At 66.3% G+C, this 56431-nt stretch carries 55 protein-coding genes and 1 pseudogene (1 of these 56 cut by a window edge); 23 read left to right on the top strand and 33 right to left on the bottom strand.

The features are described 5' to 3' along the window. Positions 1-1246, bottom strand: the 5' portion of a protein-coding gene (locus AAC050_RS11040; RefSeq protein WP_339915138.1) for an ATP-binding protein. The gene continues 407 nt to the left of window position 1, outside the view; 1246 of the gene's 1653 nt are visible here — the first part of the coding sequence; it begins with the start codon at positions 1244-1246; its stop codon lies off the left edge, out of view. An 89-nt stretch (positions 1247-1335) separates the two neighbouring features. Beyond that, positions 1336-1995, bottom strand: a complete 660-nt coding sequence (gene thiE / locus AAC050_RS11035; RefSeq protein ID WP_339915137.1) for a thiamine phosphate synthase — start codon at positions 1993-1995, stop codon at positions 1336-1338. Between the two features lie 120 nt (positions 1996-2115). On the opposite strand from thiE, the gene AAC050_RS11030 reads away from it, so the two are divergent. The 5 genes from AAC050_RS11030 to AAC050_RS11010 all read left to right on the top strand — a co-directional run bounded on the left by AAC050_RS11030 (position 2116) and on the right by AAC050_RS11010 (position 5381). Continuing rightward, positions 2116-2301, top strand: a complete 186-nt coding sequence (locus AAC050_RS11030; protein ID WP_339915136.1) for a (2Fe-2S)-binding protein — start codon at positions 2116-2118, stop codon at positions 2299-2301. A gap of 13 nt (positions 2302-2314) precedes the next feature. Further along, positions 2315-2815 carry a bacterioferritin gene (gene bfr, locus AAC050_RS11025; RefSeq protein WP_339915135.1) on the top strand — a complete coding sequence of 167 codons (501 nt, stop codon included), beginning with the start codon at positions 2315-2317 and terminating at the stop codon, positions 2813-2815. 118 nt (positions 2816-2933) lie between these two features. Further along, positions 2934-3500 (top strand): elongation factor P, encoded by a 567-nt coding sequence (efp, locus tag AAC050_RS11020; protein WP_339915134.1) that lies wholly within the window; start codon positions 2934-2936, stop codon positions 3498-3500. A gap of 121 nt (positions 3501-3621) precedes the next feature. Next, positions 3622-4428 (top strand): inositol monophosphatase family protein, encoded by an 807-nt coding sequence (locus AAC050_RS11015; RefSeq protein WP_339915133.1) that lies wholly within the window; start codon positions 3622-3624, stop codon positions 4426-4428. Positions 4429-4436: 8 nt separating this feature from the next. Next, complete coding sequence (locus AAC050_RS11010; protein ID WP_339915132.1) at positions 4437-5381, top strand: glycerophosphodiester phosphodiesterase family protein; 945 nt, start codon at positions 4437-4439, stop codon at positions 5379-5381. 3 nt (positions 5382-5384) lie between these two features. Here AAC050_RS11010 and AAC050_RS11005 read toward each other — a convergent pair whose 3' ends face one another. Continuing rightward, positions 5385-7235, bottom strand: a complete 1851-nt coding sequence (locus tag AAC050_RS11005) for an ABC transporter transmembrane domain-containing protein (RefSeq protein WP_339915131.1) — start codon at positions 7233-7235, stop codon at positions 5385-5387. A 134-nt stretch (positions 7236-7369) separates the two neighbouring features. Between AAC050_RS11005 and rpmE the strand changes: the two genes are divergently transcribed. Next, complete coding sequence (gene rpmE / locus AAC050_RS11000; protein WP_339915130.1) at positions 7370-7594, top strand: 50S ribosomal protein L31; 225 nt, start codon at positions 7370-7372, stop codon at positions 7592-7594. A gap of 143 nt (positions 7595-7737) precedes the next feature. Next, a complete protein-coding gene (locus AAC050_RS10995) occupies positions 7738-9303 on the top strand; it encodes a L,D-transpeptidase family protein (RefSeq protein WP_339915129.1) in 1566 nt (521 codons plus the stop codon). Between the two features lie 68 nt (positions 9304-9371). On the opposite strand, the gene AAC050_RS10990 is transcribed toward AAC050_RS10995, so the two are convergent. Both AAC050_RS10990 and AAC050_RS10985 read right to left on the bottom strand, forming a co-directional pair. After that, positions 9372-9899 (bottom strand): DUF1465 family protein, encoded by a 528-nt coding sequence (locus AAC050_RS10990; protein WP_339915187.1) that lies wholly within the window; start codon positions 9897-9899, stop codon positions 9372-9374. Positions 9900-9993: 94 nt separating this feature from the next. Continuing rightward, entirely contained in the window at positions 9994-10200 is a 207-nt protein-coding gene (locus AAC050_RS10985; protein ID WP_339915128.1) for a DUF1192 domain-containing protein, read from the bottom strand. 81 nt (positions 10201-10281) lie between these two features. Between AAC050_RS10985 and AAC050_RS10980 the strand changes: the two genes are divergently transcribed. Then, the gene (locus tag AAC050_RS10980; RefSeq protein WP_339915127.1) at positions 10282-11256 is read left to right on the top strand and encodes an NAD(P)H-quinone oxidoreductase; all 975 of its coding nucleotides are present in this window, start codon (positions 10282-10284) and stop codon (positions 11254-11256) included. A gap of 18 nt (positions 11257-11274) precedes the next feature. Here AAC050_RS10980 and AAC050_RS10975 read toward each other — a convergent pair whose 3' ends face one another. Beyond that, entirely contained in the window at positions 11275-11925 is a 651-nt protein-coding gene (locus AAC050_RS10975; RefSeq protein ID WP_339915126.1) for a beta/gamma crystallin-related protein, read from the bottom strand. 215 nt (positions 11926-12140) lie between these two features. Between AAC050_RS10975 and AAC050_RS10970 the strand changes: the two genes are divergently transcribed. After that, positions 12141-12806: a cell cycle transcriptional regulator TrcR gene (locus tag AAC050_RS10970; RefSeq protein ID WP_339915125.1), complete on the top strand. Its 666-nt coding sequence runs from the start codon at positions 12141-12143 to the stop codon at positions 12804-12806. A gap of 164 nt (positions 12807-12970) precedes the next feature. Here AAC050_RS10970 and AAC050_RS10965 read toward each other — a convergent pair whose 3' ends face one another. Then, positions 12971-13144 (bottom strand): DUF465 domain-containing protein, encoded by a 174-nt coding sequence (locus AAC050_RS10965; protein ID WP_339915124.1) that lies wholly within the window; start codon positions 13142-13144, stop codon positions 12971-12973. 114 nt (positions 13145-13258) lie between these two features. Between AAC050_RS10965 and AAC050_RS10960 the strand changes: the two genes are divergently transcribed. From AAC050_RS10960 to AAC050_RS10950, 3 genes are read left to right on the top strand one after another with little or no spacing between them, the layout of a single operon-like run. Next, positions 13259-13873, top strand: a complete 615-nt coding sequence (locus AAC050_RS10960; RefSeq protein WP_339915123.1) for a UbiX family flavin prenyltransferase — start codon at positions 13259-13261, stop codon at positions 13871-13873. Continuing rightward, positions 13870-14334, top strand: coding sequence for a TIGR02444 family protein (locus AAC050_RS10955; protein WP_339915122.1), 465 nt, complete (start codon positions 13870-13872; stop codon positions 14332-14334). The genes AAC050_RS10960 and AAC050_RS10955 overlap by 4 nt, the downstream gene beginning before the upstream one ends. A 39-nt stretch (positions 14335-14373) precedes the next feature. After that, complete coding sequence (locus tag AAC050_RS10950) at positions 14374-14598, top strand: DUF465 domain-containing protein (protein ID WP_339915121.1); 225 nt, start codon at positions 14374-14376, stop codon at positions 14596-14598. Between the two features lie 14 nt (positions 14599-14612). Here the strand turns inward: AAC050_RS10950 and AAC050_RS10945 are convergent, their stop codons facing one another. Continuing rightward, positions 14613-15188, bottom strand: a complete 576-nt coding sequence (locus AAC050_RS10945) for a GGDEF domain-containing protein (protein ID WP_339915120.1) — start codon at positions 15186-15188, stop codon at positions 14613-14615. A 193-nt stretch (positions 15189-15381) separates the two neighbouring features. Between AAC050_RS10945 and purE the strand changes: the two genes are divergently transcribed. Beyond that, positions 15382-15870, top strand: a complete 489-nt coding sequence (gene purE, locus AAC050_RS10940; RefSeq protein ID WP_339915119.1) for a 5-(carboxyamino)imidazole ribonucleotide mutase — start codon at positions 15382-15384, stop codon at positions 15868-15870. Beyond that, positions 15871-16944: a 5-(carboxyamino)imidazole ribonucleotide synthase gene (locus AAC050_RS10935; protein WP_339915118.1), complete on the top strand. Its 1074-nt coding sequence runs from the start codon at positions 15871-15873 to the stop codon at positions 16942-16944. It abuts the gene before it with no gap. 32 nt (positions 16945-16976) lie between these two features. Here AAC050_RS10935 and AAC050_RS10930 read toward each other — a convergent pair whose 3' ends face one another. Continuing rightward, a complete protein-coding gene (locus tag AAC050_RS10930) occupies positions 16977-17642 on the bottom strand; it encodes a COQ9 family protein (protein ID WP_339915117.1) in 666 nt (221 codons plus the stop codon). Positions 17643-17875: 233 nt separating this feature from the next. Between AAC050_RS10930 and rpsU the strand changes: the two genes are divergently transcribed. Beyond that, positions 17876-18142, top strand: coding sequence for a 30S ribosomal protein S21 (rpsU, locus tag AAC050_RS10925; RefSeq protein ID WP_201104539.1), 267 nt, complete (start codon positions 17876-17878; stop codon positions 18140-18142). Positions 18143-18404: 262 nt separating this feature from the next. Here rpsU and AAC050_RS10920 read toward each other — a convergent pair whose 3' ends face one another. The 7 genes and pseudogenes from AAC050_RS10920 to AAC050_RS10890 form a co-directional block, all read right to left on the bottom strand. Further along, positions 18405-19817, bottom strand: coding sequence for an ABC transporter permease (locus AAC050_RS10920; protein WP_339915116.1), 1413 nt, complete (start codon positions 19815-19817; stop codon positions 18405-18407). Then, the gene (locus AAC050_RS10915; RefSeq protein WP_339915115.1) at positions 19814-20776 is read right to left on the bottom strand and encodes an ATP-binding cassette domain-containing protein; all 963 of its coding nucleotides are present in this window, start codon (positions 20774-20776) and stop codon (positions 19814-19816) included. Before AAC050_RS10915 ends, AAC050_RS10920 begins: the two co-directional genes overlap by 4 nt. Positions 20777-20942: 166 nt before the next feature. Next, positions 20943-21572 carry a M23 family metallopeptidase gene (locus AAC050_RS10910; protein ID WP_339915114.1) on the bottom strand — a complete coding sequence of 210 codons (630 nt, stop codon included), beginning with the start codon at positions 21570-21572 and terminating at the stop codon, positions 20943-20945. 232 nt (positions 21573-21804) lie between these two features. Continuing rightward, entirely contained in the window at positions 21805-23625 is a 1821-nt protein-coding gene (locus AAC050_RS10905) for an autotransporter domain-containing protein (protein WP_339915113.1), read from the bottom strand. An 89-nt stretch (positions 23626-23714) separates the two neighbouring features. Beyond that, a complete protein-coding gene (serA, locus tag AAC050_RS10900; RefSeq protein ID WP_339915186.1) occupies positions 23715-24944 on the bottom strand; it encodes a phosphoglycerate dehydrogenase in 1230 nt (409 codons plus the stop codon). Positions 24945-25079: 135 nt separating this feature from the next. Beyond that, a pseudogene (locus tag AAC050_RS10895) lies at positions 25080-25607 on the bottom strand (HAD-IB family phosphatase); the annotation flags it as partial. A 46-nt stretch (positions 25608-25653) separates the two neighbouring features. Continuing rightward, positions 25654-26160: a hypothetical protein gene (locus tag AAC050_RS10890; protein ID WP_339915112.1), complete on the bottom strand. Its 507-nt coding sequence runs from the start codon at positions 26158-26160 to the stop codon at positions 25654-25656. A gap of 337 nt (positions 26161-26497) precedes the next feature. On the opposite strand from AAC050_RS10890, the gene AAC050_RS10885 reads away from it, so the two are divergent. Then, entirely contained in the window at positions 26498-27427 is a 930-nt protein-coding gene (locus AAC050_RS10885; protein WP_339915111.1) for an Hsp33 family molecular chaperone, read from the top strand. Between the two features lie 4 nt (positions 27428-27431). Here AAC050_RS10885 and AAC050_RS10880 read toward each other — a convergent pair whose 3' ends face one another. The 3 genes from AAC050_RS10880 to AAC050_RS10870 are packed head-to-tail and all read right to left on the bottom strand — an operon-like array spanning position 27432 to position 30027. After that, positions 27432-27845, bottom strand: coding sequence for a type II toxin-antitoxin system VapC family toxin (locus tag AAC050_RS10880; protein ID WP_339915110.1), 414 nt, complete (start codon positions 27843-27845; stop codon positions 27432-27434). Then, a complete protein-coding gene (locus AAC050_RS10875; protein ID WP_339915109.1) occupies positions 27842-28141 on the bottom strand; it encodes an AbrB/MazE/SpoVT family DNA-binding domain-containing protein in 300 nt (99 codons plus the stop codon). The genes AAC050_RS10880 and AAC050_RS10875 overlap by 4 nt, the downstream gene beginning before the upstream one ends. A 53-nt stretch (positions 28142-28194) precedes the next feature. Then, the gene (locus tag AAC050_RS10870) at positions 28195-30027 is read right to left on the bottom strand and encodes a gamma-glutamyltransferase family protein (protein WP_339915108.1); all 1833 of its coding nucleotides are present in this window, start codon (positions 30025-30027) and stop codon (positions 28195-28197) included. Between the two features lie 736 nt (positions 30028-30763). Between AAC050_RS10870 and AAC050_RS10865 the strand changes: the two genes are divergently transcribed. Beyond that, complete coding sequence (locus AAC050_RS10865; protein ID WP_339915107.1) at positions 30764-31330, top strand: hypothetical protein; 567 nt, start codon at positions 30764-30766, stop codon at positions 31328-31330. A 15-nt stretch (positions 31331-31345) separates the two neighbouring features. Here the strand turns inward: AAC050_RS10865 and phoB are convergent, their stop codons facing one another. The 6 genes from phoB to AAC050_RS10835 form a co-directional block, all read right to left on the bottom strand. Then, positions 31346-32035 (bottom strand): phosphate regulon transcriptional regulator PhoB, encoded by a 690-nt coding sequence (gene phoB / locus AAC050_RS10860; RefSeq protein WP_339915106.1) that lies wholly within the window; start codon positions 32033-32035, stop codon positions 31346-31348. 29 nt (positions 32036-32064) lie between these two features. Next, positions 32065-32793 (bottom strand): phosphate signaling complex protein PhoU, encoded by a 729-nt coding sequence (gene phoU / locus AAC050_RS10855; protein ID WP_339915105.1) that lies wholly within the window; start codon positions 32791-32793, stop codon positions 32065-32067. Between the two features lie 14 nt (positions 32794-32807). Further along, entirely contained in the window at positions 32808-33722 is a 915-nt protein-coding gene (gene pstB / locus AAC050_RS10850; protein WP_339915104.1) for a phosphate ABC transporter ATP-binding protein PstB, read from the bottom strand. Positions 33723-33727: 5 nt separating this feature from the next. Further along, complete coding sequence (gene pstA / locus AAC050_RS10845) at positions 33728-35032, bottom strand: phosphate ABC transporter permease PstA (RefSeq protein ID WP_339915103.1); 1305 nt, start codon at positions 35030-35032, stop codon at positions 33728-33730. Then, the gene (gene pstC, locus AAC050_RS10840; protein ID WP_339915102.1) at positions 35025-36470 is read right to left on the bottom strand and encodes a phosphate ABC transporter permease subunit PstC; all 1446 of its coding nucleotides are present in this window, start codon (positions 36468-36470) and stop codon (positions 35025-35027) included. The genes pstA and pstC overlap by 8 nt, the downstream gene beginning before the upstream one ends. Positions 36471-36586: 116 nt before the next feature. Beyond that, on the bottom strand, positions 36587-37882 hold the full coding sequence (locus tag AAC050_RS10835; RefSeq protein WP_339915101.1) for an ATP-binding protein: 1296 nt from the start codon (positions 37880-37882) through the stop codon (positions 36587-36589). Between the two features lie 246 nt (positions 37883-38128). Here AAC050_RS10835 and AAC050_RS10830 point away from each other — a divergent pair, with 246 nt between their 5' ends. Then, positions 38129-40462, top strand: coding sequence for an ATP-binding protein (locus AAC050_RS10830; protein WP_339915100.1), 2334 nt, complete (start codon positions 38129-38131; stop codon positions 40460-40462). A gap of 66 nt (positions 40463-40528) precedes the next feature. Here AAC050_RS10830 and AAC050_RS10825 read toward each other — a convergent pair whose 3' ends face one another. Continuing rightward, positions 40529-40738, bottom strand: coding sequence for a hypothetical protein (locus AAC050_RS10825; protein WP_339915099.1), 210 nt, complete (start codon positions 40736-40738; stop codon positions 40529-40531). A gap of 14 nt (positions 40739-40752) precedes the next feature. Further along, positions 40753-42036, bottom strand: coding sequence for an isocitrate lyase (aceA, locus tag AAC050_RS10820; RefSeq protein WP_339915098.1), 1284 nt, complete (start codon positions 42034-42036; stop codon positions 40753-40755). Positions 42037-42190: 154 nt separating this feature from the next. Between aceA and AAC050_RS10815 the strand changes: the two genes are divergently transcribed. Continuing rightward, a complete protein-coding gene (locus AAC050_RS10815; RefSeq protein ID WP_339915097.1) occupies positions 42191-43621 on the top strand; it encodes a short-chain fatty acyl-CoA regulator family protein in 1431 nt (476 codons plus the stop codon). Here AAC050_RS10815 and AAC050_RS10810 read toward each other — a convergent pair. Both AAC050_RS10810 and AAC050_RS10805 read right to left on the bottom strand, forming a co-directional pair. Further along, positions 43593-45071 carry a hypothetical protein gene (locus tag AAC050_RS10810; RefSeq protein ID WP_339915096.1) on the bottom strand — a complete coding sequence of 493 codons (1479 nt, stop codon included), beginning with the start codon at positions 45069-45071 and terminating at the stop codon, positions 43593-43595. The genes AAC050_RS10815 and AAC050_RS10810 overlap by 29 nt on opposite strands. A 49-nt stretch (positions 45072-45120) precedes the next feature. After that, positions 45121-46125 carry a WYL domain-containing protein gene (locus AAC050_RS10805; RefSeq protein ID WP_339915095.1) on the bottom strand — a complete coding sequence of 335 codons (1005 nt, stop codon included), beginning with the start codon at positions 46123-46125 and terminating at the stop codon, positions 45121-45123. An 89-nt stretch (positions 46126-46214) separates the two neighbouring features. Between AAC050_RS10805 and AAC050_RS10800 the strand changes: the two genes are divergently transcribed. Next, positions 46215-46457 carry a hypothetical protein gene (locus AAC050_RS10800; RefSeq protein ID WP_339915094.1) on the top strand — a complete coding sequence of 81 codons (243 nt, stop codon included), beginning with the start codon at positions 46215-46217 and terminating at the stop codon, positions 46455-46457. 6 nt (positions 46458-46463) lie between these two features. Here the strand turns inward: AAC050_RS10800 and AAC050_RS10795 are convergent, their stop codons facing one another. Next, complete coding sequence (locus tag AAC050_RS10795) at positions 46464-48011, bottom strand: carboxylesterase family protein (RefSeq protein ID WP_339915093.1); 1548 nt, start codon at positions 48009-48011, stop codon at positions 46464-46466. A 117-nt stretch (positions 48012-48128) separates the two neighbouring features. Here AAC050_RS10795 and AAC050_RS10790 point away from each other — a divergent pair, with 117 nt between their 5' ends. Further along, positions 48129-49652 carry an HWE histidine kinase domain-containing protein gene (locus AAC050_RS10790; protein ID WP_339915092.1) on the top strand — a complete coding sequence of 508 codons (1524 nt, stop codon included), beginning with the start codon at positions 48129-48131 and terminating at the stop codon, positions 49650-49652. Continuing rightward, on the top strand, positions 49649-50023 hold the full coding sequence (locus tag AAC050_RS10785) for a response regulator (RefSeq protein WP_339915091.1): 375 nt from the start codon (positions 49649-49651) through the stop codon (positions 50021-50023). Before AAC050_RS10790 ends, AAC050_RS10785 begins: the two co-directional genes overlap by 4 nt. A gap of 20 nt (positions 50024-50043) precedes the next feature. Here the strand turns inward: AAC050_RS10785 and AAC050_RS10780 are convergent, their stop codons facing one another. From AAC050_RS10780 to AAC050_RS10770, 3 genes are all read right to left on the bottom strand, one after another. Continuing rightward, positions 50044-51630, bottom strand: a complete 1587-nt coding sequence (locus AAC050_RS10780) for an NAD(P)/FAD-dependent oxidoreductase (RefSeq protein WP_339915090.1) — start codon at positions 51628-51630, stop codon at positions 50044-50046. Then, positions 51627-52835, bottom strand: coding sequence for an imidazolonepropionase (gene hutI / locus AAC050_RS10775; RefSeq protein ID WP_339915089.1), 1209 nt, complete (start codon positions 52833-52835; stop codon positions 51627-51629). The genes AAC050_RS10780 and hutI overlap by 4 nt, the downstream gene beginning before the upstream one ends. A gap of 154 nt (positions 52836-52989) precedes the next feature. Continuing rightward, complete coding sequence (locus tag AAC050_RS10770) at positions 52990-53877, bottom strand: agmatinase family protein (protein WP_339915088.1); 888 nt, start codon at positions 53875-53877, stop codon at positions 52990-52992. A 738-nt stretch (positions 53878-54615) separates the two neighbouring features. On the opposite strand from AAC050_RS10770, the gene hutU reads away from it, so the two are divergent. Further along, on the top strand, positions 54616-56283 hold the full coding sequence (hutU, locus tag AAC050_RS10765) for a urocanate hydratase (protein ID WP_339915087.1): 1668 nt from the start codon (positions 54616-54618) through the stop codon (positions 56281-56283). Positions 56284-56431 lie beyond the last annotated feature (148 nt).

Raw genomic sequence — 56431 nt, 5'->3', positions numbered from 1 at the left:
TTGAGCGGACCACGTCCTCCAGAACCCCCTTCACGTCCGTAGGGCGCAACTCGACCTTGACCGCTCCGGACTCGGCGCGAGCGACGTCGAGCAGATCGTGGGACAGGGCCTCAATCTGACGCGCGGTCTTGACCAGCATCTCGGCCATTTCGGTCTGGGTCGGGGTCGTCTCGCCCAGCTGACCGGTACGCCACAGCTCACCGATGCCGATGATACCCCCGATCGGGCTCTTGACCTCATGGGCAACATTGGCGAGCAGGCGTGACTTCGCTTCCGACGCCCGTTCGGCGCGGGTCTGCCCCGCGCGGGCGCGTTCCGCCAGACGGTCCCGCTCCTCCAGCAGGGCGGCGACCAGAAGCACCGGCATATAGCCCAGCAGCACCAGCAACTGCGCCATCATTGCCCGGTCGGCTCCCTGGAATCGGGTCGCATACGGACCATAGCCCGACATGCTGCCGCCCACGGCCAGGATCGTGACGACCAGCAGGGCAGCGGTCGCACCCAGTATCCGCAGCCGCACGGCAATCGTCAGCAGGATCGGCAGGACGATGAACCCCAGCGGCAGGCTGAACTCGGTGAAGACCGCCAGACAAGCTCCGATCAGGATGGCGAACAGAATGACCGCCTCAACGATTTTGGCCGGCCTGAACAGGATCCGGAAATGCCGTCGGGTCAGGGCCAGTCCAAAACTGCCGATGACGGCAATGCCCATGGCATGACCGAACCACCAGGTTCCGAAAGCAGGCCAGAAGGCCGGTTGACCCAGAAGGGCCAGCGAGCCGGCGGCCATCAGGCCGGCCGGGATTGGGGCCACGACGGCGGCGCTGATCAGAAATCGGCAGGCCCCGCCCACGCTGGCCATATTCAGGGTCGAAGCGAATCGGCGGGCCAGCAGAACGGCACCGACGATCTCGATCATGTTGGCGATGGTGAACAGGATCGAAAGCTGCGTGGAATTTCCGGCCAGATACTCCCCGGCGAGAATGCCGACCGTGATCAGCCCCCCGAAACACAGATCATAAGCGGGGCCGCGCGCATGTCGCAGCCAGACCACGACCGCCAGGCCACCTGCGCCCCACAGGGCGGCGACCAGACCGGCTGAACGCGCGAAGACGATCGCCAGGATGACCAGGACTGCGACGCCGACGGCGGTAAAGATCGGAGCCAGCGGTTCACGAAAAAAGACAGTCGCACTGCTTCCCGCCGCCCGTCCTGCCGAGGATCCGCCATCGGCGGAATCGGACATCCTGAGCACGCGGCTCGCAATCATCGTCAGATCTCGGAAAGCAAAGACAGCCGGACGTTAAGCATACCTTCCCTAATATCCCCTGAAGTTCAACAGGGGGTCGCGAGGGTCTCATTGAACTCATTCACGGCCCGGACCGGTCCTTGCGGATGGCTCCACACCGCGTGGCTGACGGCGACGAAGTCCGCACCCGCTCGCGCCAGTTCCCCTGCATTGGCCGCCGTGATCCCGCCGATCGCCACGCAGGGGATCTCCACCGTCTCCTGCCAGATGGTCAGGACCTCCGGTTCGGGGCGGTGGACCGTCGCCTTGGTCGCGGTCGGGAAGAAGGCCCCGAAGGCGACATAGTCTGCGCCCGCCTCGGCGGCCTCCATCGCCAGTTCGCGGCTGTCATGACAGGTGACGCCGATCATCGCCTCGGCTCCCAGGATGCGCCGCGCCTCGGCGACGGACGCGTCGGACTGGCCCAGATGCACGCCATCGCAGCCAGAGCGGGCCGCCAGGTCCGGGCGGTCATTGAGAATCACGGCCACGCCCCGAGCCTGGGCGATCGGCTTGAGCGCCGCCACCGCCGCCAGAACGGTCGCATCATCGGCATCCTTCAACCGGATCTGCAGAGCCGCCACCTCTCCGGCGTCCAGCGCCGCCTCCAGCGCCTTCGCAAATACGTCCATGTCCGGGATCGCCGGCGGGGTGATCAGATACAGGCGACAGGGCGGGCGGGGCGGAATCTGGGGAGTGCGGGCCATGGCTCTCGCTGGGACAATCGGCCGCGTGCGTCAACGCCCCGCGCACAATGCGAACGATTTGCAATCGCTCTCAGGTGTGCTATAGAGAACCATTATCAATGCCGAACGGGATCTCTCTCCGTGTACGTCTGCAACTGCAACGGCCTGCGCCAGCGTGACGTCGCCTTCGCCATCGAGGCGGGGGCCACCCGTCCGCGCGAAGTCTTCGCAACAAACCAATGCGCCGCCCAATGTGCTAAATGTGTTTGCGAGATGCGGCAGATGATTCAGGACAGCCAGGAGGCGTTCGCTCTGGCCGCCGAATAGCAAGGCGAAGACCATGAAGGGCGACCCCGCGATCATTCGCACCCTCAATGCGGTGCTGACCAACGAGCTGACAGCAGTCAACCAGTATTTCCTGCACGCGCGCATGTTCGAGAGCTGGGGCCTGAAACACCTCGGCCAGGTCATCTACGACGAATCGATCGGCGAGATGAAACACGCCGACAAGCTGATCAAGCGGGTGCTGTTCCTCGACGGCCTGCCCAACCTCCAGGACCTGCACAAGCTCAAGATCGGTGAGGCCGCAGTCGAATGCCTCAACGCGGACCTTCAGCTCGAGCTGGGCGGTCGCAAGACCCTGATTGACGGCATCGCCCAGTGCGAGGCCGCCGCCGACTATATCAGCCGCCAGATCCTGACCGAGATCCTTGCCGACACCGAGGAACACATCGACTTCCTCGAGGCGCAGAACAAGCTGATCGAACAGCTGGGCGAGCAGAATTACCTGCAGTCGGCCATGACCGAGATTGCCCCGGACCGTTCCGCCACGGGGAACTGACCCCGGTCCCGCGCCGGCCGCCCCCATTGCCCTTTGACGGCGGTTCCTCTACGGCTCGCCACCGAATTCGTGCGCCGTCCCCTTCGGATCGGGGCCGCCCCAGCTTTTTTGAGACCCCATGAAAATCAACGGCAACACCATCAAGCCCGGCATGGTCCTTGAGCACAACAAGGGCCTCTGGGTCGTGACCAAGGCCAGCCACGTCAAGCCCGGCAAGGGCGGAGCCTTCGCCAACGTCGAGGCCAAGAACCTCGAGACCGGCAACAAGCTGAACGAGCGCTTCCGCTCGGAAGACAAGGTCGAGCGCGTGACCCTGGAACAGCGGGAATTCTCGTATCTGTACGAACAGGGCGACGCCCTGGTGTTCATGGACGACACCACCTACGAGCAGATCGAACTGCAGAAGGACTGGGTCGGCGAGGATCGCATCGCCTACCTCCAGGACGGCATGAAGGTCACCATCGAGATGCACGAGGAGCGGCCCATCGGCCTGTCCCTGCCCGACCAGGTCAATCTGGAAGTCGTCGAGACCGAGCCCACAGTGAAGGGCCAGACCGCCTCCTCCTCCTACAAGCCGGCCATCGCCAACAACGGCGTGCGCATCATGATCCCGCCCTATATGGGCGTGGGCGAGAAGATCGTCGTCGATACCGCGACCGGCGAATACGTCCGCCGCGCCGACTGATCCCGACCCGCTACCCCCGGCCGCCGGCCGGGGTCCCGGGGTCGCCAACGCGCGTCCCCTGAACTTCTCCGTCTGTCCGGGCTGACCGCCTTTTCAGGACCTTCGGACCAGGAGATTCCCCATGGCACTCGCCTCAGCCCTCGTCTCGGTCATGCTCGATGCGGTCCGCAAGACCGCCCGCCCGATGCTGCGCGATTTCGGCGAGGTCTCGCAGCTGCAGATCTCGCGCAAGGGCCCGGGTGACTTCGTCACCGCCGCCGACATCAAGGCCGAGGACACCCTCTACGAACTGCTGATGAAGGCCCGCCCCGGCTACGGCTTCCTGGGCGAGGAGCGCGGCATGATGGAGGGCACTGACAAGAGCCACACCTGGATCGTCGATCCGATCGACGGCACCACCAATTTCATGCACGCCATCCCCCATTTCGCCATCACGGTCGGACTGGAGCGGCGCGCGCCGGACGGCACGTCGGAGATCGTCGCCGGCGTCACCTACAACCCCGTCGCCAATGAGCTGTTCTGGGCCGAAAAGGGCAAGGGCTGCTATCTGAACGACCAGCGCATCCGCTGCTCGGGCCGCCGCGACATGAGCGAGAGCCTGATCGCCACCGGCCTGCCCTTCATCGGCAAGACCGGCCACGCCCAGTCGATCAAGGACATCCACGCCGTCGGCCAGCGCGTCGCCGGTATCCGCCGCCTCGGCTCCGCCGCCCTCGACCTGGCCTGGGTCGCCGCCGGCCGCTTCGATGCCTATTACGAGCGCAACCTGCAGCGCTGGGACGTGGCCGCCGGCCTGCTGTTCGTCACCGAGGCGGGCGGTATCGTCACCACCATCGACGTCGACGGCGACCCGATGAACGGCAAACAGATCCTGGCCAGCAACAGCGAGATCCACCCGCAGCTGCGCAAGATCCTCCAGGCGACCTGAGCGGAGCGATGACGCCACCCCTCGTCATCGCCCATCGCGGAGCCTCGGGCGAACGACCCGAGCACACCCGGGCCGCCTATGAGCTGGCCATCGACCAGGGGGCCGATTTCATCGAGCCCGACCTGGTCCTGTCGCGCGACGGGGTCCTGATTGTCCGGCACGAGAACGAGATCGGCGGCACCACCGACGTCGCCGCCCACCCTGAATTCGCCGGTCACCACACGACCCGCACTGTCGACGGCCAGACCGTCACCGGCTGGTTCACCGAGGACTTCACCGTCGCCGAGCTGCAGACCCTGCGCGCCCGCGAACGCCTGCCCGCCCTGCGCCCGGCCAATACCGCCTTCGATGGCCAGGAACCGATCCTGACCTTCCAGCAGGTCATCGACATCGCCCGCGCCGGCTCCGCCCGTACCGGTCGCACCATCGGCGTCTGCCCCGAGCTGAAACATCCGTCGCATTTTGCTGCTGCCGGCCTACCGATGGAGGATGTCTTCATCGCCGTCCTGAAGGCCAATAACCTGACCGGGGCCGACGCCCCCATCCTGATCCAGTGTTTCGAGGTCGGCCCGTTGCAGCGGCTCGCCACTCGCATCGACGCCTCCCTGCTGCAGCTGATGAGCGTCACCGGCGGTCCGGTCGACCGCCCGGACCTGACCTATGCCGCCATGGCCACACCCGCGGGGCTGGCGACCGTGGCGACCTATGCCGGATGGATCGGGGTCGAGGCAGCGATGATCGCGCCGGATCTGGACCGGCCACAGACGCCCCTGATCGCTGACGCCCATGCTGCGGACCTCAAGGTTGCCGCCTGGACCTTCCGCGCCGAGCCGATCTTCCTGCCGCCGGGGGCCGCTGACCTGACCGCCTGGCTGACCGCCTTCCGCGACTTCGGCCTCGACGCCGCCTTCAGTGACTTCCCTGCCGCCGCCGTGGCCGTCGCCGGTCGCTAGACCCTAGTCGGCGCGGAACTGGAGCTCGGCCAGCCGGGCATACAGGCCGCCGCGGGCGATCAGCTCGGCATGGGTGCCCTGGTCGACCACGGCCCCGTCCTCCATCACCACGATCCGGTCGGCCCGCAGCACCGTGGCCAGACGATGGGCGATGACCAGGGTGGTGCGATCGGCCATGGCCGCATCCAGCGCGGCCTGCACCAGCTGTTCATTGCCTGCGTCCAGCGCGCTGGTGGCCTCGTCCAGCAACAGGATCGGCGCTTCGCGCACCAATGCCCGGGCGATGGCCAGTCGCTGGCGTTGCCCGCCGGACAGGCTCTTGCCGCGCTCGCCCAGCGGCGTGTCGAACTGCTCCGGCAGGGCCTCGATGAAGCCCCGCGCCTGGGCCTTGTCGGCCACGGCCCGGACCTCGTCGACCGTCGCCGTCTCACGGCCGAAGCGGATATTCTCCAGCGCCGAGCCCGAGAACAGTGGCGCTTCCTGTGACACCCAGGCGAAGCGGCCCCGCACCGCCACCGGATCAGCTTCGCGCACATCGACCCCGTCGACCGAGACCACCCCGGCCTGCGGGTCATAAAAACGCAGCAGCAGCCGGAACACCGTGCTCTTGCCCGCTCCCGACGGCCCGACCAGGGCCACGGTCTCGCCCGGCCGCACCGTCAGGCTGAACCCCTTCAACGCTGCCAGATCGGGGCGCCCGGGATAGGCGAAATCGATCGCCGACATCGACACCTCGCCGCGCGGCGGCTCCGGCAGGGCCCGCGGCGTCGCCGGAGCCGCAATGCCCGCCTCGCTGCGCATCAGCTCATCGATCCGCTCCATGGCTCCGGCCGCCTTCTGTACATCGCCCCAGCTCTCACCCAGGGCTCCGACCGCGGCGGCGGTGAACACGGACAACAGCACGAACTGCAACAGGGCCCCGGGGGTCATTCGCCCGGCGATCACATCCTGCGCGCCCAGCCACAACACCAGGGTGACTCCACCGAACATCACCACGATGATCATCGCCGTCATCAGGGCCCGGGCCCGGATTCGCACCAGTGACACGCCGAAGGCCGACTCGACCGCCGCGCTGAACCGGGTGATGGCGCTGCTCTCGCGGCCGAAGGCCTGAACCGTCTCTATGGCGTCGACGCTCTCGCCGGCGAAGCCGACGGCACTGGCGAACTGATCCTGCGACTGAACCGTCAGCTTGCGCACCCGCCGCCCGAACAGGAACAGCGGCCCCAGCAGTAGCGGCACGATCATCAGCACCAGCCCGCTCAGCTTCAGGCTGACCACGGACAGCAGGATCATGCCCCCCACCATGGTCAGGGCGTTGCGCAGGGCAAACGACACCGAAGTGGTCAACAGGGTCTCGACCAGGGCGATGTCCGTCGTCAGCCGCGACAGCACCTCGCCGGTCCGCATGCTGGCATAGAAGGACGGGTCCAGCGTCAGGATCCGCTCGAACAACCCCTTGCGCAGATCGGCGACCACGCGCTCGCCGGTCTTGGTGACGTAAAAATAGCGCACCGCCGTGGCCAGCCCCAGCAACAGGGCATTGGCACCCAGCACCAGAAACCACAGGTTCAGGTCGCGACCGCCGTGCTCAAAGCCGTTGTCGATGGCCCCGCGGGCCGTTCCGGTCAGGCCCAGGGACGCCGTCGTGGACAGCAACAGCCAGAAGACGGCGATGGCGGCATGGGCCTTGTGCCGCATCAGATAGGGCAGCAACCGCCCCAGCGGCCGGATATCCCGGCGTTTGGCCCGTTTCTCTCCAGCCTCGCCCATCTGCTCGACCAGCAGGGCTCCGACCCCGGGGCGCCCCTCGGCTTCGGACGGAGAGACAGCAGGGAAAGGCGTATGAGTCATGTTGCCCGCCTCTTGCCCCGGAACGCCCCCCGGTGTAAACGCCCCCGCTCTTGCCCGCCCAGCCTACGGCGGGATTGCTCATTTACGCGCACCGACGGTCGGCATCGTCACCGCGCAGAGACCGGACCATCGCCATGAAAGCGGACACGCACCCCGACTACCATTTCATCACCGTGGTGATGACCGACGGCAGCAGCTACCAGACCCGCTCGACCTACCAGAAGGAAGGCGCGACGCTGAACCTGGATATCGATCCGTCGACCCACCCGGCCTGGACCGGCGGCAACGCCCACCTGCTGGACCGCGGCGGCCGCGTTTCGCGCTTCAACAACAAGTTCGGCGGCTTCATCAAGAAGTAGTCCGACTGCGACTTCAAGGTCACGAACAGCGCCGGTCGGTCAGACCGGCGCTTTTTGTTTGGCGGGAACGCCATTACCATGTCGGCCGTTCGGGTCCCGGGGGCGTGAACACGACGTTCAATGCCCGGGCGAACGAGAGCAACATGATGAATCGACGGCAATTGGGATTGGGCGCGGCAGTGACTGCGATGGCTTCGGCGGCGGGATTCGCCGTTCAGGCCCAGGTCCAGCCCCGTGATCCCGGGGCCGTCAATTTCTACGACACCTTCAACGACCAGCTGGCGCGACTGCCGCTGGCCTTCCAGGGCGAGGTTCGGGCCTTCTACGAACAGAACGGCTGGCGTCCGGTCTGGAACGCCGATCGTTTGCGCACCCTGCAGGCCGCCGCCGCCGGGGCCGAGCGTCACGGCCTGTCCCAGGCCGACTTCTTCAACTTCCCCGCCCTCGCCGCCGATCCGGCCGCCGCCGAGCTGCGCACCACGGCCGCGGCCCTCGCCTATGGGCGGGTCCTGTCCGAAGGCCGGATTCGTCCCGAGACCGTCGAGGACCTCTGGGAGATGCAGAAGAACCGGGTCGACCTGCCGACCGGGCTCAATGACGCCATCGCCCGCAACCGTATGGTCGACTGGTTCGAGGGTCTGGCCCCGACCGACATCGGCTATTCCAACCTCTCGGCCGGTTATGTTCGCTATCGTCGTCTGATCCGCAACGGCGGCTGGCCCACCTTCGCCGCCGGCCCGACGCTCGAGCCCGGAACCAGCGACGCTCGCATCCCGGCCCTGATCGCTCGACTGGTGGCCGAAGGCGACCTCACCGCCGCTGGCGGAGCACGCCTGTCCGCCCAGGGCAATTTCTACGGCCCGGACCTGGAAGCCGCCACGCGCAGCTTCCAGACCCGTCATGGCCTGACGGCGGACGGCCGCATCGGCCCCGGAACCCAGCAGTCCCTGTCCGCCTCGGCCGAGGACCGCGCCCGTCAGATTTCGCTGAACCTCGAGCGTCGCCGCTGGCTCAAGCGCGAGCTCTCGCCGGAGCGGATCGAGGTCAATACCGCGGCCGCCATCATGGTCTACTGGAAGGACGGCAAGCCGGTTCACTCCAACCGCGTCATCGTCGGCTCGCCGGAAAACCAGACCCCCAGCCTGGAAAAACAATTCGCCTCGGTCGTGGCCAATCCACCCTGGTATGTGCCGGCCTCGATCGCGCGCAACGAGATCCTGCCGCGTGGCCCCGGCTATCTGGCCGCCAACAACATGTATATTTCCAACGGCACGGTGATCCAGCGCGCCGGGCCCACCGCCGCCCTGGGCTATGTGAAATTCGAGCTGCGCGACAGCTACGCCATCTTCCTGCACGATACCCCGTCCAAGGCGGCCTTCAACCTGTCGATGCGCCAGCGCTCGCACGGCTGCGTCCGGGTTCAGGGCGCGGTCGAGTTCGCCCGCCTGCTGCTGTCGCCCGATCCCCTGAAACTGGCCGAGTTCGACGCCGCCCAGGACAGCCGCGAGACGCAGCGCATCCAGACCGGACGCGAGATCGGCGTGCGCCTGCTGTACTGGACCGCCTTCGTCGACGGTCAGGGCCGCGTGGCCTTCCGCGAGGATGTCTATGGTCGTGACGGCCGTCTGGCCGAGGCCCTCGGCATCGCCGTGCGCCTGCCCCGCGCCATCAACGACGGCGCCCGCGTCGCCAACGACGTCGGACCGTAGCCTCCATCGCCGTCATCCTCGGGACAAGCCCGAGGATGACGATATGGTTTGGGGTTATCGAGCTGCTTTCAAAGCCTGAACGCGGCTTCCAGCTTGCCCATCTGGCTCAGGACGGGATTCTCGGCCTCCTCTTCGGGGCCGTCCAGATACATGCGGCGGTCCAGATACAGGACCCGGTCGTACAATTTCTCGGCGCGGACCAGATATTCGACCAGGGCGATCGGCAGTTCGGCGTGGGTGAGTTCGGCTTCGGGCTTGCGCTCGCTCAGCCGGTAGCGCGGCTCACAGGCCGCCTGCGGGGCCATATCGCCCTCGCGCACGGCGCGCTGGATCAGCAACCACGAGGCGACCTGCATCAGCCGGGTGGTCAGCTTCATGCTCTCGCCCGCATAGGCCAGGGCCACGGCCCGCGACAGCAATTTGGACTCACGTCGTCCGTCGCCGTCCAGATAGGCGGCGGTCTCCTCGACCAGCTCCATGCCTTCGCTGAAGGTCCGGTCGAACAATTCCGAGCGCGCAAAGTCGTCCACCACAGCGGCACGGCTGCGTCCGGGGGAACCAAGGGTGGGATCGTCGCTGGCCATCAACTCAATCATACTCATGGGAAGCAAATGCGTCCGTATCACTCTCGGGCCAGTTCGGCACCGCGATATCCGGGACTGCAACCGTCATGCCACGCAGGAAAGACACCTACGAGCGGAAGTTGAAAAGGGCGTCGGCGGCGCTCTTGCGGGATGTCTTGCCCTCCACAGCGGACCGAACCCGGCTGATTTCCGTCTCCAGGGCCTCAATCCGCTCCGTCAGCTCCCCGACCGAATAAAGATCCAGATCCTCGCGTACCAGCGCCCTCAGGGCCTCTCCGCGTTGGGGACGGGGCTCCAATTCTTCCAGACTCATCGTCGCCTCCTTGGCCACGGACCGCGCGAACCCCTATCTGAACCCCCGGACACGGATGATTGCAAGAGCGAGGCGGTTCAAATGCAGGCGGTGGAAATCACAGGAGGCTCAGGTCCCGCACAGGCCCTGGCACTGGTTGACAGGCCCGATCCCGCCGCCGGACCGGGCCAGATTCGCATCCGCGTCCGGGCTGCGGGGGTCAATCGCCCCGACATTCTGCAACGCCTGGGGCGGTATCCGGCCCCACCCGGAGCATCTGACATCCTCGGACTCGAAGTCGCCGGTGAGGTCGATCAGGTCGGCGACGGAGTCTCGCGCTGGCACGCCGGCGACCGGGTCTGCGCCCTGCTGGGGGGCGGCGGCTATGCCGAATACGCCGTAGTCGACGCCCGCCATGCCCTGCCGGTACCGGAGGGCATCGACATGATCCAGGCCGCCGCCCTGCCCGAAACCGTCTGCACCGTGTTCGCCAATGTGTTCGAGGCTGGCGGATTGAAGGCCGGCGAGACCCTGCTGGTCCACGGTGCCACCAGTGGTATCGGTGTCACCGCCATACAGATGGCCCGCGCGGCCGGGGCCCGGGTCATCGCCACCTCACGCGGGGCCACCAAGGCCGCCGCCGCCCGCGCCCTCGGGGCCGACCTCAGCCTCGACGCCACGGCCGACGACATGGCCGCGGCCATCGCCGCCTTCGGCGGGGCCGATGTGGTGCTGGACATGGTCGGGGCCGACTATGCGGCGCTCAATCTCGAGGCGCTCAAACCCTTCGGTCGCTGGGTGGTGATCGCCACCCTGTCCGGTGGCAAGGCCGAAATCGAGCTGGGGCGGATGATGATGAAGCGCATCACCCTGACCGGCTCGACCCTGCGGGCCCGCCCGGCCGACGAAAAGGCCCGTCTGATCGCGGCGGTCGAGGCCACGGCCTGGCCCTGGGTCGCCTCGGGCGCGCTCAAACCGCCGGTCGAGGCGGTCTTCCCCCTGGCCGACGCCGCCCTCGCCCACCTCCGGCTGGAAGCGGGCGAACACGTCGGCAAGGTCGTGCTGACGACCGGTTAGGGTCGAGGGGCAGAGACCCTAGTAACGGCCGCGCCTGACCGGACGCAGGGACGAGATACGGTCGTTCATGCCCGTTCCGCTCAGATTTCGCACATCGTCGCGGAAGGTCTGACATTGGCCGCGGAAATAGGCGTCGGTGCAGGCTTCCCATTCGCCCTCGATCCGCATCGAGCTGATGGTGTCATTGAAGCCGGTCCGGCCCAGATTGGTCACCTCATCCTCAAGCCGGAAGGAGGCCCCCCGGTAATCGGCGTCCCGATAGATGGTGATCGCACTGCGACCATTGCCCCATCCTCCGCGTCCGTCACGGCCGTCGCGGCCGTCCCGGTCGTGATCATGGTCACGGTCGCGGGGATCCCAGCGATCCCGGCCGCCGTCGCCCGGACGGTTTTCATAATCCCCGCGAACCGGACCACAGACCAGCAGTCCATTATTGTTGGTGATCTCGTAATTGCCGCAGCGATTCAGCTCGATCGACGTCCCCCGGACCCGGCCGCGCTGATCGCGGCAATCCGCATAGAGGCGACCCAGATTCACATAGTCGCCACTACACGACCGGCTGTAGCTGCCGCGCGGTGACACCCGCTGGGGATCAGCCGGGTTCTGCGGCGCGGCCTGCTGGGGCATGGTGCTCATGGCCGCCAGGGCGGCAAGACTGGCAATCAACACGGGGTCCTCCATCCGTTTCCGGGACGCACGGCGCGTCCGTCGATCCACTAGGGTTCGTCCGACATGAACCTTGGCTGTACGCGGTTGTCGGTCTTCGTTTTCTTTTCCGTCGAAACGGCCTATATGACCACCATACGCGCCCGGTCGAAAGGCCGGGCGCCGTCGTATCCAGAGCCCGGCGACCGGGCTGACCAGACAAGAACCGGAACGCGTTCATGACCGATATCCTGATGCCCAAGGCCACTGCGGTCTGGCTGGTGGACAACACCTCCCTCTCGTTCGACCAGATCGCCGACTTCTGCGCCCTGCATCCGCTGGAGGTGCGCGGCATCGCTGACGGCGACGTGGCCCGCGACATCCGCGGGGCCGACCCCCTGGTCAACGGCCAGCTGAGCCGCGAGGAACTCGACAAGGCCCAGGCCGACGATACCTATCGCATGAAGGCCGTCGTCAGCCGTCACGCCGAACTGATGAAGGGCGGCAAGCCCGCGCCGAAATACACGCCCGTGTCGCGCCGTCAGGATCGCCCGGACGCCATCGCCTGGTTCGTGCGCAACCACCCCGAGGTGACCGACGCCCACATTGCCAAATTGCTGGGTACCACCAAGGCGACCATTGAAAGCGTGCGTAGCCGCACGCACTGGAACAGCGCCAACATCAAACCGGTCGATCCGGTGACCCTCGGCCTCGTCGGCCAGCTCGCACTGGACGAACTGGTCAAGAAGGCCGCCGAGAAGAAGGCGAAGGACGACGCCAAGAAGGGTGGAGCCACCATCCAGCCCGTCGAGGCCGAACCGGCCGAGCCCGAGTTCGTGCCCGAGGCGCGCGAGCGTCGCGGTGCCGAGCCTACCGCCGCCTCGGTGTTCGGCAACAAGGACTGACTTTGTTCCTCCCCCATCGGGGGAGGGGGACCGCGTAGCGGTGGAGGGGGCTGCCCCCTCCGTCTCGCCGGCTCCGCCGACAATCCACCTCCCCCATCGGGGAGGACAGCACAACGGCCCCGGGATCGCTCCCGGGGCCGTTGTTGATTCGGATGACGGGGACTCTAGCCCGATGACATCTCCAGACTGGTGATCTCTTCCTTGAGTCTCAATTTTCGCTGCTTGAGTTCCCTGAGCTGCAACGAGTCCACGGAAGGGTGGACCCGCTCTCGCTGGATGGTCTCATCCAGTGAACGGTGACGGTTTCCCAGTTCGCGAATACGAGCCTCAATGGTCATGGCTTGCGCCTCCATGTCTAAGGGACCACACAATGAACGCCCGACGAGGCCGACTGTGGAATCACAAATGGGTGACCCGTCGACCGTCCGGACCATGAAACCCTGGACCCCAATATGGCCGAAGATGTGAACGGAGCAGTACGCACTATCCCCCCGCGAATCGTTGTCGGAATCTCCGGGGCTTCGGGTGTGGCCTACGGTGTACGGACACTGGATGCCCTGCATGAACTGCAGGTTGAGAGTCATCTGGTGGTCACCCGCGCGGCGCTGCTGACCCTGTCCCAGGAGACCGATCTCGAGCCCGACGACCTGACGGCCAAGGCCGACGTCGTGCACAAATTAGCCGACGTCGGGGCGACCATCGCCTCGGGCTCGTTCCGGACGCTGGGCATGATCGTCGCCCCCTGTTCGGTCCGCACCATGAGCGAAATCGCCACCGGCGTGACCTCGACCCTGCTGACCCGCGCCGCCGACGTGACCCTGAAGGAGCGTCGCCCGCTGGTGCTGATGGTGCGCGAGACGCCGCTGCACCTCGGCCATCTGCGCACCATGACCGCCCTGGCCGAGATGGGCGCGATCATCGCCCCGCCCCTGCCCGCCTTCTATGCCCGGCCGACGTCCATCGCCGAGATGGTCGACCAGTCGGTCGGCCGTGCACTGGACCTGTTCGGCCTCGACTGGGCCGCCGTGCGGCGCTGGGACGGCCTGAAGGCCGAGCCCGGAGCATGAGCCTGTGGGACTGGGCCGTGCGGGCCTATGCCGCCCCCGGGGTCGCCGACACCTGCCTGACACTGCAGGACCGTCACGACCAGAATGTGCCGCTGCTGTTGTGGGCGGCCTGGACCGCCGCCACCGGCCGTCACCCCGATGCCGAGACCGTCGAGGCCGCCTGTGACACCGCCCGCGCCTGGGATCTGGTCGCCGTCGCCCCGCTACGCGGTGTGCGGCGCACCCTAAAGGCCCCGATACCCGATCTCGACGACGCCGCCCGCGAGGCTGTCCGCAATCAGGTCAAGGCCGTCGAGCTGGAGGCCGAGCGTCAGCTGCTGATCGCGCTCGAGAGTCTGTCCCCCGCCCCGTCCGGTCCGGTGCGCTCACCGGTCGAGGCCATGGCTGCGACCGCGCGCCAGTGGGGCGACCTGACCCCGCGCCCGGCCCTGATCCGTCTCGCCGAACACCTTCCGGCCTGAGCGCCACTCGGTTATAAACAACGACGCCGGGGCCCCATCATGAACGACGACGAACCTTTCCTGAACGACGAACAGAAAGCCCTGCAGGCCCGTCTCAAGGTCCTGAAGGCCGAACACGCCGACCTCGAGGCCTCGATCGAGGCCCTCGGCCACATGCCGATTCCCGATCAGCTGCTGATCGCCCGACTCAAGCGCAAGAAGCTGCTGCTGCGCGACGAGATCACCAAATTCGAGAATCGCATCCTGCCCGACATCATCGCCTGAGCCGTCGCGGCGGCTCAGCGCGCCTTCTTGCGGATCCACATGGCGGCGTCGGCCTCGGCCAGCCAGACCTCGGCGTCGCTGTGTCCGGCCCAGCAGCGCACACCGAACGACCCGCCCAGCGCCGTCTGCACCCCGTCCCAGACGAAGCCCCCGGTCTCCAGCGCCGCCGCCAGCTTCCGGGCCTTGTCGCGACCCTCGTCGATGCCGGCGTTCAGCATCAGCAGGCCGAATTCATCACCGCCCAGCCGACCCACGGCGTCGGACTCACGCAGATTGGTCAGCATCAGCCGCGCCACCTGCACCAGGGCCGCGTCCCCGGCCGCGTGGCCCAGCTGGTCATTGACCCGCTTGAACCCGTCCAGATCCAGATACAGCAGCACCGCCGGCACCCCGTGACGCTGGCAGTAGGCCATGGTCCGGTTCAGCGCCCCGACGAAGCCGCGCCGGTTCAGTGCCGGGGTCAGGACATCGGTCTCCGCCGCCGCCTCGGCCGCCTCGGCCCGCAGGCGCAGGGCCTCGACCTCGGCGCGCAGGCGCACGAGCTCGGCATTCAGGGCCCCGTCGGACGATTTGGCGGCCGTCTGGCTCACGGTCAGAAGAACTCCCGGCGACGCGACTCAGGGGCCGCGACGGACCCCCATGCTATCGCCCTCGGTTGCGGGCGCAACGCGTGTGCTGTAACCGGCCTCTTTCCCGGAGCGTGATCCCGCGGGTTTCGGCCCCTTTTCGCGCCCGATCCACAGTCAGGGCCGCCCTGCGGCGGGCCTGGGGGAGCTTGGCGATATGGCGATGACACCGCCGGTGGCGATCATCATGGGCAGCCGCTCGGACTGGCCGACCCTCAAACGCGCCGCCGAGACCCTCGACCGCCTCGGTGTGGCCTGGGAGGCGAAGGTCGTCAGCGCCCACCGCACCCCCAAACGCCTCTATGAGTTCGCCTCGGGGGCCAGGTCCGCGGGCTTCAAGGTCATCATCGCCGGGGCCGGCGGGGCTGCCCACCTGCCCGGCATGGCCGCCTCCATGACCGAACTGCCGGTGCTGGGCGTGCCGGTTCAGTCGAAAGCCCTCAGCGGCCTCGACAGCCTGCTGTCCATCGTCCAGATGCCCGGCGGCGTGCCCGTGGCCACCCTGGCCATCGGCGAGGCCGGAGCCACCAACGCCGGCATCCTCGCCGCCCAGATTCTGGCCCTGTCGGACGAAACCCTGGCCGGTCGCCTCGCCAGCTACCGCGAGGCCCTGACCGAATCCGTCCACGAGACGGTCGAGGACTGAGTGGCCCCGCTTCCGCCCGGCTCCACCCTTGGTATTCTCGGCGGCGGTCAGCTGGGCCGGATGCTGTCCCAGGCCGCCTCGCGCCTCGGCTTCGACGTCGTCATTCTCGACCCGCAGGAAAACAGCCCGGCCGGACGCGTCTCGCGCGGTCAGATCGTCGCCGCCTATGACGATCCCACCGCCCTCAACGTCATGGGCCGGGTCTGCGATGTCGTGACGTTCGAGTTCGAGAACGTCCCCGCCGCCTCGATCGAGGTCCTGGCCGGAGGCGGGGCCCTCGTCGCGCCGGGCCCGACCGCCCTGTCCACGGCCCAGGACCGGGTCGTGGAAAAGACCTTCCTCAACAGCGTCGGGGCCACCACCGTCGCCTTTGCCGCCGTCGACAGCCTCGACGACCTGACTGCCGCCCTGAACGACATCGGTCTGCCCGCCCTGCTCAAGACCCGCCGCGACGGCTATGACGGCAAGGGCCAGGCCTGGATCCGCACTGCCGATCAGGCCGCCACCGCCTGGACGGACATCGGCGAGGTCCCGGCCATTCTCGAGGCGAAGGCCGACTTTACACGCGAACTGTCGATCATCGCCGCCCGCGGCCGCGACGGTGCCGTCGCCGTCTATCCGCTGGGCGAGAACCACCATGCCGGCGGCGTGCTGGCCACCACTGTTGCCCCGGCCGAGGTCGACGCCAGGACTGACGCCCGCGCCAGCGCCATCGCCATCGCCGTACTGGAAGGCCTCGACTATGTCGGGGTCATGGGCATCGAGCTGTTCGACCTCGGTGACGGCACCCTGCTGGTCAATGAGATCGCGCCGCGCGTCCACAACACCGGCCACTGGACCCAGGACGGTTGCGTCTGCGACCAGTTCGAACAACACGTCCGCGCCGTCGCCGGCTGGCCGCTGGGCCCGACCACGGCCCACGCCCGGGTCGAGATGACCAATCTGCTGGGCGAGGCCGTCAACGCCTGGCCGACCCTGGCCGCCGAACCCGACGCCCGCCTGCACCTGTACGGCAAGGCCGAGGCCCGCCCCGGCCGCAAGATGGCGCATGTAAACCGGGTGAAGCCGCTGTGATCTTCCCTCTCCCGTTGGGAGAGGGAAGCTAGCTAGACCTTCGCTCCGTACCGCATCCGGCTCAGCATCTCGGTCACCCGCTTCAGCGGGGCGTCGAAATCCTTGCCGGCCTTCCACTTCTCGAAACTCATCACGTTCTCGATCCGCGCAGCGACGAAGGCCTCGGCTGCCTCGCGTCCGTCGAACCAGCGCATCGTCAGGGCCGGGATCAGGATGCCGGACAGGATGGTGCGCTTGGAATAGTGGTTCCAGTCGGTGGCCGTGTCCCCGGCCCAGTGCCACAGGTGGTCGGCGCTCTCCCACGCCAGCTTCAGCCCCAGATCGACGTTGGTCGGCAGGGCCAGAAAGGCGGCACAACGGCGCGTGGCCTCCAGATCGGCGGCCCCCGCCTCCATCCGTGCCGATACGGCCCGGGCGATTCGCTCGCGCATCTTCAGGGTCTTGGCCTCGACCGTCGCCAGCTCGGCCAGGGCCCGGGCGTCGTGGCGGCGCGACAGCAGAACGGCCAGATCGCGTGCCCCGTTGGGCAGCAGCAGTTCCTCATCCCCGCGCGACAGACCTTCGGCGGCACAGGCCGCCCGGACCATCCGCCCGTTCCAGCCCTGTTGCGGAGCCAGGCGGACGGCTGAGTCCAGCACAGCCTGCTCCATCCGGTCGGCCCAGTCGCCCTCGGGGGGCAAGGTTTGCGATGCGGTCATGGCGCGCTCAACGGCCTTCGGATAGAATGAAATCCCGGTCTTCAGCCCGCAGAATAGGCCTTTGCGCCGCGGTTCGCGAGCCACCATCTCCCACCGCGACGATCTGGACAGGGTGGACCCGCTCGTGTATCAGCCCGCCTTCACCCGTGGGCCATGCTCGACGGTACACGATTTTATTTGTCTGCCCGTCTCCCTTTGAAAGGACGCGGCGGGCGGCCAAAGGAGAGATAACCCTGGTACAGATTTTCGTTCGCGATAATAACGTCGATCAAGCGCTCAAAGCCCTAAAGAAGAAGATGCAACGCGAAGGCAGCTTCCGTGAAATGAAGCGCCACGTGCATTATGAGAAGCCGTCGGAAAAGCGCGCCCGTCAAAAGGCCGAGGCTGTCCGTCGTGCCCGCAAGCTGGCACGCAAGCGTATGCAGCGCGAAGGCCTCCTGCCGCCTCCGAAGCCCCGCGTGCCGGGTCCCGGTGCTGCCGGCGGCGGCAACCGCTCCTAGAGCGAACGCCACCCAAGGATTTCAAAGGCCGCCCCGGGCAACCGGAGCGGCCTTTTCCTTGTGCGAAACAGCGTCCTTCTCCCCTTGCGGGAGAAGGTGGCCGACACCGGGCTTGACCCGGGGGAGGTCGGATGAGGGGTCACACAGGCCGACCCCATGGGCAGTCCGCAGGAGGTCGCCGACTCTCGCTGGCCGAGAAACCCCTCATCCGTCAGCCTTCGGCTGCCACCTTCTCCCGCAAGGGGAGAAGGGACACTGATCCCTACCGCCCGCCCCGCACCGCCCCGGCGAAACTTTTCCAGCTCAGCTTGATGTCCGACAGGGCCCCGGCGCGAAAGGCGCGGCCCGCCGCCCAGACCATGAACAGGGCGGTGACGAACATGCCCCCCATGGTGCCGGCGATCTCGATCATCGGTGGATCGCTGGGCATACGGGCGATCATCAGGAAGGGGGTGAAGAAGGGGATCCACGACAGGATCTTGACCACCGGGGCGTCCGGCGTCTGCAAGGCCATCTGCATGACAATGATCGGCACCACCAGCACCATCATGATCGGCCCCATCAGGGTCTGGGCGTCACGCGGCGTTTCGCAGAAGGCCCCGATGGCCGCGAACAGCACCGCGTACATCAGGTAACCGCCGACCATATAGGCCCCGAAATACCCCAGCATGCCGCCATGCAGCAGCACCTGGCCGATGTCGACCGCCCGTTCCGGTGCGAAGGCGATCAGGGCCGCCGAGCCGATCCCGCCCCAGGCCAGCATCACCGTCAGCGTCAGCAGGGCCACGCCCAGCACCTTGCCGGTCAGGATCTCCGTGGCCGAGGCCGAAGACAGCAGAACCTCGAGAATCCGGTTCGACTTCTCCTCCATCACGCTGTTCAGCAGGATCGAGGCCCCGGTGATGATCAGCGACCACAGGATGAATCCGGCCGCCAGACCGATAAAGGCCGGGGCCCGGTCGCGGAACGACAGCTCGCCGCCGCTGATCGATCTGGGCGAGAAGGCCGTGACCGCGGGATCGAACCGCTCGGTGGCCGAGACCACGGCCGGATCGATGCCCGCACTTTCGAACACCTGCCGCCGGTTGGCCGAGCGCAGGGCGTTGCGCACGAAACTCTCGACCCGGCTGTTGGTGGTTCCGGCGGTCCAGACCCGCGCCGCCGGCTGGCCGTCGACCCGCGTCAGGAAAACCACCGCATCCAGTCGCTGCGCCTTGGGTGTCTCGTCGCCCAGATAGCGACGCAACAGCGCGTCCTGGGCTTCTCCTGGCACGCTCGCGACAATCTCGGGCGGGACCGGAACCAGCCGGACCCGGGTCTTGTCCAGCGCGGCGGCGGTGCTGGCCCCGGCACTGGCCATCATCGGGTTGGCCTTGGCCGGATCAACCGATAGATCGGCCGCGACCCGGGCCTTCTCGGCAGATTCGCGCGCCTCACCGGCGCGGCGGTCGACCTCGTCCTGCAAGGCCTCGCGTACCGAGGCGGCCAGTCCGGTCGCCGCCGGCCCCTCCTCGATCAGGGCCACGGCACTGACGGGTTCGGTCGACTTGATCAGTATGGGAAGACCGCCGCCCAGCACCGCGAACATCGGAAAAGCCAGCAGCGACAGCCAGAAACCGACGGTCCGGGCATAGGCCGCGTACTCACGGCGCGCGATCAACAGGGTGCGTTTCATCGCACGGCCTCCGCATGGGCCGCTTTCACGGACTGGTCCTGATCGGGATTGTCACCGGTCAGATCAATAAAGGCGTCGTGCAGACTGGGTTCGCGCAGTTCAAAGCGCCGGACGTCCAGCCCGCCGAGGAAGGCCGCCTTCAGCGCCTCCTGCCCGTGCCCGCCCGGCGACAGCTGGGCCTTCAGCACCCGCACCCCGTCAAGATCAGACACCGTCTCGACATGGACCACACCCGGCAGGCCCGCGGCCTGATCCGGAGCGATCGCCCCTTCCAGTTCCAGGAACCGGCGCGAGGTCGCCCGCGCCTGGGTCACCGTGCCCTCGAACGCCTTCTGACCCCGCGCCAGCAGTACCACCTTGTCGCACAGCCGTTCGGCGTGCTGCATCACATGGGTCGAGAACAGAACGGTGGCCCCGTTGGCGGCCAGATCACGGATCACCACCTCCAGCCCCTGCTGATTGACCGGGTCCAGACCCGAGAAGGGCTCGTCCAGGATCACGAACTCCGGCCGGTGCACCACCGCCGCGATCAGCTGCACCTTCTGGGACATGCCCTTGGACAGCTCCTTCATTTTCTTGCGCTTGGCGTCACCCAGTCCCTGGGCGTCCAGCATCTCACGCGCGCGGCGACGGCCCTCGCTCGCGGGCAGGCCTTTCAGCGAGCCAAAGAAGGCGATGGCCTCAACCGGAGTCATCTTCTTGTAGAGACCGCGCTCCTCGGGCAGGAAACCGATCCGGTCCCTTACCTTGCGGCCATCGTTCGAACCCAGGATCTCGATCCGCCCGGCGCTGGCCGACTGCAGACCCAGGATCATGCGGATGGTCGAGGTCTTGCCCGCGCCATTGGGGCCCAGAAAACCGCAGATCGTGCCCTTCTCGACCTGGAAGCTGAGGTCCCGCACGGCCTGAAAGTCGCCGTACCGCTTGCTCAAACCCTCAAGCGTCAATGCCGCAACCATACCGTCTTCCCCAAAGCTGACGTGCAACCTAGCAAGGGCAAACGGCGCACCGCCACCGGAAACGGCACCGGGTCGATCATTGACGGTCAGGAACCCGCAGTCGACGCTGACGCCGACAGGCGGATACGGACTTGATGTGCAGAATTCCGGGCGGTCCCGGCAGGGATCAGGCCAGGCTGGCCCGGATCACCACATCGAACGCGCGCCCCACCACCTTGGCCGGATTCACGGTCCGGCCGTTGCGGGTGACCTCGAAATGCAGGTGCGGGCCGGTCGAATAGCCGGTCGAACCGACCAGACCGATGCGGTGTCCGGATTCCAGCGCCATGCCCGAGGCCACATCGACCCGGCTCAGATGGCCGTACAGGGTGGTCATGCCGTTGGGATGGGCCACCTCGATGAAATTACCGTAGCCCCCGGCGTCATAGCCGGTCCTCAGCACCCGACCCTCGGCCGCGACATAGACACCGGTGCCGCGCGGAGCGGCGATGTCCACACCCTTGTGGGCCCGGGCGCGGGCTTCCCCGGCCAGTTTGCGCAGGCCGTAGGGCGAGTTGACGCCGTAGCCGCGCACCGGTCCGCTGAACTCGATTTCACGGGTCACTGGCCCGGCCGGTTCGGCCACGGCCTGGACCGGTGCCGCTTCCGGCGACTCGGCGGTGGTATCGGCGGCGGCGGCGACGGAAACGGGTCCCATCGGCGCAGCGGCCATGGCCAGCACGGCCATACCGGCCAGCATCAGGGTCTGACCCGAATGGATCAGAAAGGACCGTGTGATCGACACAGGGCTTCGCATGGAGGCAACGTCTCCGGCTTAAGCTCATCGAGCGGGGGGATCATCGTCAGGCTCCGCGAATGGCGAGCGGACGGGAACGACGACCGTGAGACCGCCCTTCTAAGACTCCATTGGGCGACTTTGGGGCGCCGGCAGCGGCGCGTTGTCGCAGGACGGGAACCTAAAGCTCGCAGAACAAAGGGCGCGCGACCCTCCGGCCGCGCGCCCCCCGTTGTCGGTCGATATGGCCTGTCTACAGCGGCAGGCTAAAGGTCAGCGCCCCGGTGTGGCTGTCGGCATGATCACCGAAACGGCCCCGATAACCGGCCGAGACCTTGACCGGTCCCAGATGGCTCTCCAGCCCCGCCGAGGCGATGAACGAGCCGCCGAACGGGTCGTCGAACTTCCGCGACAGGGTCTGGGCCGGATTGGCGAAAATGCCGACCCGAACCGCATCGCTGCTGTCCGAAATCGAGTCGCGGTAGCCGCCCTCGACATAGAAGGACAGGCCCTCACCGCCGCCTTCGGCCCGCAGCGACACCTCGCCGCTGACACCCTGCAGCGTGCGGTCCCGGTAATCGTACTGGGCCGCGGCACCGGTCTCGTTGTAGCCGTTCACCTCGGTTTTGACCCAGGTCACAGCCACCCGCGGCGACACGGCGATACCGCCCATGTCGAACCACATGCCGGTCTGGGCCCGGGCTCCCAGGCTACCACCGTCGGTCTGGCCCGTGTGAACGATCGGGGCCAGCGAAGTGACCCGCTTGATGTCCTCGAACTTGTCGATGGCCCCACCGGCCGAAGCATTGGCGAACACATTGCCCGAGCGCCAGCCGGCATAGACGTCGAAACCGTAGCTGCGCAGCTCGAACGACATCTTCCCGGCCTCAACGTCCGCGGTGCGGAACGAGCCCGCCAGACCGAAGCGGAAGTTCTCGTCGATCACATGGTCGAGACCGACCCGGCCGCCCCAACCCTTGGCCGTGGTCTCGGCCACCGAACCGCGGGCATCGGTTGTCGCGCTGTCGGCCAGGGCCCCGAAGGTCAGATGGGTGCCCGCCTCCCATGGCGCATGGCCGGAGACGATCTCACTGGACAGGTCCAGCATGTCCTCACGCTGACGGAAAGCCGCCTCCCCCTGCACCGTCGACTGGGCCCCGATGTCGCCATAGTAGAGATAGTCGTTGGCCAGCGAGGCCAGCATCTGGTGCCCGGCGGCCGTCGGATGCACCGTGTCCCAGTAGAAATAGCTGCCCGGATTGGCGCAGACGGTCACCCCGTTGAAGCAGGTGTCCTTAACGTTGGTCAGGCCAAACGCGCCGGGACTGGCCGCGATCACGTCGGCCACCTTGAACAGATCCATCATGATGATGTTGGTGTTCGGATGCGCCGCCGCCGTGGTCATAAGTCCGGTCAGCAGGGCTCCGTTGAAGGTCGAGGCCCCGTAATCGGCCAGCGGTGCCGCCGGCAGGCCGGCACCCTGGTTGAACTGTGGCGTCAGGCTCAGCTTGGGCAGGTTGGAGACCAGGATGGTCCCTGCACCGGCGGTGGCCACGCTGTTGGTGATGAAGTTGATGTCCGTCGCCGCACTGAGCGCAATCGCGCCCAGGGTCCCGGTCGGGTTGGTGGATACGGCCGCGACCGGTACGCCCTGCAACAGGTTGTTGGCCCCGCCCAGGATGCTGACCAGGTCGTTGGACCCAAAGGTTCCGCCGGCACCCGTATAGGCCAGCAGCTGGTTGCGCATCCCCGGCGGGAAGGCCGAACTGTCCGAACGGGCACCACCATAGGCATAGTTGGTGCTGCCGGTCACCGAAGCCCCGAGGGCGGACCGGCCGACTGTAAAGCCCAGCAGTTCGGTAAAGACCGGCCCGTTCGAAAAGCGACCCTGGTAGTAGGGTGGCGAGGTCGGCGTGGTATTGCCGGTCGCGGCATAAAGGTTGCCGTTGTCGCTCAGGCTGTCGCCAAATACGACCAGACGACCATAGCTCTGGGCATCGGCGGCTCCGGCGACAGCACAGGCTGCAGCCATGGTCAGGGCAGCGAGCGCTGCGCTACTCAGGAAACGAGACATGGTTTTCCTCCCTCAACCGTCGGTATGCGGCTGTTAACCAACACTTTGCGCCGCTTTCACAAACACGCAAGGTGCCGTTGGGGAAGGTTTTAGTAAAGTACCCGAAAGCGCAGCGTTCCGGTAACACCCCTCAACGCATCGAGAGAACCGACATCGTAGTCCCGATCAACGTCCGTAATGACATAGCCGGTACGCTCGTCAGTCTTCAGGTGTTGCCCCAGGATATTCAACCCGCCCGCCGCCAGCGACCGGTTCAGCTCGGCCAGAACGCCGGGCTGGTTCCGGTGAATATGCAGGATCCTGTGGGCACCGCTCACCTCTGACAACTGCACGTTGGGCAGGTTGACGCAGAAGGTCGTGTCGCCCCGGTTCAGATAACCGAGCAGACGGTCCGCCGCGAACTCCGCGATCGCCTCCTGGGCCTCTTCGGTCGAGCCGCCGATGTGCGGCGTCAGAATGACATTCCTCAGGCCCCTCAGGGGGCTGTCGAAAGGCTCCGCATTGGTGGCCGGCTCCTCAGGGAAGACATCGACCGCCGCGCCACCGATCCGTCCTGAGCCCAGCGCCTGGGCCAGGGCCCCAACGTCCAGGATGTGACCGCGCGACAGGTTCAGCAACAGCGCCCCTGGCTTCATCCGGCCCAGCTCGGCCGCGCCGATCAGGGCGGCGTTCTCGGTCCGGCCGTCGACATGCAGGCTGACCACGTCACTCTCGGCCAGCAAGGCGTCCAGCGACCGCATCCGGCGCGCATTGCCCAGTGCCAGCCGTTCCGACAGATCATGGAACACAACCCGCATCCCCAACCCCTCGGCCAACACCGAGAGCTGTGATCCTATGGCACCGTAACCGACGATGCCCAGGGTCTTGCCGCGCAGCTCGCGCGACCCGGTCGCCGACTTGTTCCAATCGCCCCGATGCATCGCCGCGCTCTTGTCCGACACATCGCGCATCAGCACGATCATCAGCCCGACGGCCAGCTCGACCACCGACCGGGTATTGGAATAGGGCGCGTTGAACACGGCCACGCCGTGATCGGCGGCGGCGTCCAGATCGATCTGGTTGGTCCCGATGCAGAAGGCGGCCACGGCCATCAGCCGGTCCGCGGCCTCGATCACCCGGGCACTGACCTGGGTCTTGGATCGCACACCCAGAACATGGACCCCCTTGAGGCGCGCGATCAACGCATCCTCACCCAGAGCCCCTTTCAGACTCTCGACCGAATAGCCCGCCTCTTCCAGACGCTCGACCGCCGCCGGATGGATATTCTCCAGCAACAGCATGCGGATGCGATTTCGGGGGTAAGACCAGCGGCCGGTCAGTCCCTCGGCATGAAGCAGTTCATCGATCGATCCGGCCTCGAAATCCGCCGCCGCCACGACCCGGTCGCGGCGCGCCACCTCGGTAAAGGCGTAGAACCGATCGGCAAGGCCACCCAGCTTGACCTCCGCATCGGTCCAGCCGTCCCCGACCATGACCACGGGTCCCGTCAATTTCAGCGCCTGAAGGGCGCGAACCTTGCCGTCCGGTCCGGCCAGGGGATTGTCGCCGTCGACACCGGTCACCCGCCCGGCCGCGTCATAGACCAGGTCGTTGGCGAGCACCCTGGACGCGGAAACCCCGAGGGCCTCGGCGACCGGCGCGATAATGTCGCGGAATCCACCCGACAGGATGACGATGCGTTCGGCATTGTCGCGGAAGAAGGCCAGGTTGCGACGCACGGACGGCGTCATGGCCTCAACGGCCCGGTCGGCCAGCGCCGTCACATCGTCCCGGGTCAGCGGCAGCAAGGCCAGTCGCGCGCGCAGGGCCTCGCCGAACGCGATCTCGCCGGCCATCGCCTGATCGGTCAAACGGGCAATGTCCGCGATAATCCGGTCCCGATCCGGAGCCCGACCCAGCACCTGATCGGCCAGGGCTTCCAGGGTCTCGAAGGCCACCAGGGTCGAATCGAAATCGAATACGAAGGTCGAGGCTGCACGCATAGGCTAACCTGACCCACCTTCGCAGATGCAGCAACGGCTTATCCGTTCAGTAGCGGGCGTTTCCCCGCGACCGGTCATCCAGTTTGCGCGCCTCAAGGGCCGCGGCACCGATCGCCGCGGCGATCGTGGCAATGGCCAGAAGGGTTCCCCCCTCCTTCGCATGATCCCGGGCATAGCCACCGGCCCGACCGGCATAACGCCGCGCGGTTTTGCCGTGCCGGTTCAGTGAGGTTCTCGAGGCCTTGCCGGTGTCGTGAAACCAGCGCCCGGCCCGGTCCCGCGTTTCTCCGCCAAAGTCTCCGGCCCGCTCGCTGACATTGGCAAACCCGTGCCGGATTGTATCGGCCAGACCTCCGGCGCGATCGCGCAGGGCCTCCGTATCGACCCAGTCCCGCGGGTTGAACCGCTCTCGCATACGATCAAACCGCGTCGGGCCGGTCCTTTGGTTCAATATCAGGACCGCCAGTCCAACGCCCGCCAGCACCGCTACGACACCGGCCACGGCCCCCGGATGTTTGCGAACTTCGGTCAGCGCACTGAATTGTTGAACCATCGGAAATTGAACCTCATTGTCGAGACCGTCGTCTGTCGGATCATAACGTCCGTCATCGCCCGGTTGAAAGGCGGAACGTCGGTCCCGCATGAAACTGGGAGCGAACCGGGCGAACAGAGGTTCCGCCGGCCCCGGGCGCGTCGCATGAAAAGTGGCGACCCGGCTTCGGGAAACGGGAGCCCGTTCACGCATCCGCTCCATACGGAAGGCTTACGCCGCAGGTTCGGGGTCGAACAAGCGTCTTGCTCTGGCACCGACCTCAACGATGTCCCCTTACCATCGGCGGTACGGGTGCCTATCTTGCGAGACTTCCGACAGCCTCCTGCAAGGATAAGCCGTGTCCGACCACGCGCATGACCCCGCGTCCCCGAACGCACCCGTTGATGATATCGCCGCCGCCTTCCAGATCGAGGGCTGGCCGGTGCGTGGCCGGCTGGTTCGTATGGGGGCCGTCATCGACACCATCCTGTCGGCCCACGCCTATCCGGAACCCGTCGCGGCCCTGCTGGGCGAGGCCTGCGCGCTGGCCGCCCTCGTGGGCTCCAGCCTGAAGTTCGAGGGGCATCTGACCATTCAGGTTCAGGGCGACGGTCCCGTTCGCTATGCGGTCGCCGACTACGATACTTCGGGCACCATGCGTGGCTTCTGCCGCTATGACGCCGACGAAGTCGCGGCGGCCTCGACCGGCTTCGCCCGCCCGGGAGCCCAGACCCTGCTGGGCCAGGGCCTGTTCATCATGACGCTGGACCGTGGCCCGGACTTCGAACGGACCCAGGGCATCACCCCGATCGAGGGCGAGAGCCTGTCGCTGTGCGCCGAACACTATTTCCAGCAATCCGAACAGGTTCCGACCAGGGTGCGCCTCTCGGTCGGGGAAATCACGGATGAAACCGGCACCCACTGGCGCGCCGGCGGGGCCATGATCCAGACCATCGCCTCGGATGACGCACGCGGATCGACCCGCGAGGTCTGGGACCGCTCGCGCGCCCTGTTCCAGACCCTGGCCGACGACGAACTGCTGGACCCGACCATCACGCCGGAAATCCTGCTGTTCCGCCTGTTTCACGAGGACGGAGTGCGGCTGGAGGATGCGCGCACCCTGCAGGCGATCTGCCGCTGTTCGAAAGACCGCATCGGCGCGGTTCTGTCGTCCTTCGATCCCGAAGCGCGAGCCGACATGGTCGAGGCCGACGGCAAGATCCGGGTGACCTGCGAATACTGCTCGACCGTCTATGAGCTGGAACCGGAAGAGGTGTCGGCGACTTAGGCGCTCAGTCACTATCCGGGCAGATCAGGTCAATGCCGGGGAAATACGTGCGATAGCGCCGCGCGTCGCGGGTCAGCAGAGTATAGCGCCGTACCGCCGCATGGGCCCCGATGAAGAAGTCAGGCAGGGGTGAGCGGCGTTCCCCGCCACGCTGCCGGTAGGTCTGGTAGGCGCGTCCTGCGAGGAAGGCGGCGGACCAGGGCATGTCGTCCCGATCCAACCCGAATGTGTCGAGAATCGCATCGACCTCAGAAGCGTGGTGATAGCCCGCCGAGATTTCGGCATAGACGATCTGATTGATGTACAACGCGCTGCGGTCCGCGGCGCGCGCCAGGGCGTCGATCGACCACGCCTTCCACTCGCCGAGAGGTGCGACCACGTCAAAAATGACGTTGCTGTCGACAAGGACCGGCGTCATTTCTTTGGGGCGAACCGGCGTGCCTTCTCCTGAAGGCCGGGGCCGGGTTCCTCCGGCAAATCTTCCCAAGGCCCACGCATCATCTCGAAGAGTTCGTCCGCTGACATGTCGGTGTTGGCCGTGGCCGAGTTTCGAAGCCGCTCGACAAGGCGCTGCCCGCGCGTCAGGCCGTCGGCCGGCCTGAGCACGACCTTGCCGCCTTCCATGACCCATTCCACCTCGGTAAGCGGCAACAGGCCAGCCCGTTCGCGGATGGCGATGGGTATGGTGACCTGACCCTTTGAGGTAATGCGCATGGGCAAGTCTTACCACAGAAAGTAAGACTTTTGAAGCTGACGCGGACGTGCGGTCAGTACGCCAGCGCGATCCCGTCCTTGCGCATCTCGGTCGCCGCGCCATAGGTCCACGGCCCGCGGCCGTTCACCTGACGCACCACATTCTGATAGCCGCCGAAGCCGCCGTCAGGGCCACCCAGCACCCAGCCCATGGCTTCCAGCTGTGCCTTGGTCGCGGCGGGTACGCCGGTTTCCAGATGCAGCACCCCGACCCCCTCGGCCGGCTGGCCGGTCGGTTCGGATGAACCCTCGTGCTGCCAGCGCGGACTGTCGCCGGCCTCCTGCGGGTCGAGGCCGTAGTCGACCATATTGATGATGATCTGGGCCTGTCCCTGTGGCTGCATACCGCCGCCCATGACGCCGAAGGCCATCCACGGCTCACCACCCTTGCAGGCGAAGCCGGGAATGATGGTGTGGAAGGGCCGCTTGCCCGGCGCATAGATGTTGGGGTGGCCGTCGGTCAGGGCGAACAGCTCGCCCCGGTCCTGGAACATGAAGCCCAGCGGGTTGCCCTGACCGTCGTCGGGGGCCAGACCCGAGCCCATGCCGCGATAGTTGGACTGGATCCAGCTGACCATCATGCCGTCCTTGTCGGCGACGCTGAAATAGGTGGTGTCGCCGTGGGTCGGGGCGTCGCCGGGGAAGACCCGGTCCATCACCCGGTCCGGCCGGATCAGCCGCGCCCGTTCGGCGGCATAAGCCTTCGAATTCAGCCATTCGACCGGCGTCTCGCTGAAGCGCGGATCGGCGAACCATCTGGCCCGGTCCTCGAACGCCAGCCGCTTGGCCTCGGCCTGATGGTGGATCGAGGCGGCCGACTGGAACCCCATGCCCTTCAGGTCGAACCGTTCGCAGACATTGAGGATCTGGTTGGTCGACAGGCCCTGGGTATTGGGACCGAGGCCATAGACGTCGACGCCGCGGTAGTCGGTGCGGATCGGCTCAACCCATTCGGTGTGATGGGCGGCCAGATCGGCCTTGGTCAGCCAGCCACCGATGCGACGGAAATAGCGTTCGATATGGTCGGCGATCTCACCCTCATAAAAGGCGTCGCGCCCGCCCTCGGCGATCAGACGCAGGGTGCGACCCAGATGGGGATTGGCGAACACCTCGCCGACCGCCGGGGTGCGCCCACCGGGGGCATAGACCTGTTTCCGGTTGGCGTTCTCCTCGATCATCGCGCTCGATGCGTCGAAGCCGGCCATGTTGCGCTCGAGGTACCAGGCGATCAGCTGGGGCATGGGCACCCCCGCCTCGCACAGCTCGGCGACGGGCAGCAGCACCTCCTTCCACGGCAGCTTGCCGTAGCGCTGGTGGGCGCTCCACCAGGCATCGACCGTGCCGGGCACATTGACCGTCACCGCCCCGTATTTCGGCACATGGCCATCGACCGCCTTCGCGCGGACTGTGGCCAGCGACAGGCCCCGCGGGCTGTTGCCCGAGCCATTGAAGCCGACCACCTTGCGCTGCGCCGGGTCCCACAGCATGCAGAAGGCGTCGCCGCCGATACCGTTGGCCGTCGGTTCCAGAAAGCCCAGCGCCGCATTGATGGCGATGGCCGCGTCGATGGCCGAGCCCCCGCGCCTCAGCGTGTCGATGCCGATCAGCGTCGCGCGCGGATGGGCCGTCGCCGCCGCCCCGTGCGCGCCCCAGACGGTCGAGCGACTGACGAACTGCACCCCGCTGTTGCGATTGCCGGGACCGACGCCGGCATAGGGGTCGGCGGGTGCGGCGTTCTGAACGGCGGGTCGCGCGGCAGGGGTCTGCACCATCGCGGCGTTGGCGACGCCGGCCCCGGCCAGAACAGCCCCTGCGGGCAGGGTCGACAGAAAGGTGCGACGGCGCATGGAACGGCTCCTCAACAGCAAGACCGAACCCTAACGGCTTGAGCGCCGCTGTGAAGCGTTGGCGGTCATCGCTGCCCCGTCCTTCCCCCATTTCGGGGGAAGGTGGGCCGCGCAGCGGCTCGGATGGGGGCTCCATCCGCATCCACGATTCTCCAGTCAGGGCCCCGTCAGCAGCCCCCATCCGTCAGGCTCCGCCTCGCTTCCTGGATGGAGCAAGACCGAACCCTGGTGACTTGAAGCATTGGCGGTCATCGCCGCCCCGTCCTTCCCCCATTTCGGGGGAAGGACGGGGCGCGCAGCGGCTCGGATGGGGGCTCCATCCGCAACCGCGGTTCTGCAATCAGAGGCCCGTCAGCAGCCCCCATCCGTCAGGCTCCGCCTGCCACCTTCCCCCGAAATGGGGGAAGGAAGTAAGGCGTCGCGCGTCACTGGCAGCGAGTCGGTGGAGAACAACGACTAGCCAGGACGCACCCGGAGCAATGACGTTTCCAGCCTGCCGTCAATCTTGCTAAATGCCATCGCGATGTGTCGCGGATGTCGATGAGTGAGCTGCGCTGCTATGAACTCTGAACGATACTTCCGCCGACCTCTTGGCATCCTGGCCGTGGCGACCGGGGCATCGGTCCTCGCGGCTTGTGCCTCGATCATGCCGACAAACGCACCCGGGAACCGCTGTAGTCTGTCCGACGGAGTCCTGACTCTGCGCGGGCCGACCGATCAGGCGATGTTGGACTGCGTGAGCACCTCACCTGGAGCCGCCACGGTCAGGGTCCGGTCGCCCGGCGGTAATGTCGTGACCGCGATGAAGATCGCCGAGCGGCTGCATGCCATGAACGCCGAGTTCGTTGTCGACGGCTACTGCGAGTCCTCCTGCGCCAACTATTTCCTGCCCGTTGCGCGCCGGATTGTCGTTGAACCGGGGGCCCGGATCGTCCTGCACGGCAGTTCTGATGAGCATCTGCTGGCGAAGTCCGGCCAGATTGAGCCGTTCCAACAACAGCGCGCGTTTGCGGAGAGATTTCACGTCCCCCTCGGCTGGTTGCTCTATCGGACTGAGGCGGAATTCCAGGCCGGCAGCAACGGTCGGCACGTCAGCGGTGCCGTCGATACGCCCCCGGGCGACGATCGCGTGGTCTATATCGTGGTCGAGGAGCGGTTTTTGAGGAGCTGCTATCCGCACCTCGATATCGAGTTCCGGTCCGAAACCTATACCGATCGGATGCGGCGGGATGCGCCGTTCCGCAACCGACTTGCCCGGGACGGATTCTATCCGTCCGGGTCTCTCGAATGCGTCAGACCCTGAGAGACCGGGGCACCCCTACCCCCCCAGATCCAGCGAATAGCCCGCCGACCGGACCGTGCGGATCGGATTGACCGTGCCCTCGACGTTCAGCGCCTTGCGCAGCCGGCCCACGTGCACATCCACCGTCCGCGCCTCGACATAGACGTCACTGCCCCAGACCGCGTCCAGCAGCTGTTCGCGGCTGAACACCCGGCCGGGATGCTGCATCAGATGGTCCAGCAGGCGGAACTCGGTCGGACCGAGGTGAATCTCGTTGCCGGCCCGGCGCACGCGGTGGGCGACGCGGTCGATGACGATGTCGCCGTGGTTGATGCGGTCGTCGGCCAGTCCGGGCCGAATGCGACGCAGCACCGCCCGGATGCGCGCCAGCAGTTCGGTCATCGAAAACGGCTTGGTCAGATAGTCGTCGGCCCCGGTATCGAGGCCGCGAATGCGGTCGCTCTCCTCGCCCCGCGCCGTCAGCATGATGATCGGCAGGTTGCGGCTCTCGGCCTTGCCGCGGATACGACGACAGACCTCGATGCCCGACAGCTTGGGCAGCATCCAGTCCAGCAGCACCATGTCGGGCAGGCATTCATCGACCTGCAGCATGCCTTCGTCGCCGTCGGCCGCGATCACCACGCGATACCCTTCCTTCTCAAGATTGTACTGGAGCAGGGTCGCCAGGGCGTCCTCATCCTCCATCACCAGAATATAGGGCTGCATATCAGGCGCTCCGGGTTCGGATCGTTCAGCTACTGGGCGTCGGGGTCGGTGATCGGGGCTGCGGCGTCGTCGGGCGTCGGGGTCCAGCGCGGCCGGTCACCGACGATCTCCTCGCCGGTGATCTCATAGTGGATCGACTCGGCGATGTTGGTCGCGTGGTCGCCAATCCGTTCCAGGTTCTTGGCGATGAACAGCAGGTGGGTACAGGCCCCGATCGTCCTCGGATCGCCCATCATATAGGTCAGCAATTCGCGGAACAGGGCATTGTAATGCTCGTCGACCTCGTCGTCGGTGCTCCACACCGCCAGGGCCCGGTCCACCTCACCGGCGGTATAGGCGTCCAGCACATCGCGCATCCGCGTCGAGACCAATTTGCCCATTCGCTCGATCGACCGGGTCAGGGGCTGCATCGGCTCGCCCTCGGCCAGCACCAGTCCGCGCTTGGCGATGTTGCGGGCCAGATCGCCGGTGCGTTCGAGGTCAACCGCCAGCTTCATCGCCGACAGGGTCTTGCGCAGGTCGCTGGCGACCGGCTGGCGCAGGGCGATCAGGCGAATGGCCTTCTTCTCGATGTCCCGGTGCATGGCGTCGAGCCGGGCGTCCCGTTCCACGACCGCCCGCCCCAGGGCCACGTCCCGGCGCGCGACTGAGTCAACGGCATCGGCCACCTGGGCTTCGGCAAGACCGCCCATGCGCGCGACTTCCGCCGTGAGCTGATTAAGCTCGTCGCCATAGGCCTTAACGGTGTGCTGGTTCATCTCGAGCGTCGATTCTAGCCGTAACGGCCGGTGATGTAGTCGAGCGTGCGACGCTCGCGCGGGTTGGTGAAGATGTCCTCGGTCGATCCGGTCTCGATCAATCGGCCAAGATGGAAGAAGGCCGTACGCTGACTGACCCGGGCCGCCTGGGCCATGGAGTGGGTGACGATGACGATGCAGTAGCGCTCGCGCAGCTCGTCGATCAGTTCCTCGATCTTCGCGGTCGCAATCGGATCCAGCGCCGAACAGGGCTCGTCCATCAGGATCACTTCAGGATTGACCGCGATGGCCCGGGCGATGACCAGACGCTGCTGCTGGCCGCCCGACAGGCCTGTGCCCGCGGACTGCAGCCGATCGGCGACCTCTTCCCACAGCCCGGCCCGCTTCAGTGAGCTCTCGACGACCTCGTCCAGCTCCGCCTTGGAGCTGGTCAGCCCATGGATTTTCGGCCCATAGGCCACGTTCTCATAGATGGTCTTGGGGAACGGGTTCGGCTTCTGGAACACCATCCCGACCCGCGCCCGCAGCAGCACCGGGTCGACCGATTTGGCGTTGATGTCCGCGCCATCGATCTCGATCCGCCCCGTGACCCGGCAGCCGGGGATCGTGTCGTTCATACGGTTCATCGTCCGCAGAAAGGTCGACTTGCCACAACCGGACGGACCGATCAGCGCCGTCACCGTCTTGTCGGGAATGTCCAGCGCCACATCGAACAGCGCCTGCTTGTCCCCGTAGAAGACCGAGACGTCACCCGCGGCGATCTTGGTCGGCTCATCCGAGCCAGCCGCCCCCGAGGGTTGCAGCCGGTGGATACCCGGGCCGGGCGCAGCATCCGTCCGACGCACGGACGAATCCGCGGACGCCCCCGACAATGTGTCGGACTCGCCACCCTCACGACCGTCCGGCGCACGAAAGACATCGAAATTCATCACGTTTACCACCGGCGTTCGAAATGCCGGCGCAGCAGAATCGCGCCGGCGTTCATGACGATCATGAAGCCAAGGAGCACCAGAATGGCCGCTGCGGTCCGCTCATGGAACGCCCGCTCCGAAGCATTCTCCCAGATATAGATCAGGGACGGCAGCGCACCGGTCGGCTGATCGATTGCGGTAGGCACACCCGGGACGAAACTGACCATACCGATCAGCAGCAGCGGGGCCGTCTCACCCAGGGCATGAGCCATGGAAATGATCCCGCCGGTCATCACGCCCGGCATGGCCAGCGGCAGGGTATGATGAAACACGGTCTGGGTCCGGCTGGCTCCCATGGCCAGGGCCGCCTCCCGGATCGACGGCGGTACCGCCTTCAGCGCCGAACGCGTGGCGATAATCATGGTCGGCAGCGCCATCAATGCCAGCACCAGCCCGCCGACAAGCGGCGAAGATCGCGGCAGGTGCATCCAGTTGATGAACAGGGCCAGCCCCAACAGACCATAGACGATCGAGGGCACGGCCGCGAGATTGTTGATGTTGACCTCAATCAGGTCCGACAGGCGGTTCCGCGGCGAAAACTCCTCAAGATAGACGGCTGCCCCCACACCCAGCGGAATGGCGATCAACGCCGTCACCAGAAGCATCAGGGCCGAACCGACCACGGCCCCCAGCACACCCGCCAGCTCAGGTTCGGTCGAGTCGCCATTGGTAAAAAGCGCTGTGTTGAAATGGGCAGAGACCATGCCCTCGGTCTTCATCCGGTCCAGCCAGTCGATCTGCTGGTCGCTGAGGCGGCGCTGGTTGGCCGGTGTCGTCCTCAGGATGTTCCCCTTGAAATAGAGATCCGCGTCGTCCGACATCGGCGCGGCGACCTGGATGGTCTGACCGATAAGTCCGGGCTCTTTCTGCAGGCGATCGGCGATCAGGTACTTCAGCTCGGTGGAAAACAAACCCCGCATGGCCGTGGTTCGTGATCCCGCAGCATCGTCCTCAACATGGAACCGGGCCAGTGTCTGCTCGGCCACCATCTGCTCGAAATTGGTTCCTGCCGGATAGTTTCGATCCACGCGGGCCGGATCGATAAAGACCGGGATCGTTACCGTGTGAGCATAAAAGGCTGTGTGGCCCTGCTCGATGATCCGGCCCAGCAGCAGCAAGAGGAAGCCGATCGCGACGGCGATCGCCAGCCGCCCATACAGCTTGAAACGCCGCTCCCGGGCGTAACGGCGCTTGAGGCCTGCCTGCAGGCGGTCAACACCGGCGTCACGCACCTGCTGCGCGTTATTTTCGGGAGAAGCCTCAGTCATACTGCTGCCGATAGGTCTGGACGATGCGCTGGGCCACAATATTGAGCATCAGGGTCACCAGAAACAGGGTCAGCCCCAGCCCGAAGGCGGCCAGGGTCTTGGGACTGTTGAACTCCTGGTCGCCGGTCAGCAGGGTGACGATCTGAACCGTCACGGTCGTCACCGTATCCAGGGGATTGATCGTCAATTTGGCGGCCAGACCGGCGGCCATGGTGACAATCATGGTCTCACCGATAGCCCGCGACATCGCCAGCAACATGGCACCGGCCACACCCGGCAAGGCGGCCGGCAACAACACGCGCGTGACGGTCTCCGACTGGGTGGCTCCCATGGCATAGGAGCCGTCACGCAGGCTCTGGGGCACGGCATTAATGATGTCGTCGGACAGGGACGAAACGAACGGGATCAGCATGATCCCCATGACGGCACCGGCAACCAGCGCCATCTGGTTTTGCACCAGCATCAGATAGTGACCGATGCCGTCCAGAGGGCCGTTGACCAGATGGGCACCGAGACCGTTGAAAAAGCCGCGAAACAGCGGCCCCACGGTCAGGGCTGCAAAAAACCCGTAGACCACGGTCGGCACGCCCGCGAGAACCTCCAGCAGAGGCTTGATCACCGCCCGCATGTTGGGGCCGGCGTACTCGGACAGATAAATCGCTGAAAACAGGCCGACCGGGGCGGCGACCAGCATGGCGATACCCATGATCAGGAAGGTGCCGGCAAACAGCGGCAGGGCCCCGAAGGCTCCCGACGAACCGATCTGGTCAGCCCGTATGGCCGTCTGCGGACTCCATTTGGTACCGAACAGAAACTCGGTGATCGGCACGCTGGAGAAGAAACGGACAGAATCGTACAGCAGCGAGGAAATGATGCCGATGGTCGTCAGAACCGCCACCGCAGAACAGGCGAACAACAGGCCGACAATCCAGCTTTCGACACGATTACGGGCCCGCATGCCCGGTCGGATCTGGTTGAATACAAAGAGCGCGCCCACCAGGCCCGCGAGCAAGGCTCCGACCAGACCGGCCGCCGTCAGCATCACATGAATTCTGGCCGCGCGGTGTCCCTCCGACTGCAGTTCCGCAGCCAGGGGAGCCGGCCATATCTGCTCGGCCTGTTGTCCGGCACCAACCCGCCACGCATCATGAAAGAACGCCTCGCGGCGGTACGGCCCCAGCTGGTTGATCTCGTTCGAAGCCCCGGCAACCGTCAACCGGTGCTCGATCGGTCCCGAAAACACATTGGCCGCGATCAGCACCACCAACACCGGAACGACAGTCCAGATCATCGCGTAAAGACCGTGATGCCCTGAGCGGGAATGCGACGACAGCCCTTCAGCCCGGGCCTGGGCCCCGCGCAGTCGCGCAAGCCGGCGGCCGCCGAAATAGGCTGCCGCCGCGAGGCCGGACAAAAGAAATATCAGAATCAAGCTCATCAACATCCAGGGGAGCGTCGAATCAGGTCGAACCGGTCGTCCGGTCTGCCGCAGGCGATAGATGCCCGTGATTGGTTGGCGGATTACGACGGTGACGTGACAGTTCTGTTACGTTGTCAGAGGTCGCCCGCTGCCGGAAAATAGGCCGTGAACTTCGCGCCCTGCCCGGGCGCACTTTCCACGGTCAGTCCGCCACGATGACGGTTGACGATATGTTTGACGATCGCCAGCCCCAGACCGGTGCCGGCCCGCTCGCCGCTCTTCTGGCCCTCGACCCGATAGAATCGCTCGGTCAAACGCGGCAGGTGCTCGCGCGCCAGGCCCGGACCGTGATCGCGGACGATAACAGCCATATAGTGCATACCGGCAACCCGACCCGGCGTCACCAGAGGCAGACGCGTGGCTCCATCGCCCCGGTTTTCTCCTGACCAGGGTGCCGAGGCCTCGGTCAGGCTGATGTCCCGACGGATAGCAATCTCCACCACCCCCCCTGCCGGAGAGTATTTTGTCGCATTGTCTACAAGGTTCTGAACGACCTGAATGATTTCGTCGCGATCCCCGTGGACCGGCGCGGGCCGCTGATCGTCTTCGGTCAATTGAACCCGGATGCCCCGGTCGTCCGACAGCACACTGACCGCGTCCATCACATCCCGGCAGACCCCGGCCAGATCGACCAGACCCGAGGGCGGAACATGCTCATTGAGCTCGATCCGGCTCAGGGACAGCAGGTCGGCAACCAGCCGGCTCATGCGATCGGCCTGGATGGTCATGATATCCAGAAACCGGTCCCGGGCCTGTTCGTCGTCCCTGGCATGCCCCTTCAGAGTCTCGATGAAACCGGACAGTGACGCCAGCGGAGTACGCAACTCATGACTGGCGTTGGCCAGAAAATCGACCCGCATCAGCTCCATGCGCCGCACATCAGTTTCATCCTGCAACACGACCAACCCCAGCCTGCCGGATTTTCCTGAGGTCAGCGCCCCCGTCGAGGCCCTCCAGTAGCGATCACGAACAAAATATTCAGTCGCGCGCGACACACCGCCGAACAGCGCCTCATCGATCGCTTCCAACACCTGCGGATCGCGCAATACCGATATCAGCAGGGTCCCTTCCCGCGGGATACGGAAAAGCTCACGGGCTGCGGCGTTGGCAAGCACCACACGTCGATCCGCAATATCGGCCGGCTCGTCGCCGGAGATTACCATCACCGGATCACTCAACGCCTCAAACAGGGCCTCCAGAAGCTCGACATCGGCGATTTGAGCGGTGGGTCCCACCGTCTCAGGCAAGGCGTAGGCCGGGCCGGAATCAGGTCGTCGACGGTTGATCCACCAGACAGATCCGGCAACCAGCGCCGACGCGCCGATCAACCACGACATCAGCGCGGGGTGAATGATCGCCAGAGCCATCATGATCGCGACAGGGATGCCCGCGCTGGCCCATGCCGTCGCGCGCCGTGAAGCGAGAGTGGTTGCGGCGGGTGATGGGGGTAAATCGAGGGGCATCTGGGCTCGCGAACAGGCACTTCGGTACAGAAGATCACCTCTGACGGCGACCCTTGCATGGATTCCGGGACGACGAACCGACGCTATTTTCGGTTCTGTACCATTCTTTATTCACGCCTTTCTGGAATTCTTTGCTCAGATATAGGGGGCAACGTGGCCGGAATTGTCGAGCATCTGATTATCCATCAGGACTGGCGGTCGTTCGCCCTGGTGGGGATGATCTGCACTCTGGGTCTGGGCTCCGCCCTTCATCTGGTGGCCGTGGCTCGCGGGCAGACAGGACCTCGCCGCCGGACCACCGTGGCGCTGGCCGCCCTGATCGGGGGGCTGTCGATATTCGCGACCCATTTCACCGGAATGCAGGGCGATCACTGGACCGCCACCATGCACTACAACATTGGACTGACGCTGATTTCGTTCGCTGCGGCCATTGCGTCGATGTTTGCGGCCATAACGGTCGTTCTCGCCGGAAACAGTCGTCGGCGTCGAGCCGGTAGCGCGGCCATTGGCTTTCTCGGTCTGGTCGCTATGCATTTCACCGGTGTCGCGGCGCTTGAAGTGCCCGGACACCTTGTCTTCGACCCCGGACTCATCGTTTTGGCCGTCGGAGGCGGTCTGGCGGCTGCACTGACGAGCGCCGGGCTGGTCTATGGCCCGGGTTGGCGACGATTCCTCGCAACGGTCCTTGGGGCCACCCTGAGCATTCTCTGGTTCCACATAACCGTCATGGACTCGATCAGCCTGGTCACCGAACCCGGCGTCTTGCCGGGCTCGAATGGCGTGTCGGCAACCGTCATGGGGGTCATGGTTGCCGGAATGGTCCTGACCATTATTACCGTCGCTGGCGTGATCAGCGGGATGGGATGGGCCGCCCGCTCCGGAGCCCTGGCGCAGATCCGCGAAGCGATCGAAGCCATGCCGGATGGTCTGGCCTTCTTCGATGCGGATGATCGGCTGGTGCTCTGGAACAGCCGCTACGCAGACCTCAACCCGGAACTGGGCACCAGATTGAAGGCGGGGCTTAGCTTTCGGGAAATCATCCAACTCGGGCTCGACGAAGGCCTGTACGCGCAGGCCAAGGGCCGCGAGGAGGAGTGGGTCGCCGAACGCATGGCCACCCGCCGCGAGCTTTCGATGACCATGGAACAGCATATCGCGGGCGATCGCTGGTTACGCGTCGCGGATCGGCGAAGCGCCGCCGGCGGTATCGTCACCGTCATCAACGACATCACCGAACTGAAGCTCGCCGCCCAGAATCTGGCAGAAGCCCGTGACGCTGCAGAAGCGGCAAACATGGCCAAGAGCCAGTTTCTGGCCAATATGAGCCATGAGATCCGCACCCCGCTGAACGGGGTCATCGGCATCGCGCAGGCACTGGCTGAAACTGAGCTGTCACCCCAGCAACAAGAGATGCTGGAGCTGATCCATTCGTCAGGAAACACCCTCCAGGCCCTTCTCAGCGACATCCTCGACCTTGCCCGGGTCGAGTCGGGACGATTGGCTCTGACCGAAGAGGGTTATGACCTGATCCGGGCCGTCACAGAGGCGGGTCAGCTCTATGCGGCAACGGCCCAGGAAAAAGGGCTTCAATTCTACGTTGAGATCGCACCGGACGTAGAGCGTTGGGTCTTCGGTGACGTCGTTCGTCTCAAGCAGATATTGACCAACCTCGTTTCAAACGCCGTAAAATTCACAACCTCGGGATTTGTCACCCTGAGCGTCGCGCCGGGCCCCTGCCGCGGCGAGACCAGAACCCTCCGGTTCACCGTCGAGGATACCGGTATCGGTTTCGACAGCGAAACACGCGAGCGCTTGTTCAGCCGGTTCGAACAGGCGGACGGTGCCATTACCCGGCGCTTTGGTGGATCCGGTCTCGGTCTTGCCATCTCACACCAGCTGGCCACCATGATGGACGGCGAGATGGACTGTGAAAGCGAGCCTGGCGGAGGCTCCACCTTCATCCTGACCATTCCCCTGCGCGTGGCGCAGGCCCCGGAGATCACCGACGACGAACAGGTCCCGGTCCGGGAAAATCAGGGCACAGCGAACATTCGTGTCCTGTTGGCCGATGACCATCCGACCAACCGCAAGGTCGTGGAACTGATCCTGGCGCAGGCCGGCGTCGAACTCACCATGGCCGAAAACGGAGTCGAGGCGCTGGAAGCTTTCCGGAGCCGGAAATTCGACCTGGTCCTGATGGACATGCAGATGCCGGTGATGGATGGCCTGACAGCGACCCGCGAAATCCGCCTGCACGAAGCTGCCATGGGCACCCCCCGCACCCCAATCGTCATGTTGACCGCCAATGCCCTGGGCGAACATATCGAGGCGGCGGAAGCGGCCGGAGCCGACCTCCATGTGGCCAAACCGTTCAATGCCCGGGAGCTGCTGGGCCTGGTTCTGGAGTACCCGGGGTCCGCCGCAGCCGACCGGCCCGCGGATGAAGCCGGTCAGATCGACCGCCCGCCCGGTGCCATGATCGAATAGGGCTATCGGTTGCGCGGGCGTCCGGCGGCCCGCACCGACGACATTTATCGTCCGGACACGCGTGTCTCACTCATAGCCGTGGGCCGCCTCGTTGATGACCTGCGAGGGCATGGACGAGAAGTCCACGGCAATCGGCCGGGCGGCCTTGGTCTGGAAGGTCTTGATCACATGCTCCAGCCGGCGGCGTACCTCACGGGCGGCCTCGGACTGGGGATCGAGGTCCAGCGGGGCCAGACAGAAATCAATGATGGCCTTAGGGCGTTCCAGGGGTTCCATAACGGTCTCCTCTCCTATTCAGCGGCAATGAACTGGGCGGTTTCGGTGGATTCCTTCATGGCAGTGGTCGACGACTGGCCGCCCGAGATGACGGTGGCCACCTGATCGAAATAGCCGGTGCCGACCTCGCGCTGGTGGCGGGTGGCCGTGTAGCCGGCGGCCTCATTGTCGAACTCGCGCTGCTGCAGCTCGGAATAGGCCGACATGCCGCGATCGCGGTAGCCGCTGGCCAGTTCGAACATGCCGTTGTTCAGGCTGTGGAAGCCGGCCAGGGTCACGAACTGGAACTTGTAGCCCATGGCCCCCAGCTCACGCTGGAATTTGGCGATCGTCGCCTCGTCCAGCTTGGCCTTCCAGTTGAACGATGGCGAGCAGTTGTAGGCCATCAGCTTACCCGGATGCGCCTTCTGCACCGCCTCGGCGAACTTCTTCGCATCGTCCAGATCGGGGTGGGAGGTCTCCCACCACAGCAGGTCAGCGATCTTGGCGTAGGACAGGCCGCGCGCGATGCAGTGATCCAGCCCCGTGCCCGCCTTCAGGCGGAAGAAGCCTTCCGGTGTACGGTTGTCACGGTCGATGAACGGGCGATCCCGCTCGTCGACGTCCGAGGTGATCAGCTGGGCGCTCTCGGCGTCCGTACGGGCCACGGTGATGGTCGGCACGCCCATGACGTCGGCGGCCAGACGCGCGGCGACCAGATTGCGCTCATGCGCCTGGGTCGGGATCAGCACCTTGCCGCCCAGATGGCCGCATTTCTTCTCACTGGCCAGCTGGTCCTCGAAATGGACGCCGGCGGCCCCCGCCTCGATGAAGGCCTTCATGATCTCGAAGCTGTTCAGCGGCCCGCCGAAACCGGCCTCGGCATCGGCGACGATCGGCGCGAACCAGTCGCGCTTGGCTCCGCCCTCGCCGTGCTCGATCTGGTCCGCGCGCTGCAGGGTGCGGTTGATGCGGCGGCACAGCTCCGGCGCGGCATTGGCCGGGTACAGCGACTGGTCCGGATACATGGCCCCGGCGGTATTGGCATCGGCGGCGACCTGCCAGCCAGACAGATAGATGGCCTTCAGCCCGGCGCGGACCATCTGCATGGCCTGGTTGCCCGTCACAGCGCCCAGGGCATTGATATAGGGCTCGCTGTGCAGCAACTCCCACAGCCGGTTGGCCCCGCGCTCGGCCAGGGTCTGGGCCACGGTGACCGAGCCACGCAGCTTCAGCACGTCCTCGACCGAATAGGGACGCTCGATGCCGTCGAAACGACCGGCCGGGGCGGTGGGGACGAGGTCGGCGAAGGTGGTCATGATGCGTCTCTGCTCGAAGGCAGCTGGAGCGCCGCCGGTTTCAAGCAGAAGAACACGCATAAGTCACGTTTGATACACTATCGGTCAGTCTCATCGGGTCATTTAGTCATAATATGACACTTGCTTTCCGGTCATTTTGTGACTTAATCCCGTCATGAATGTCAGCGCCGATCGCAAGCTGTTCCTCGGCGGCCGCCTCAAGCGGCTGCGGCGCGAGCTGACCCTGACCCAGACCGCCATGGCCGGCGACCTCGGGGTTTCACCCAGCTATCTGAACCATATTGAGCGCAATCAGCGCCCGGTCACTGCCCAGCTGTTGCTGCGACTGGCCGAGACCTACGACGTCGATCTGCGCGCGCTCAACCAGCAGGGCGGGGCCGGCGAGGCCGAACTGGCCGAAGTGTTCGCCGATCCGATGTTCAACGGCCTGACCGTGCCGCGTCACGAGATCCTGCAACTGGCCGATGACGCCCCCGGGGCCGCCGACGCCCTGGTGCGTCTGTATCGCGCCTTTTCCGACCGACGCACCCGTGACCGCGCCGGGGCGGAGCATGGCGGCAGTGGCCTCGAGGAAACCCCGGCCGACTGGGTCCGCGAACATATCCAGGAGCGTCGCAACCACTTTCCCGACCTCGACGCCCTCGGCGAGACCCTGCACACAGCCCTGTTCGCTGAACCAGCCGTCACCGCCGACGATTTCGAGGCCGCGGCCCGCGCCCGACTGGCCGCCCGTCACAACCTGACGGTCAAGATCATGCCGGCCGAGGTGATGGTGGAATGGACCCGGCGCTTCGATCCGCACCGTCGACGCCTGTTGCTGTCCGAGACGCTGGGGCCGACCTCGCGCGCCTTCGCCGCTGCCTATCAGCTGGCCCTGATCGAACACGACGCTGATCTCACCACCATGGTCGAGGCCGCCGCCACGCCCGACGACGCGACCCGGCACCTGCTCAAGGTGTCACTGACCAACACCCTGGCTGCCGCCATCCTGATGCCCTACGCCGCCTTCCAGCAGCTGGCCGAGGCGACCGGCAGCGACATCGCCCGGCTACAAGCCCGCTTCGGGGTCAGTTTCGAACAGGTGGCCCATCGGCTGACCACCCTGTCGCGACCGACCGCGCGCGGCGTGCCGTTCTTCCTCATGCGGGTCGATCAGGCCGGGAATATCTCCAAACGCTTTGCGTCCGGGGCGTTTCCCTTCTCCCGCTTCGGCGGGACCTGCCCGCGCTGGCGGCTGCACAGCGCCTTCCGTACGCCCGGCCGCATCGTCACCCAGATCATCGAGACACCCGACGGCGGCCGCTGGTTCACCCTGGCCCGCACCGTCGACCGTCAGGGGCATGATGCCTTCAGCGAGGGTCAGGATCTGGCCGTCGGCCTCGGCTGCGAGCTGAAGCACGCCCACCGGCTGGTCTATGCGCACGGCCTCGACCTCGCGGCCCCCGAGGTGACCCCGATCGGCCCCGCCTGCCGCCTGTGCCACCGCCACCCCTGTGCCGAACGGGCCGCCCCGCCGGTCGATCGGCCGCTGACGGTCGACGACTGGTCCAAATCGGTCAGCCCCTACCCGTTTGCGTCCCGTTGAACTCCAGCACAATCCGGCTGCCGTCGCGTCGATGAGCCACCCCGGTCCGCTCGAACAGCCGGGCGATCACCGCTGCTGGGTCGCGGGTGCCCTGGTCCAGCATCCGGCCGATATCCAGCGCCAGCGACGGGTCCCGTGACACTCGGGTCAGCGCCGCCAGCCATTCCGCCCGGGTCAGGACGCCGTCGGTGCGATTGGCGTCCAGCAACGGCCTGAGAAAGTCGAACCAGCCCCCGCCGTTCTGCCGACGCTGGGCCGCCTCCGCCGCCAGCGCGAACACCGCACCACAGGCGTAGTAGGCCCGGTGCTCACCCCGCGACCCGGCGTTGGCAAGGCTGCCGTCGCCCCCCAGGGTGATGCAGTCGTCGACCTCGCCCTGCAGCTGATCGCGCGGGTCATAGGTCGGGTCCACCGCCGCCAGGGCGCGGATCGCCATCAGGTCGGCCCCGCCTTCGGTGATCCAGGCCTCACGGGCGTATTCATAACGCACAGCCTGGCCCAGCCAGAAATGGGCCGTCTCATGCCCCATAAACCAGCGCGCGGCCGTCAGAACCTTGTCCGACCGGGTCAGCACCCCGCCCCCCTCGAAGCTCAGAACGATCAGACCCGGCAGAACACTGCCGCCCATACTGGTCATGCCGTCACGCGTGCCCGACCAGCTGACCATGACGGTCGGCTTTTCCGTCTGCCCCGGCCCCAGTCGTGCCGTATAATAATCCGTCAGGCGCGGCGCGAAGGCCTCGATCTCGCCGCCGATCCAGGACGGCAGGGCGGGGTCGGCGACCATGGCCAGCCGTTCGCTGTCCACCAGACGTGCCGTCCCGAACAGCACATAGGTGCGCGCATCCTCCGCCGTGGGGGCCTGCTGCCGCCGGCCGTTGAACAGCACCGGCCCCGCCCGGTCGATCCAGGTCACGCGCGACGGGGCCCCCGGCAACGCCAGACCGTTCAGGTCCTGCGGCAGGGCCGTGACCTCGGCTATGCCTGCATAGGGCATCAGATCGAACTGACCCGAGGCCAGGGCGACCGACCCGTCAGAAAAGATCAGCGCCGGATTATAGGCTCCCTCCAGATCCCCCGACTCCGGACGCAGGCTGATCCGCACCTGTCGTGGCACCGGCCCCCCGTCCACGGCCCGCAGGACATCGTAGAAGCCGTGCCGTTCCATCACCACGCCCGGGGTCTCGACCGTCCACTGCTGGGGCCGCCAGGGCTGGCGCGACTCTTTCAGCAGGGCCGACTCCCGGAAGGCCCAGACCGGCGCGTCCCGATCCAGGTCGAACGCGGCGGTCCAGCGCGACCCGTCACGGGTCACCGTTACCGCCACGGGCTCCAGCGCGGCATAGGCCGGCTCGCGGAATCGACTCATGCCGTCTCCCGCAGCCGCACACCCGCTCAGGCTCAGCAGGCCGGTGACGACGGCGGCGATGAGGCCGAAAGGAAAACGCATGGGTTCGAAGCTCCGCAACATTTCACGACAACGGTTTGGGCCGACAGCGTCAGCCGCCGCTCTCCGTCTGTGTCGCCCGCTCCAGAGCGCGCCCGGCCGCCGCCAGTTCCCCGGCCATCACGGCCTTCAACCGCTGTGGCGCGACGATCGCCACCCGCTCGCCCCAGCTGAACAGATGCCAGGCCAGTTCGCGCATGCCGCTGGCGCGGAAGCGCACGATCACCGATCCGTCCGCCTCATCCGCCAGCGTCTGGGTCGGATGCCAGCGCCAGGCCCGGGCCTCGTCCGCCCCTTCGGGCGTAACCCGCAGCACCACATCCTCGATCTCGTCCTGATAGATGCCGAACGACTGGCTGGCGAAGGCCTGCAGGTCGAAGTCGGCGGGCGGGGCGGCGATCCCGTCCAGGGCCTCGACCGCGCTCATCCGGTCGAGGCGAAAGGTCTGGATGCGGCCGCTTTCCCGGTCAGCCCCGACCAGATAGTTGGCCCGGCCGAACATCACCCCGCACGGGGCCACGCTGCGGCGCCGCGCCTCGGCTCCCGGTCGCGAATAGGTGAAGCCCAGCGGCCGCCCGGCCAGGACCGCGCCGCGGATCTCGGCCAGCACGGCCTCGTCCGCCGACGGTCGCGGCCCGGCCTGAACGGCGATGGTCTCGGCCCGGATCAGCGCCTCGAGATCGGGGGCCAGCCGGTTCAGCGTGGTCGAACGCATCGCCGATTTGAGCTTGCGCTCCAACCCCTCCAGCGCCGCAGCCCGGCCCGGCTCCCCGGCCGTCCGCAGGCCCTGGGCCGCCTTGGTCAGTTCAACCAGTTCGGTCGTCGTCGGGGCCTGTTCAAAGGCAGAGAGCCCGCCGCGGATACGCCAGCGCTTGCTCGGCGGATCGGACACCTCCTCCACCGCGGGAAACAGCATCAGCACCGCGTCACGCATGCGCTCGGCCGTGCGCCGTCCGACCCGCATTTCCGTCGCCATCTCGTCGAGGGTCAGCCCCTCGGCACTGGCCGCCATATGCCGGGCCAGATCGATGACCATCGCTGCCTTGTCGTGTCTCATCGGCTCGCTCGATCCAATACGTCCGTTTCTGGCGCAACACTGTCGCAAAGTAGGCTCATCAGCAAGCCACCCCGCTTCAGGAGTTCCCCATGGCCCGCGCCTTCGCCCCCCACGCCGCCGTCTCGGCCAATCGCTATCTGATCGTGCCCTGCGAGGCCGACGGCTGTTCCGACCTCGCGGTCATCTGGGACCGGCTGGAAGAGCAGGTCGTCGATGTCATCGATGCCGCCGCCAGTGCCCGTTACTCAGACGAAGATGCCCTGTGGGACGAGTTCCGCGCCGCCGCGGCCGAACCCGCGCCACAGGCCGAACCGTTCCGCCTGGCCGCCTGATCGCAGCTAGCGGGTCCGGGCGTAGAAGGCCTCGATCAGGTCCAACCGGTCGGCAAAGGGTACCGCCATAGCCACAGGACCGTCATTGCTGAACATCAGCAGTCGCCCCCGGGTGGCCCGGTATTCCGGCCAGACGGGTCGTCCGCCCCCGTTCGGGTCACCGGTCGTCGCAAATCCGGTCCAGTAGTCCGCCATCACCGTCGCCGCCCGCTGGTCCCGCTCCTCTACCGCCCAGGACGAGGCGGACAGATTGTCGAACACATAAGGCCGTTCGGACGCGTGGGTGGCCCCGGCGTGGGGTTCCGGCATGGCGGCCGACACCACATCAAAACGATAGAGAAAGGTCGGATTGCCCGCCCGGGCGTGCAGTCGCGCCAGTTGCCGGGCCGGTTCGTTGAAGGCCAGGTCGCTGACCACATGGGCATTGTAGCCGTCCTCGCCGCCATAGGCGGTCAGGAAGGCGGCGCGTTCCTCCGACGTCAATGCGTCGTCGATCTCGCCATAGGGGCTGAGCTCGGACGGCTTCATCCACCAGAACTCGGCGCTGTTGGTGCCGATGATCAACGGGACCGGTGCCTGCAATCCGGCCGCAAAGGCGGGCTCCACATCCTCGTCGATCAACCCGCCGCCATCGGACCCGTCGATAATCAGCAGATCCCCGCCGTAGAAGCTGGGTGCGGGCGTCAGAAAAGCCTCGGCGGGAACGGCGCGCAACTGGTCGACGGTCGCATCCGCCAGTCCCAGCGACGCCGCAAACGCCGCACCCCGCGCTTCCAGCGACGGCCGCCCGGCCTGGCCCGTGAACACCGGCGTGCCCTGCTCCCGGCCCAGCCCCGACTGCACCACGGCCCGATGAAACAGCCCGCGCGCCGGTTCGGCGATCATCAGACGCAGAACCGCCGCCCCGCCGGCGGACTCCCCGAAGATGGTAACCTTGCCCGGATCGCCACCGAAGGTCGCGATATTGTCCCGCACCCATTCCAGACTGGCGATGATGTCGGCCAGCCCGTAGTTGCCGACCAGACCCTCACTGCCCGCCTCGGCGCTCAGGGCCGGATGGGCAAAGAACCCCAGCCGCCCCAGCCGGTAGTTGATCGTCACCACGACCACGCCGCGCCGGGCCAGGGCCGCCCCGTCATACAGGGCCGCCGTGCCGGACCCGTTGTTCAGCCCGCCGCCATGGACCCAGACCATGACCGGCAGCGGCCCTTCGCGCTCCTCGGGAGCCCAGACGTTCAGGGTCAGGCAGTCCTCACTCATCGGCAGGGGCCCGACCCCGGGGTCGCCGCCGGACGGCGGCTGGATGCAGATCGGACCGACGACCGACGCGTCCCGTATTCCCGACCAGTTCACGGGCGGCTGCGGCGCTTTCCACCGCAGCAGCCCCACCGGCGGGGCGGCATAGGGAATGCCCTTGAAGGCGAGGCCCCCCGCCTCGACCTGACCGGTCAACTCCCCCTGCCCGATCCGGACTCGCGGCCGCATCTCGGTGGACTGGGTGTCAGCTGGGACCATGAGAAATAATACCGCGGCGATCAGACTGGCGAAAACCATGGCCTGACCCTAGCCCAATTGCGCGATCTGACCCAGACGACGGCGGTCGACCAAAATCATCACCCGATCAGTGAACCATTCGCGCCGATCGAACGTTCAGGCGGGGACAGGTTGAGGGTGGCATTGAAAGAACTGGCGAAATCAGGTGCACTGGCGGTCGATCTGGCCGCCGTTTTTGATGCCTCACCCAATCCCTACATGGTGATCACCCCGACCTTCGAATTCGCGGGAATGAACCAGGCCTATCTCGATGTGACCGGCAGCACCCGCGAGGCGCTGCTGGGCAAGAACCTGTTTGAGATGTTCGATGCCGGCCCGACAGACGAGGGGCAGGAAAACAATCGCCAGCTTCGCGCGTCGTTCGAGAGGGTCCTCAAATCGGGTGAACCCGACCATCTGGCCCTGATCCGCTACGCGATCCCGACGGTACTGCCGTCGGGTGAGACTGTGCTCAAGGAACGCTTCTGGTCGGCGACAAACACGCCGATCCGCGATGCGTCAGGCGAGATAATCTATATTCTGCAACATACGACCGACATCACCGAACTCGAGGTGTTACGTCGGCAGGCCGCCGGTCGGGAAGCCCGTTCAGCCGTCGATAGCGTGCTCAGCGGCAAGGTCCTGGCCCGGGCGGAACACGTTCAGCAGGACAACCGGCGCCTCCAGACCGAACGCAATCGCCTGCTCGAAATGTTCATGCAGGCCCCGGGTTTCGTCGCCGTAGTATCCGGGCCGGATCACGTATTTCAGATGTGCAACACGGCCTATGACCATCTGGTTGGAAATAGAAAAATCGTGGGAAAACCGGTTGTTGAAGCTGTGCCAGAAGTCCGGGAACAGGGATTTATTACCCTGCTTGACCGGGTACGCCAGACCGGAGAACCCCTTGAAGGTCGCGCTGCCCCGGTCAGGTTGCGCCGGACAGCCGACGGTCCGCTCGAAACCCGGTATCTGGACTTCATCTACCAGCCGATCCGGGATGATGCCGGTGAGGTCGTCGGCATTTTCGTTCAGGGTCACGAAGTCACCGACACCGTTCTGGCCGTAAAACGGCAGAAATTGATGATCGATGAACTGAACCACCGCGTGAAAAATACCCTGGCCACGGTTCAGTCCATCGCCGTGCAGACAGCCCGGACCCATGCCGATCCGCACAATTTCGCGGATGCATTCCAGGCCCGACTGCTGGCCCTGTCCCATACCCATGACCTGTTGACCCGCAGTCACTGGGAGGGAGCTGAACTCCACGCCATTCTCCAGCACGAGACCGAAGCACACGGGTTCCAGCGGGTGCTGCTGAACGGCCCGGCGGTGGCCCTGGCTCCCACCACGGCGCTGGCCCTGGGGATGATCTTTCACGAACTGGCCACCAATGCCGCCAAATTCGGAGCCCTGTCCGCTGCGGAAGGACGGGTTCTGGTCGACTGGTCCGTCTCCGGGCTCGAGGACAGGGAACTCAAGCTATCATGGCAAGAGATCGACGGCCCGCCGGTAACCCCACCGAAACGCCGGGGTTTCGGTAGTCGGCTGATAGAGCGCAGTGTTCGTCACGATCTGGCCGGAGCCATTGACTTCAGCTATCTGATGGCTGGATTCAAGGCAGAAATCTCGATTCCACTGACACAGGGAGAAGCGGCATGACTACAGCAATGAACGGTCGTCGTGTGCTGATCGTCGAAGACGAATCTCTTGTCGCCATGCTGCTTGAGACCATCCTTGAAGACATGGGCTGCATCCCGGTCGGTCCTGCCTCCAGCGTCGATGAAGGTTTGACCCTGGCCGAAAGTGAAACGCTCGACGGGGCCCTGCTCGACGTCAACGTCGCCGGCGTCCAGGTCTTTCCGGTCGCCACCGCGTTGAGGGAACGCGGCGTGCCCTTCGTCTTCTCGACCGGCTATGGCGAAGGCGGTTTGCCGGAAGAATGGCAGGGCCAGCCGACCATCCAGAAACCCTTCACCGAGGCCAGCATCCGCGACGCCCTGATGAAGGCCATGGGCGTCAGTCTGGTCTGACGCCCCAGCGGAATATCGCATCAGCGCCGTCTGACGTCCTTCAGCACCGCCCGGGCCGCATTATGCCCCGGCGCGCCGGTGACCCCGCCGCCCGGATGGGCTCCCGATCCACACAGATACAGGCCCGGCACCGGCATCCGGTGATCGGCATGGCCCATGACCGGCCGGGCGCTGAACAGCTGATCCAGACCCAGCTTGCCGTGGAAGATGTCGCCGCCGACCAGACCAAACCGCCGTTCCAGATCCTTCGGGGTCAGGGCCAGCCGCCCGACCACCGAGGCCTTGAAGCCAGGCGCGTAGCGGTCGACCGTCTCGATCATCAGATCCGCGACCGTATCCCGGTGTTCGTCGGCCAGCGTCGGGTCGACATGCTGGCAGAACAGGCTGGCCACATGCTGTCCGGCCGGAGCCAGACTGTCATCCAGCGTCGACGGAATCAGCATTTCGACGATCGGCTTTGATGACCAGCCGTTCAGCCGCGCCTCGGCATGGGCCCGGTCCATATAGGCCAGGCTGGGGGCCATGATGATCCCGGCCGTATGGTGGTCCCCCGCCTCGGGCAGGGCCGTGAACGTCGGCAGCTCGGACAGGGCCACATTCATGCGGAAGGTGCCGGAGCCGGACGCATAGTTGCCGATCCGCTCCTGAAAATCGGCGGGCACCACCGCCGGATCGACCAACCGGTCGAACAGCAGCCGCGGATGCAGGTTCGACACCACCGCCCGGCCCCGCACCGTGTCGCCGGCCTCGGTCACCGCCCCGACGGCCCGGCCCTTTTCCGTCAGCACCGCCGCCACCGGCGCGTCCAGCCGGATGTCGACCCCGACCCCGGCACAGGCCTTGGCCATCGCCTGGGTGATCGACCCCATGCCGCCGATGGCGTGACCCCAGACGCCCTTGCGGCCGTTCACCTCGCCGAACACATGGTGCAGCAGCACATAGGCCGAGCCGGGCGTATAGGGACTGGCGTAGTTGCCGACGATACTGTCGAAGCCGAACAGGGCCTTGATCGGATCGCTCTCGAACCAGCCGTCCAGCCAGTCCCCGGCCGATTTGGTGAACAGGTCCAGCAGGTCGCGCTGCCCGGTCACATCCAGACCGGCCACACGACGCCCGATCGATCCGGCCTTGAGCATCTCAGGCAGGGCCGCCAGCCAGCCACCCTCGACGACGTTCGGCGGGGCCTGCAACACCAGATCACGAAGAATGGCCGCCACCGTCTCCAGCCGCGTCTCATAGGCCCCCAGCCGTTCGGCATCGCGGACCGAGAAGCGCGCCACCTCGGCCTTGGTCCGCCCCTCCCCCGCCGTGAAATAGCGCCCGTCGTCCAGCGGCAGGAAGTTCGACATGCGTCGCTCGACCACCTTCAGACCGTGCCCGGCCAGGTCCATGTCGGCGATGACCTTGGGGTTCAGCAGGCTGACCGTGTAGCTGGCGGTGGAGTTGCGAAAGCCCGGGTGGAATTCCTCGGTCACCGCGGCCCCGCCGACGACGTGACGGCGCTCCAGCACCGTGACCTTCAGACCGGCCTTCGCCAGGTAATAGGCACAGACCAGTCCATTGTGGCCGCCGCCAAGGATGACGATATCGGTTGTCGTGGTGGTCATGGTTGCTCCGGCCAGCCATTGAAATAACGCGAGAAAAGCAGCGGTTTGCCCAGCCAGTAACAGAGTTCGGCCGGTCGTTCGACCTGCCAGACCGCCAGATCCGCGACCTTGCCGGTCTCGATCGTGCCGATCTCCGCCTCCAGCCCCAGCGCTTTCGCCGCAACCCGCGTCGCCCCGGCCAGCGCCTCCTCCGGCGTCAGGCGGAACTGCACGCAGGCCAGGTTCAGCGCCGCCGTCATCGAGGCCAGCGGCGAGGTGCCGGGGTTACAGTCAGTCGCCACCGCCATGGCCACCCCATGGTCCCGCAACAGCTGAACCGGCGGCGGCGTGGTCTCGCGCAGCATCAGATAGGCCCCGGGCAGCAACACGGCGACCACGCCTGCCTGCGCCATCGCCTTCACTCCGGCCTCGGTCGTGTGTTCGATATGGTCGGCCGACAGCGCCCCGTACCGCGCCGCCAGCGCCGCCCCACCGCCGTCGGACAGCTGGTCGGCATGCAGCTTGACCGGCAGGCCCAGGTCCCGCGCCTTGTCGAACAGCCGCGCCACCTCCTCGACCGAAAAGGCGATCGGCTCGCAATAGGCATCGACCATGTCGACCAGCCCCTCGGCGTGGGCCGCGGGCAGGATCTCGTCCACCGCCAGATCGACATAGCGCCCGCGATCCGCCTTCCACTCCGGCGGCACCGCGTGCAGACCCAGATAGCTGGTCCGCACCCGCACATTCGTCTCGGCCCCGATACGCCGGGCGACGCGCAGCATCTTCAGCTCGCTCTCGCGGTCGAGGCCATAGCCGGACTTGATCTCAACCGTCGTCACCCCCGTCGCGGTCAGCCCGTCCAGCCGGGTCATGGCCGAGTCGAACAGTTGCTCCTCCGACGCCGCCCGCGTCGCCGCGACGGTCGAGACGATCCCGCCCCCGGCCCGGGCGATCTCTTCATAGGTCGCCCCGCCCAGCCGCTGTTCGAACTCGCCCGAGCGATCCCCGCCGAACACCAGATGGGTATGACAGTCGATCAGCCCCGGCGTGACCCACATCCCGCCCAGCCGGTCGGTCTCTGTCGCGTCATGGTCGGGCAGATCGGCCCGCGCCCCGACCCAGACGATCCGCCCCTCGCGGATCAGGATCGCCCCGTCCTTGATCGCCCCATAGGGTTCGCCGCCCGCAACCATGGTGGCGATGTGACAGTCGATCAGAAGTCTCATGACCCTCTCCCGGCGGGAGAGGGCTTGAGCGCACGAGCGCGCAGCGATCGTCCTTGCGCGAAAGGGTGAGGGGTCACGGTGCAAAGACGGCGACTACCGTACACCCTCTCCCCTGCCCCTCTCCCCATGGGAGAGGGGTTCTGAATGCGCCCGCTCATCGCGACGCAAACCCGGCCAGCAGTTCGCACAGCCAGCGCCCGGCGGTCAGCGAGCCCAGATCGCCGATCTCCAGCGACGGGTCGTATTCGGTCAGGTCCACGGCCTTCACCTTCGGATGGGCCCCGATCACCCGGGTGGCGTCAAAGAAGTCATGCACGCTGATCCCGCCCGGCCGTGCGCCCGGCGAGGTCGGCCACTGGCTGCGGTCGATCACATCGATGTCGAAGTCGACGAAGATCACCTCGACCAGAGCCGCCAGCCGCGCCAGCTCCTGTGCCACCACGACTGCGGTGCCCAGTTCGCGGCACTCCCGCGCCGTCCGCACCGAAATCCCCGCCGCCTTGGCCTTGTCGTGCGCCCGTTTGGTATTGGCGAAGGGGGCCAGGCCGATCTGGCTGATGCGTGCCCCGTCGAGGCCGTCCTCCAGCAGGGCCTGGACCGGATTGCCGTTGGTCAGGCCCTGATCGGTGTCCCTCAGGTCGAAATGGGCGTCCAGCGTCAGCAACCCCGACCGCGCCAGCCCGATCCCGTGCACGCCGGGCCGGGTGATGGCGTTGTTACCGCCGATCAGGATGGTCAGCGCCCGCGACTCCTGATTCGCCACCGCCTCACGCACAGGCTCGAAAGCCTCCGCCGGCGTGACCGCCTTCAGCGGCACATCGCCCGCATCGTGGACGCGCAGGTCCAGCGCCTCGCCCGTCTCCACATCATAGGTCGAGAAGCGCGGCAGCACCGCCCGCAGCGCCTTTGGCCCCAGATCACACCGTCCCGGCGTCAGCGACCGTTCATTCAGCCCGGCCCCGATCAGGGCGACGTCGGCATAGGGATGATGGCCGAGAAGATCGGCGACGGAGGGCCAACCGAGCGCGTCTGAGTCTGTCATCCGCCCACATAACCCCTTCTCCGCCCGAGGGTCGAGAATGGCGGCACCGCCTTGTCCTCCCGGGTGTTCGCAGCGATCCCCCTCTTGCTTTCGTCATCCTCCGGCAAGCCGCGCCTGCGCGGCGCAGACCGGGGGACCCAGCGGCGCGCGATAGCGCGATCTGTTCAGGCACGATGCGACGGATAGATTTCGCGATCGCTGACGCGACCGCGCCGCTGGGTCCCCCGGTCTCGGCTGCGCCTCGCCGGAGGATGACGACAGCAGGGCGATGCGAGGTGTTTGCCAACAATCCCCCTATTGGCGCTCCCCAATCCCCTTCCCCTTCAACCCCCTGACCTTTTCCACGCCCCAATTTCCCGCCCTGGTCCCGGCCCGTGCCAGACTCCGACCGTCCCGTCGCAAGGAAGGGCCGCCTGGCCTGCGACCTGGTGTGTGGCGGGAGTGGGGGAGCGGGGTCAGGGTCGGGCGAGGATACCCCGGCCGCTCCGGGACCGGGTCACAGGCCCGGCCCCGCCCGCGGCGATCGGTGCGGCTAGGCGGTAAGACCGTTGCCGACCGCAAGCTCGTCGAAAATCTCCACGCGGAGCGTCAGCCTTCGTCGAAACGGTATTTTTTCAGTTCAACCGGGCGAAGGCCCGGCGCTCCGCCTGCCCTTCCATATCGTCGTCAGATCGGCGCGGACGATGCCCCATGTCCGCTTCGTTGTTCCCCTGTGGGAGAAGAGGCTATGAAGCCGCCATGACGATTCAACAAACCCCGAACACCCGCGTCATTCGTGCGCCCCGTGGCCCCGAGATGACGGCGAAGACCTGGGCGGCCGAGGCGGCCCTGCGTATGCTGATGAACAATCTCGATCCCGAGGTGGCCGAACGGCCCGAGGATCTCGTAGTCTATGGCGGCATCGGCAAGGCCGCGCGCGACTGGCCCAGCTTCGATCGCATCGTCCACGAACTGCGCGAACTCGAGCCCGACGAGACCCTGCTGGTCCAGTCGGGCAAGCCGGTCGGCGTGTTCCGCACCCACGTCGACGCCCCGCGCGTGCTGATCGCCAACTCCAACCTCGTGCCCAAATGGGCGACCTGGGAGCATTTCAACGAGCTCGATCGCAAGGGTCTGATGATGTACGGCCAGATGACGGCCGGGTCGTGGATCTACATCGGCACCCAGGGCATCGTTCAGGGCACCTATGAGACCTTCATGGAGGCCGGCCGCCAGCACTATGGCGGCGACTGGACCGGCCGCTGGATCCTGACCGCCGGCCTTGGCGGCATGGGCGGGGCCCAGCCGCTGGCCGCGACCATGGCCGGGGCCTCCTGCCTCGCCGTCGAATGCCAGCGCAGCCGGATCGAGATGCGTCTGAAGACCCGCTACCTCGACGTCATGGCCGAAAGCCTCGATGAGGCCCTGGCGCTGCTGGCCAAAGCGAAAACAGACGGAAAAGCCATATCGGTCGGCCTGTTGGGCAATGCAGCGGATGTTCTGCCTGAACTGGTCCAGCGCGGCGTCCGCCCCGATCTGGTCACCGACCAGACCAGCGCCCACGACCTGATCAACGGCTATCTGCCCCAGGGCTGGACCGTGGCCGAGTGGGAGGACAGACGCGTCTCCGACCCCGCCGCCGTCACCGCCGGGGCCACCAGCTCCATCGTCGAACACGTCAAGGCCATGCTGGCCTTCCAGGCCATGGGCATCCCGACCACCGACTACGGCAACAACATCCGTCAGGTCGCCTTCGACGCCGGGGTGAGCAACGCCTTCGACTTCCCCGGCTTCGTCCCCGCCTATATCCGCCCGCTGTTCTGCCGTGGCATCGGCCCGTTCCGCTGGGCCGCCCTGTCCGGCGACCCGGCTGATATCGCCAAAACCGATGCGGCGATGAAAAAGCTGTTCCCCGACAACGCCGGTCTGCATCGCTGGATGGACATGGCCGCCGAACGCATCGCCTTCCAGGGCCTGCCCGCCCGCATCTGCTGGATCGGCCTCGGCGACCGCCATCGTGCCGGTCTGATGTTCAACGACATGGTCGCTTCGGGCGAGCTCAGCGCTCCGATCGTCATCGGCCGTGACCATCTCGACTCCGGCTCGGTCGCCAGCCCCAATCGGGAAACCGAATCAATGATTGACGGTTCCGACGCCGTGTCCGACTGGCCCCTGCTGAACGCCCTGCTCAACACCGCCTCGGGGGCCAGCTGGGTCTCGCTGCATCACGGCGGCGGCGTCGGCATGGGCTATTCCCAGCATTCGGGCGTGGTCATCGTCGCCGACGGCACACCCGAAGCCGCCAAACGGCTGGAGCGCGTCCTGTGGAACGACCCGGCCACCGGCGTCATGCGCCACGCCGACGCCGGCTATGACATCGCCAAGGAGGCCGCCCGCGAACACGGCCTCAACCTGCCGAGTCTCTAGAGCCCTTCCCCCTTGATGGGGGAAGGGTTGGGATGGGGGTGAAACGGTGGCCATATAGGCACCGCTCTCTCGCAGCCCGGACCTTCCTTCGGCGGCCGATCGGGCCCGCCGCCCCCCCCCCCCCCCCCCCCCCCCCCCCCCCCCCCCC

Origin of the sequence: uncultured Brevundimonas sp., assembly GCF_963974615.1 — a bacterium.
In the GTDB taxonomy this organism is placed as follows: Bacteria; Pseudomonadota; Alphaproteobacteria; order Caulobacterales; family Caulobacteraceae; genus Brevundimonas.
This window is presented reverse-complemented; position numbering and strand designations above follow the sequence as displayed.

What these genes read in the sequence shown, in the direction of transcription:
- AAC050_RS10920 (WP_339915116.1), bottom strand. Translation starts at nt 19,817, where the DNA reads ATGAAACGCACCCTGTTGATCGCGCGCCGTGAGTACGCGGCCTATGCC.
- AAC050_RS10965 (WP_339915124.1), bottom strand. Translation starts at nt 13,144, where the DNA reads ATGACCATTGAGGCTCGTATTCGCGAACTGGGAAACCGTCACCGTTCA.
- AAC050_RS10810 (WP_339915096.1), bottom strand. Translation starts at nt 45,071, where the DNA reads ATGCGTTTTCCTTTCGGCCTCATCGCCGCCGTCGTCACCGGCCTGCTG.
- AAC050_RS10995 (WP_339915129.1), top strand. Translation starts at nt 7,738, where the DNA reads ATGATGAATCGACGGCAATTGGGATTGGGCGCGGCAGTGACTGCGATG.
- AAC050_RS11010 (WP_339915132.1), top strand. Translation starts at nt 4,437, where the DNA reads ATGACGCCACCCCTCGTCATCGCCCATCGCGGAGCCTCGGGCGAACGA.
- AAC050_RS10950 (WP_339915121.1), top strand. Translation starts at nt 14,374, where the DNA reads ATGAACGACGACGAACCTTTCCTGAACGACGAACAGAAAGCCCTGCAG.
- AAC050_RS10890 (WP_339915112.1), bottom strand. Translation starts at nt 26,160, where the DNA reads ATGGTTCAACAATTCAGTGCGCTGACCGAAGTTCGCAAACATCCGGGG.
- phoU (WP_339915105.1), bottom strand. Translation starts at nt 32,793, where the DNA reads ATGAACCAGCACACCGTTAAGGCCTATGGCGACGAGCTTAATCAGCTC.
- pstC (WP_339915102.1), bottom strand. Translation starts at nt 36,470, where the DNA reads ATGAGCTTGATTCTGATATTTCTTTTGTCCGGCCTCGCGGCGGCAGCC.
- AAC050_RS10805 (WP_339915095.1), bottom strand. Translation starts at nt 46,125, where the DNA reads ATGAGACACGACAAGGCAGCGATGGTCATCGATCTGGCCCGGCATATG.
- purE (WP_339915119.1), top strand. Translation starts at nt 15,382, where the DNA reads ATGGCGATGACACCGCCGGTGGCGATCATCATGGGCAGCCGCTCGGAC.
- AAC050_RS10770 (WP_339915088.1), bottom strand. Translation starts at nt 53,877, where the DNA reads ATGACAGACTCAGACGCGCTCGGTTGGCCCTCCGTCGCCGATCTTCTC.
- AAC050_RS10930 (WP_339915117.1), bottom strand. Translation starts at nt 17,642, where the DNA reads ATGACCGCATCGCAAACCTTGCCCCCCGAGGGCGACTGGGCCGACCGG.
- AAC050_RS10780 (WP_339915090.1), bottom strand. Translation starts at nt 51,630, where the DNA reads ATGACCACCACGACAACCGATATCGTCATCCTTGGCGGCGGCCACAAT.
- AAC050_RS10800 (WP_339915094.1), top strand. Translation starts at nt 46,215, where the DNA reads ATGGCCCGCGCCTTCGCCCCCCACGCCGCCGTCTCGGCCAATCGCTAT.
- AAC050_RS10905 (WP_339915113.1), bottom strand. Translation starts at nt 23,625, where the DNA reads ATGTCTCGTTTCCTGAGTAGCGCAGCGCTCGCTGCCCTGACCATGGCT.
- hutU (WP_339915087.1), top strand. Translation starts at nt 54,616, where the DNA reads ATGACGATTCAACAAACCCCGAACACCCGCGTCATTCGTGCGCCCCGT.
- thiE (WP_339915137.1), bottom strand. Translation starts at nt 1,995, where the DNA reads ATGGCCCGCACTCCCCAGATTCCGCCCCGCCCGCCCTGTCGCCTGTAT.
- AAC050_RS10875 (WP_339915109.1), bottom strand. Translation starts at nt 28,141, where the DNA reads ATGCGCATTACCTCAAAGGGTCAGGTCACCATACCCATCGCCATCCGC.
- AAC050_RS10825 (WP_339915099.1), bottom strand. Translation starts at nt 40,738, where the DNA reads ATGGAACCCCTGGAACGCCCTAAGGCCATCATTGATTTCTGTCTGGCC.
- AAC050_RS10960 (WP_339915123.1), top strand. Translation starts at nt 13,259, where the DNA reads ATGGCCGAAGATGTGAACGGAGCAGTACGCACTATCCCCCCGCGAATC.
- AAC050_RS10990 (WP_339915187.1), bottom strand. Translation starts at nt 9,899, where the DNA reads ATGATTGAGTTGATGGCCAGCGACGATCCCACCCTTGGTTCCCCCGGA.
- AAC050_RS10835 (WP_339915101.1), bottom strand. Translation starts at nt 37,882, where the DNA reads ATGATGGCTCTGGCGATCATTCACCCCGCGCTGATGTCGTGGTTGATC.
- AAC050_RS10880 (WP_339915110.1), bottom strand. Translation starts at nt 27,845, where the DNA reads ATGACGCCGGTCCTTGTCGACAGCAACGTCATTTTTGACGTGGTCGCA.
- AAC050_RS10785 (WP_339915091.1), top strand. Translation starts at nt 49,649, where the DNA reads ATGACTACAGCAATGAACGGTCGTCGTGTGCTGATCGTCGAAGACGAA.
- AAC050_RS10915 (WP_339915115.1), bottom strand. Translation starts at nt 20,776, where the DNA reads ATGGTTGCGGCATTGACGCTTGAGGGTTTGAGCAAGCGGTACGGCGAC.
- AAC050_RS11015 (WP_339915133.1), top strand. Translation starts at nt 3,622, where the DNA reads ATGGCACTCGCCTCAGCCCTCGTCTCGGTCATGCTCGATGCGGTCCGC.
- hutI (WP_339915089.1), bottom strand. Translation starts at nt 52,835, where the DNA reads ATGAGACTTCTGATCGACTGTCACATCGCCACCATGGTTGCGGGCGGC.
- AAC050_RS10955 (WP_339915122.1), top strand. Translation starts at nt 13,870, where the DNA reads ATGAGCCTGTGGGACTGGGCCGTGCGGGCCTATGCCGCCCCCGGGGTC.
- AAC050_RS10910 (WP_339915114.1), bottom strand. Translation starts at nt 21,572, where the DNA reads ATGCGAAGCCCTGTGTCGATCACACGGTCCTTTCTGATCCATTCGGGT.
- AAC050_RS10985 (WP_339915128.1), bottom strand. Translation starts at nt 10,200, where the DNA reads ATGAGTCTGGAAGAATTGGAGCCCCGTCCCCAACGCGGAGAGGCCCTG.
- bfr (WP_339915135.1), top strand. Translation starts at nt 2,315, where the DNA reads ATGAAGGGCGACCCCGCGATCATTCGCACCCTCAATGCGGTGCTGACC.
- pstA (WP_339915103.1), bottom strand. Translation starts at nt 35,032, where the DNA reads ATGACTGAGGCTTCTCCCGAAAATAACGCGCAGCAGGTGCGTGACGCC.
- rpmE (WP_339915130.1), top strand. Translation starts at nt 7,370, where the DNA reads ATGAAAGCGGACACGCACCCCGACTACCATTTCATCACCGTGGTGATG.
- pstB (WP_339915104.1), bottom strand. Translation starts at nt 33,722, where the DNA reads ATGAATTTCGATGTCTTTCGTGCGCCGGACGGTCGTGAGGGTGGCGAG.
- aceA (WP_339915098.1), bottom strand. Translation starts at nt 42,036, where the DNA reads ATGACCACCTTCGCCGACCTCGTCCCCACCGCCCCGGCCGGTCGTTTC.
- AAC050_RS11005 (WP_339915131.1), bottom strand. Translation starts at nt 7,235, where the DNA reads ATGACTCATACGCCTTTCCCTGCTGTCTCTCCGTCCGAAGCCGAGGGG.
- AAC050_RS10980 (WP_339915127.1), top strand. Translation starts at nt 10,282, where the DNA reads ATGCAGGCGGTGGAAATCACAGGAGGCTCAGGTCCCGCACAGGCCCTG.
- phoB (WP_339915106.1), bottom strand. Translation starts at nt 32,035, where the DNA reads ATGCAGCCCTATATTCTGGTGATGGAGGATGAGGACGCCCTGGCGACC.
- AAC050_RS10795 (WP_339915093.1), bottom strand. Translation starts at nt 48,011, where the DNA reads ATGGTTTTCGCCAGTCTGATCGCCGCGGTATTATTTCTCATGGTCCCA.
- AAC050_RS10970 (WP_339915125.1), top strand. Translation starts at nt 12,141, where the DNA reads ATGACCGATATCCTGATGCCCAAGGCCACTGCGGTCTGGCTGGTGGAC.
- AAC050_RS10815 (WP_339915097.1), top strand. Translation starts at nt 42,191, where the DNA reads ATGAATGTCAGCGCCGATCGCAAGCTGTTCCTCGGCGGCCGCCTCAAG.
- efp (WP_339915134.1), top strand. Translation starts at nt 2,934, where the DNA reads ATGAAAATCAACGGCAACACCATCAAGCCCGGCATGGTCCTTGAGCAC.
- AAC050_RS10870 (WP_339915108.1), bottom strand. Translation starts at nt 30,027, where the DNA reads ATGCGCCGTCGCACCTTTCTGTCGACCCTGCCCGCAGGGGCTGTTCTG.